The following is a 57,671-nucleotide window of genomic DNA, read 5'->3' on the forward strand; positions in this document are numbered from 1 at the left end:
CAGATTTGCGGCAGGGCGTTGGCAATCATCATTGCGGTTTTACCCGGCTCAGAGAGATCCGGTCGTTCAGGTTCCGGATCCACAGGGTCAACCGGATCCACAGGATCAACCGGCGGAGTCTCTTTGGTAGGTGACAGATACCATTCATCCGATGAATCTTTATCCTGCACCAGATAATATTTATACGCCCCGAGATCCACACTCTTGTTGGTCATAGTAAATGTATCGTTCTGACTGCCGGCGGCGTGGATCAGATGATAGCGATCCGGGTCGGAGGTGTTACTGACCAGTGCTTTACCGGAATCCATCACACGGACACCAAACTTACCGTCTGTTTTATCCGAGACACTAAGGAAATCCCCGCTGCCGTCCGCGAGGCTGGTATTCATCACAAACAGGCCGTTACCGGAGAGTTCTTTGATGTTGAGCTGACTGTTGCGCCCGGTATTGCTGCTGCCCGGTTCACCAAAGACGGCGACACCATTGTTCACCAGGTTATCGACAGTGACAACGGATTCACCGGTATCACCGTTATGGCGGATATAGAGATACGCATTATCACCGGTCAGATTCACATTCTGAGCATACGATCCTTTGCCGAAGTTGCTGAGCCACGGATGCTGATCCCCGCCTTCCATCACCAGAGAGCCGTCTTCCACATCCAGGTTATAGAAGGCGTAAGCACCGTAATCGAGGATGGTTTGTCCGCCGTTGCGGATAGTGGTACCTTCTGTGCCGCCGTAAGCCAGAACATGCTGGATTCCGCCGTCAACCAGGGTAGTGGCCGCTTCCGCATATTTGCCGACAAGCTGAAGGCCGCCTTTATAAATCGTGGTATCGGAGGCTTTGCCGTTCAGTCCGACATTCTGAACACCGCCTGCCATGACTTGTGTATGAATAGCCGTCGGATCATTACCCCATTTTGCATCAGGATCACTGTTCTCAACCCACCGGCCGTCTTTCCAGTCACCGTCATGGTTTGTCACCAGCTGCTGACCGTATATCACGGTATCCTCAACCGTCCCGGAGCGCACCCGCTGTGTGCCGCCTGCATAAATCGTGGTGTTTTTGGCACCGGTACGGTCATTAACATAAACCGACTGATAGCCGCCGTCATAGATATAGTTATTCAGTGCCAGCCCGGACACCGCGTGATAGCTTCCTGCGCCGGTAATATAGTTATTGGTGGCTGTACCACTATCCTGTGTATAGGTACCGCCATTCTGAATAAGGGTACTCCGGGTGTCTGCATCCGGATTACTGACAGGAATGTACAGCTCGCCGCCGTCAATCAGATTATTTTCAGCATAGGCGTTATAGCCGACAGTCAGCTTACCGTCTTTATTTACACGGGTATTATAAGCCGATACCCGCTGTTTGGTGTCAGATGCGGTGCGTAACTCCATCACACCGAAGGCATCCACGGTGGTGTTGTAAGATGTGGTGCCGTTATACATTTGCAGGTTAGCGACATGGCCCGCATCAATCCCTTTCAGGGTAATACCGATAACGCTGCTGTTATCAAAAGGGGTTGCTCTGAATGAATCGCCCAGGTGGGTCGTTGAGTGCCCGATGGTCGTGCCGATCAGGTGGGTATCATCCTGAAATCTGACATTCGGTTTTTTTGCTACAGAGTAATTGAGATCTATTCCGGTCAGGTATTTATAACCTTTTACCGTAAATCCTTTGCCTGCACTGACATCCGCCTGCACATCAGCATCCGCATTGCTATAGCTGCCGCTATTTTTAATACTATCAATACGTTTGGATTCATCACTGAAGGAAAATTCAGGAATTGGTTCAGGTATCACAGCATAACCGGCAGAGGCGTACGACATCCCCATTGCGGAAAGTATCAGAAAGGAAAGTTTATTCATTTTCATTTTTTTGCCCGTGGTGGTTTTTTAAAAACACGTGAAAATTTGTGTTATTTAATTAATAACTAAAAGAAAAATATTTTTTTTCGGGGGCGTAAAGAGAGTAATAAGATCCTAGGATTTTAGTTAAGATCAGTCAATGCAGGGAATTTAGGGAAATTTAATAATGTCTGTAATGCTGATTTTTTGCACAAAAAAGATCAGAAAGGATGAAAGTAAAATGATTATTTCAGGTGATGATCACTATTAAAATGAATAATAAACAGAATATAAATAATCAGCTAAGTATAAACAGATAACAATATTATAATAATAAACATCTTGTTGCTTTTTTATGGTGACATTATCTGTATTTACACTTATTTGTGGTGTTAATATCTGATTTGTTCAATTTAATGCAGATCGTAAGAATAATGAAAAATTCAACATTAATTGATTTAAATCAAAAACAACCAAAGGCCATATTGTATTAATTGATATTCACCGGTAAATGAATCAGATGTAATTTATTTAATTTGTTATTTATTTGTGCTTAACCGATTAAATTATACCGAATGAGAATGTATTTCATTTTTATTTTAAACATCCGCAGTTGTCCGAAATGTATTATTTCACCGGGTTCAGTTAATTCTGAAAACACCCCGGGTTGCATCTGATGAACCGGTGAAATGCATCCGGTAAATGCTGTCTTTTTTCCTGTCGGCAGTGAAAAACTCCACCATTCTTATTGCGGGTCGCCGGTACGTTATATTTTAAATTGATATGTATTAATAAAACCGATAAATAGATTAAATGTTAAAAATAGAAAAAATTCTCATTATCTGTAAAATAATATTTCTGATTTTATTTTTTTGTTTATTGATTATGTTCCGTGTCTCAGTAATTTAATAATAAGCGGATTATATTAATATTAAATTAACACAACGGAATAGAGAGAATGATCGAAGATAATACCTTTATTACTTCGGATATCACTTCTGAGGGTATTGACCGGCGACGCTTTCTGAAACTCTGTGCGGCCTTAGCGGCTACCATGGGTCTCAGTGCAAATGCATCTGCCGAAATCGCGGCGTCCGTCAGCCGTAAGGATTGTCCCCCCGTCATCTGGATATCTGCACAGGAGTGTACCGGTTGCACTGAGTCCCTGCTCCGGGCGACGCACCCGACCATCGAAAATCTCATCCTTGATATGATTTCGCTGGAGTACCACGAGGTACTCTCAGCGGCATTCGGTCATCAGGCGGAAGCCAACAAGCACAATGCGATTGAGAAATACAAAGGTAAATATGTGCTGGTGGTGGACGGCTCTGTACCGCTGAAGGATGACGGTATTTACTGCATGATTGCCGGTGAGCCGATTGCCGATCATATCCGCCGTGCGGCGGAGGGGGCTGCCGCGATTATTGCCATCGGCTCCTGTGCCGCCTGGGGCGGGGTGGCTGCCGCCGGTGATAACCCGACCGGCGCGGCATCACTGGAAGCGGTTCTGCCCGGCAAAACGGTGATTAATATTCCGGGCTGCCCGCCTAACCCGCATAACTTTCTGGCAACGGTTGCTCACATCATCACTTACGGCAAAGCCCCGGGACTGGATGATAAAAACCGGCCGCTGTTTGCTTATGGTCGTCTGATCCACGAACACTGCGAGCGCCGCGCTCACTTTGACGCCGGACGTTTTGCCAAAGCGTTCGGCGACCACGGTCACCGCGAAGGCTGGTGTCTCTATCACCTCGGCTGCAAAGGACCTGAAACGCACGGTAACTGCTCCACTCTGCAGTTCTGTGATGTCGGCGGCGTGTGGCCGGTGGCTATCGGGCATCCGTGTTACGGCTGTAATGAGGCCGGTGTCGGCTTTCATAAAGGCATTCATCAGCTTGCGGGCGTACAGAACCAGACCCCGCGTTCTGAAAAACCGGATGTGAATCTGAAAGAGGGCGGTTCGGTATCGGGCGGCGCTATCGGGCTGCTCGGCGGTGTGGTCGGGCTGGTGGCGGGTGTCAGTGTGATGGCTGTCCGTGAACTGGGTCGTCAGCAGAAGAAAAACCAGTCCGGCGATCCGCGGGGAGAGTAACTGTGAACAGGCGTGACTTTATTAAAGTGGCTTCCGGCGGGGCATTACTGTTAGGTAATACATCCGTGAGCCACGCGGCGGCGGAGAACCGCCCGCCGATCCCCGGTGCATTGGGCATGCTGTATGACTCCACCCTGTGTGTCGGTTGTCAGGCGTGTGTGACCAAATGTCAGGATATCAATTTCCCCGGCCGTAATCCGGACGGGGCGCAGACGTGGTCCAACAATGACAAGCTGTCGCCGTACACCAATAACATTATCCAGGTATGGACGAGCGGCAGCGGCGAACACAAAGATCAGGAAAAAGACGGTTATGCCTACATCAAGAAACAATGTATGCATTGTGTTGATCCGAACTGTGTCTCCGTCTGCCCGGTCGGTGCGCTCAAAAAGCATCCGGTCACCGGCATTGTGCATTACGACAAAGATATCTGCACCGGCTGCCGCTACTGCATGGTCGGCTGTCCGTATGATATACCGAAATACGATTACGATAACCCGTTCGGGGCGATCAGCAAATGCGAACTGTGCAACCAGAAAGGCGTTGAACTGCTGGATAAAGGCGGTTTGCCCGGCTGTGTGGATGTCTGCCCGACCGGCGCTATCATCTTCGGTTCCCGCGAAGATCTGATGAGTGAAGCGAAAAAACGCCTCGGGCTGACAGCCGGAGAGGAATATGCCTATCCGCGCCAGACCCTGAAAACCGGCGACAACTACAACCATCCCGTGCCTTCCTATTACCCGCATCTGTACGGCGAAAAAGAGGGCGGCGGAACGCAGGTGATGGTACTGACCGGCGTGCCGTATCAGAATCTGCAACTGCCGGAACTGGCAGAACTCTCCACCGGCGCCCGTTCTGAAAACATCCAGCATACCCTGTACAAAGGGATGATCCTGCCGCTGGCGGTACTGGCCGGGCTCACTGTGCTGGTGCGCCGCAACAGCAAAAATGACACTCACGACGGAGGTGATGATCATGAGTCATGATCCCAAACCCCTCGGCGGAAAATTATTCAGTAAGCCGATCATCATTTTCGGACCGCTTGTTATCCTCTGTGTGCTGCTTATCGTCAAACGTCTGGTCTTCGGGCTGGGGTCAGTCTCTGATCTGAACGGTGGCTATCCGTGGGGGATCTGGATTGCCTTTGATCTGCTGATCGGCACCGGTTTTGCCTGCGGCGGCTGGGCGCTGGCGTGGGCGGTGTATGTCTTCAACAAAGGGGAATATCACCCGCTGGTACGTCCGGCACTGCTGGCAAGCCTGCTGGGGTATTCGCTGGGCGGGTTATCCATCACCATTGACCTTGGTCGCTACTGGAATATGCCGAACTTCTTTATTCCGGGCATTTTCAACGTCAACTCCGTTCTGCTGGAAACCGCAGTCTGTATGACGATTTATATCGGCGTGATGGCGCTGGAACTGGCCCCGGCATTCTGTGAGCGCATGGGCTGGAAAATCTCCCTGAAGCGGCTGAACAAAATCATGTTTTTTGTGATAGCGCTCGGCGCGTTGTTACCGGCTATGCACCAGTCCTCGATGGGATCACTGATGATTGCGGCAGGCCACAAGGTCTATCCGCTGTGGCAGAGTTATGAAATGCTGCCGCTGTTCTCTCTGCTCACCGCCTTTATTATGGGATTCTCCATCGTGGTCTTTGAGGGCTCACTGGTGCAGAGCGGCCTGAAAGGCAACGGCCCCGATGAAAAACGGCTGTTCGGCAAGCTGGCACTGACCGTCAGTGTGCTGATGGCGTTGTTTCTGATCCTGCGCTTCGGGGAACTGATTTACCGCGGCAAGCTCGGGCTGGCTTTTGCCGGAGATTACTACGCCGTCCTGTTCTGGTGTGAAATCCTGCTGATGGTGTTTGCACTGGCAGTCTTCAGTATCCCGGCGTTCCGCCGCGATTCCCGTCTGCTCTATACCGGTGCGGTGAGTATGCTGCTCGGCTGTGCGGCCTGGCGTCTCGCCTATTCATTGCTGGCGTTTGATCCCGGCAATGGCTATCACTACTTTCCGTCAGCAGAAGAACTGTTAATTTCCATTGGTTTCGTGGCTGTTGAGATCTGCGCTTACCTTTTCCTGATCCGCCTGTTACCGATACTCCCTGCAGTAAAAAAACCAGCTGCTCCCCCTTATCATGAGGCAAGCAAGTCATGAGCCAGAGAATTACGATTGATCCGGTTACCCGTATCGAAGGACATTTACGCATCGACTGTGAAATTGATGATGGTGTGGTCACCAAAGCCTGGGCGTCAGGCACCATGTGGCGCGGAATGGAAAAAATTGTCAAAGGTAAGGACCCGCGCGATGCGTGGATGATCCTCCAGCGTATCTGCGGTGTGTGTACCACCACACATGCCCTGGCCTCGGTGCGTGCGGTGGAAAACGCCCTGAATCTGGATGTGCCGGTGAATGCGCAGTATATCCGCAATATTATTCTGGCGGCGCACACCACCCATGACCATATCGTCCACTTTTATCAGCTTTCCGCGCTGGACTGGGTGGATATCACTTCCGCACTGAAAGCGGATCCGGCAAAAGCCTCTGCCATGCTGAACGGCGTGTCTGACTGGCCGCTCAACAGCACGCAGGAATTCATCAGAGGGCAGGATAAAATCAAGGCACTGGTGGAGAGCGGGCAGCTGGGGATTTTTGCTAACGGCTATTGGGGACATCCGGCAATGCAGTTGCCGCCGGAAGTGAACCTGATTGCGGTCGCGCACTATTTACAGGCGCTGGAATGCCAGCGCGATGCTAACCGCATTGTGGCGCTGCTGGGCGGCAAAACGCCGCATATCCAAAACCTGGCGGTCGGCGGGGTGGCAAACCCGATTAATCTCGACGGTATCGGTGTGCTGAACCTGGAACGCCTGATGTATATCAAATCATTTATCGACAAGCTGAATGATTTCGTTGAGCAGGTTTATAAAATTGATACTGCGGTTATTGCTGCATTTTACCCGCAGTGGTTTGAAACCGGGCAGGGCGCGGTGAACTACCTGAGCACGCCGGAATTCCCGACCGACGGCAAAAACGGCAGTTTTCTGTTCCCGGGCGGCTACATTGAAAACGCTGATTTAGCGACCTTCCGCCCGATCGATTCCCAGACGGATGCTTTCCTGCTGGAAGGCATTCAGGAAAGCTCGCCGCACTCCTGGTATCAGGATGAAGCGCCGCAAAAACCGTGGGAAGGCACAACTGAGCCGAAATACACCGGCTGGGATCCGGACGGTAAATACTCGTGGGTGAAATCGCCGACCCTGTACGGCAAAACCGTGGAAGTCGGGCCGCTGGCGAATATGTTCTGCAAACTGGCGGCGAAACACCCCGGTACAGAAGAAAAACTGAATGAAATTATCACGGTTTATCAGACCCTGACCGGCAATCCGTTAGAGGTGAAACAGCTGCACTCGACACTCGGGCGGATTATCGGCCGTACGGTGCACTGTTGTGAATTACAGGCGGTGTTGCAGAATCAGTATGCCGCGCTGATCGCCAATATCGGTACCGGGGATCACATCACGTATGTGAAACCGGAATTCCCTGCCACCGGTGTGATAAAAGGCGTGGGTTTCCTGGAAGCACCGCGCGGCATGTTATCGCACTGGGTGGTGATCAAAGACGGTGTGATCGAAAACTATCAGGCGGTGGTGCCGTCCACCTGGAACTGCGGGCCGCGCAATCACGATAATGTGGCGGGGCCGTATGAACAATCGCTGGTCGGGCTGAAAATTGCCGATCCGGAAAAACCGCTGGAAGTGGTGCGCACTATCCACTCATTCGACCCGTGCATGGCATGTGCGGTTCACATTGTTGATGTTGATGGCCGTGAAACGGTATCAGTGAAGGTGCTGTGATGCGGATTCTGGTATTAGGTGTCGGTAATATTCTGCTGACCGATGAAGCCATCGGTGTGCATATCGCGGAAGCGCTGGCGGAACGTTATATCCTGCCGGATTATGTGGACGTGATGGACGGCGGCACGGCGGGGATGGAATTGCTTGACAGCATGGCCGGGCGGGATCATCTGATTATCACCGATGCCATTGTGACGGCGAAAAGTGCCCCGGGCACCATCCGCATTCTGCGGGATGAGGAAGTACCGGCGCTGTTTACCAACAAAATCTCCCCGCACCAGCTGGGGCTATCCGATGTTTTGTCCGCACTGCGTTTTACCGGGGAGTTTCCGGCTAAACTGACGCTGGTGGGCGTGGTTCCGGCCTCGCTGGAGCCGGATATTGGTCTGACCCCGCAATTGCAGGCCGCTGTTGAACCGGCACTGCAACAGGTGCTGGCGGTACTGCGGGAATCGGGTGTTGAGGCGGTGAAGAAGGAGACGGCAGATGTCTGAGGATATTCAGGGCTTTATACACAGCCCGGCAACGCAGATCCGCGAAGCTTTTGAAAAGATAACGGCAGAGACTATGCACGATCTCACCTTCCTGCACCCGTCAATGCCGGTTTATGTCACGGAACTGACGCTGTTTGAAGGGCAGTGGACGGGGTGTGTGATCACGCCGTGGATGTTCAGTGCCGTGATTTTTCCGGGGCCGGATCAACTCTGGCCGCCGCGCAAAGTCAGTGAAAAAATCGGCCTGCGGCTGCCGTACGGCACCATAACATTCACGGTCGGTGAGCTGGAAGGGGTATCTCAGTATCTGGCGTGTTCGCTGCTGTCGCCGCTGCCGCATACTCTGTCCCCGCAGGAGGGAATGAGGCTGGCAGATGACAGTGCGCGTATGCTGCTCTCACTGCCGGTCACCGATCCGGATGCTCCGGTGATGGCCGGACGCAGAGCGCTGTTTACCGGTAAACCGGTGCCCCGGCATGCATGAGTTATCCCTGTGCATGAGCGCGGCGGACATTATCCGCGAGCAGGCTGAACAGCACGGTATTGCGCGGGTAACGGATGTCTGGCTGGAAGTCGGCGCACTGGCGGATGTGGAAGAGAGTGCGCTGCACTTCTGTTTTGATATCGCCTGCCGTGATACCGTGGCGCAGGGCTGCACACTGCATGTTGATGTTATCCCGGCACAGGCGTGGTGCTGGGATTGCAGCCGTGAGGCCGAAATTATGCAGCACGCCGGATGCTGCCCGCACTGCGGCAGTGAACGGCTGCGCATCAGTGACGGTGATGATTTGCGGGTAAAAAGCCTGGAAGGTGAGTGAGTGTCATTTTCCTGCCGTATTCAGCAGCCAGCGGGAAAAATGCTGCATGGCCGGGGTTTCCGGACGGGACTGTAACCGGGTCAGCCAGTAGCCGCCGAGGGTGATCTCAGCGGCAAACGGCTGTACCAGTGCGCCCGACTGCAACAGGCGGCTGAACATACTTACCGGCGCAATCGCTACCCCGGCACTCAGTTGCGCCGCTTCCGCCATGGCCAGTGAGGTATCAAACACCATGACCGGCTGTGACGGGGAAGGCGGTGTGCCGCCCGCACAATCCAGCCAGCGGCTCCACTCATCCCGGCGGAACGAACGCAGCAGCGTGAAGCGGTGAACATCATCCGGCTGCTGTAACTGCTCTGCAATCGCTGGTGAGCACAGCGGGGCGTGCGGTGCGCTGAAAATCAGTTCCGCGTCTGATTCATGCCATGCGCCGTTACCGAAACGGATCGTATAATCATGCCCTTCCGCCGCCGGATCCACGTGGTTATTGTGGGTGGAGATATGCAGATCAATATGCGGATGGCTGTCATAAAATCCGCTCAGACGCGGCAGCAGCCAGCCTGCGGCAAATGTCCCGACCACCCCCACTTTCACCCGCTCACGGAACTGCCCGTGAGAAAAACACTCCAGCGTGTCCGCAATCCGGTCAAACGCCTCGTTAAGCACCGGCAGTAATCCCTCGCCCTCATGGGTCAGCACCAGCCCGCGCGAAACGCGGGTAAACAGCGCACAGCTGAGCTGCTCTTCCAACACTCTGACCTGCTGGCTGACGGCGGCATGGGTGACATTCAGCTCAATCGCCGCACGGGTAAAGCTGAGATGACGGGCGGCAGCCTCAAAGGCACGCAGCGGGTTAAGGGGGAGATAACGTCTGACCATAATCCACCTGTAAGTTTTTCTTTAGGCTCTTGTTATAATTAACCGTTTGTTCTGTCCGGCGAATCTGACGATACTTGCCGCCGTTACTCACACACGGAAGGTTAATTCTGATGAAAAAATCATTATCTGCAACACTGATTTCTGCCCTGGTGGCGTTTTCCGCCCCGGGGTTTTCCGCCGCTGACAATGTCGCAGCGGTGGTGGACAGCACCATTAAACCGCTGATGGCACAGCAGGATATTCCCGGAATGGCGGTTGCTGTTTCCGTAAAGGGCAAGCCTTATTATTTCAATTACGGTTTTGCCGATGTTGAGGCAAAACAGCCGGTCACTGAAAATACACTATTTGAGCTCGGATCTGTAAGTAAAACTTTCACAGGTGTGCTGGGTGCGGTTTCCGTGGCGAAAAAAGAGATGTCCCTGAATGACCCGGCGGCAAAATACCGGCCTGAACTGACACAACCGCAGTGGAAGGGGATCACATTGCTCGATCTGGCTACTTATACCGCAGGCGGGCTGCCGTTACAGGTGCCGGATGCGGTGAAAAGCCGTGCGGATCTGCTGCATTTCTACCAGCAGTGGCAGCCGTCATGGCAGCCGGGCGATATGCGTCTGTATGCAAACAGCAGTATCGGCCTGTTTGGTGCTCTGACCGCCAACGCCGCAGGGATGCCGTATGAGCAGTTGCTGACCACGCGTATCCTGTCTCCGCTGGGGTTATCACACACCTTTATTACCGTGCCGGAAAGCGCGCAAAGCCAGTATGCGTACGGCTATAAAAACAAAAAACCGGTTCGCGTGTCGCCGGGACAACTTGATGCGGAATCTTACGGAGTGAAATCCGCCTCAAAAGATATGCTGCGCTGGGCGGAAATGAATATGGAGCCGTCACGGGCCGGTAATGCCGATCTGGAAATGGCAATGTATCTTGCACAGACCCGCTACTATAAAACCGCCGCGATTAACCAGGGGCTGGGTTGGGAAATGTATGATTGGCCGCAGCAGAAGGACATGATCGTGAACGGCGTGACCAATGAAGTCGCATTGCAGCCGCATCCGGTAACCGACAATCAGGTGCAGCCGTACAACCGCGCTTCCTGGGTGCATAAAACGGGGGCAACAACCGGTTTCGGCGCCTATGTGGCCTTTATTCCGGAAAAACAGGTGGCGATTGTGATCCTGGCGAATAAAAACTACCCGAATACTGAAAGAGTCAAAGCCGCACAGGCTATTTTGAGTGCGCTGGAATAATGTTTTTCCTGAACCGGCCCCGGCGGACACGGCGGGGCCGTAATTTAAGATTATTCCTTATGCAATAATTTGCTTTATGGGCTGTTTTATGGAGGATGAGAGTATCGGGCACTGACAGCTTCCGGCTGAACCGGATTTCACTGTGTGCTGCGGCAAACTGATGTCAGTCTCAACACACAGAGGAAAATGTTGTCATGGACGTTCTGCGTTTTATCCTCCGCTTACCTTTTATTCTGCTGCGTCTGGCAGCACGCGGTCTTGTTTATCTTTTTACGCTGCTGGGTTTTCTGCTGCGCCCGTTCACCGGACGGATCCGCTGGGCGGTACCGGGCTGGGTGACCTTTGCCGGTAATCAGCTTGTCCGGCTGGAGCGGGGGGTAAACCGCTATCCGAAAACTATTTTTGTCTTATTGCTGCTGACCGCTGCGGTGGCAGCGGGCAGTTATTACACGTGGCACTGGTATCAGAACAAACCCAAGCCGGTGGATGTTGCGCCGCTGGTGGTGCAGGATATTTCCGCGTCTGTGCAGCGCCCTTCGGCAGTGAATTATCACCGTGATGATAATTCAGCGCAGATTGTGGTGGTGACATTCTCCGGCTCTGCCGCCCCGGTGACGCTGATCGGCAAATCGGTCACTGCCGGTATTAGCCTGACCCCCGCAATGGAAGGTGAGTGGCAGTGGCGTAATGACCGCAAGCTGGTATTCACGGCGAAAAAAACCTTCCCGATGGGGAAAACCTACACCGTCGATATGGATGTCAAAACACTGCTGGCTCCGCAGGTGGCGTTAGCGGAGAAACAAAAGACCTTTACCACACCTGAGTTTTATTATCGCGGCGGCCGGGCGGAGTTCTATCAGGATCCGCAGGATCCGATGAAGAAACACGCCATCATCGGCCTGACCTTCAATGCTCCCGCTGATGTCAAAAATCTGGAATCGCGTCTGTCCATGACCCGTGACGGCAAGCCGGTGCCGTATACCGTCACTTATGATGATAAAAAACTCAAAGCCTGGATCCACTCCGGGCAGCTGGCACTCAATGATACGGACAGCGAAGTGCTGCTGACAGTCAGAGCCGGTGTCGGTGCAGCCGTTCCGGCCAATACCACGGACAAAGATGAAACCTTCCGTGTGATCGTGCCGAACCGCTACAGCCTGGATGTGACGGGTATCGACAGTCAGCTGGTGGAATCAGATGACGGAAAAGATCGCCGCGCCCTGATTGTGTCATTCTCCGACCCGGTGAATGAAAAACAGATCACAAAAGCGGTTCGTGCCCGTCTGCTGCCGGAAAAACATCCCGATTATCATTCTGAGGGTATTTACGACGACTGGAAACCGGATGATATCAGCGAAAAAGTCATTGCTTTATCAGAGCCGGTGGCGCTGACCACGGATGACAGCGAGCAGGAAAATCAGGCGGCATTCAGCTTCAGTTACAATGCCCCGGCCAACCGCTGGCTGCTGGTGGAAATCACCGGCGGTATGAGTTCAGCGGGCGGTTATTACCTGAAAACATCACGTTATCTGCCGGTACGCATCCCGGATTACCCGAAAACACTGCGCTTTATGTCAGACGGGGCACTGCTGTCGATGAAAGGTGAAAAACAGATCACCGTCGCGGCACGTAACTTCCCGGGCCTGCAACTGGATGTGAAACGGGTGATCCCAGGCCAGTTACAGCACATCGTCTCCTTTAAAGATAAAAACTTTACCTCAACGGATTTTAACCGTCTGAGTGATGAATACTTTACGGAGCACTTTACTTATCAGACGGCGCTGTCAGCCGCCAGGCCCGGCGATATTCAGTATAAAGGTATCGACCTGAGCAAATACCTTTCCGCCGACCCGTCCGCAAAACGCGGCATATTCCTGCTGAGCCTGCGGGCGTGGGATCCGGCTAAACCGGCGGAAGCCACGGAAGCGGAAAGTTATGACGAAGGGGATGAGGATTACGAAGAGGACGCGGTGCTCGACTCGCGCTTTGTGGTGGTCACTGATATGGGGATCATCGCGAAATCCTCCCTTGACGGCTCGCGGGATGTGTTCGTGCAGTCCGTGTATACCGGCGAGCCGGTCAGCGGCGCGAAAGTCTCGGTGGTAGCCAAAAACGGCACCACACTGCTGAGCCGGGTGACAGGCAGTGACGGCCACGCCGCATTCCCGCCGCTGCATGATTTCCGTAATGAGCAGATGGCGGTAATGTTCCTGGCGGAAAAAGAGGGGGATGTCTCCTTCCTGCCGGTCAATGCCTGGTATGACCGCCAGCCGGACTTCTCGCGCTTTGATATTTACGGCGACGAAACCCCGGAAGATCCGCGCACTCTCAGCAGCTATCTCTTCTCTGATCGCGGTATTTACCGGCCGGGAGAAACCTTTCATGCCGGGCTTATCACCCGCACCTATGACTGGAAAACTCCGCTGACCGGCATCCCGCTGCGGGCGGAGATCCGCGACCCGCGTGACACGCTGATGCATTCACAGCAGATTATTCTTGATGCCACCGGTTTCAGCGAACTGAGCTACACCACATCGGAAAACTCCCCGACCGGCGACTGGAATATCTATCTCTACCTGGAAGGTAAAGATGAGAACGATCTGCGCCTGCTCGGTACCACCACCGTGGTGGTGAAAGAGTTTGAGCCGGACAGCATGAAAGTGGCACTGAAACTGACGCCGGATCGTCAGCAGGGCTGGGTGAAACCGGATGAATTACAGGCAGCGGTTGATGTGCAGAACCTGTTCGGCACCCCGGCGCAGAACCGCCGTATCGCGACAAAAATGACCATGCGGCCGGTTTATCCGTCATTCACGCAGTATCCGGATTACCGTTTCTATGAAAACAGCCGCAGTACGGATAACTTTGAAACGCAGCTTGAAGAGCGCACCACCGATGAAAACGGTGCCGCACCGCTGGCATTAGGATTGGAAAACTACGCGGAAGCGACCTATCAGTTACAGCTGTTCACCGAAGCGTTTGAGCCGGGCAGCGGTCGTTCGGTCACGGCAGCGGCGCGGGTACTGGTCTCCCCGCATGACTCGCTGGTGGGTATCAAAGCGGACGGCGACACGGATTACATCAGTAAGGATGCAGTGCGGATGCTGAATCTGATTGCGGTGGATCCGTCACTGACCCGTATTGAAAAGAGCAACCTGAAGCTGGTGCTTCTGGAGCAGAAATACATTTCCGTGCTGATGCGTCAGCCGTCCGGGGTCTTCAAATATCAGTCCAGACTGAAAGAAACCCGGATTGATGAGCAGCCGCTGACCATCAGCAGCACCGGCACTGATCTCACACTGAACACCTCGAAACCCGGTCATTTTATCCTGCAGGTGGAAGATGCGGACAGTAATGTGCTGAACCGAACCGATTACACCGTTGCCGGTAACGCGAATATCACCCGCTCACTGGATCGCAATGCGGAACTGCAGCTGACGCTGAATAAAGAGGAATACAAACCGGGCGAAGAGATTGAAATTGCTGTCAGTGCGCCGTACACCGGCAGCGGTATTATCACCATTGAGCGCGACAAAGTGTATCAATGGGTATGGTTCCGCGCAGATACCACCAACTCGGTGCAGAAAATCCGTGTACCGGCAGAGCTGACCGGCAACGGCTATGTTAACGTGCAGTTTGTCCGCGATATCAACTCCGATGAAATCTTTATGAGCCCGCTGAGTTTCGGTGTGCAGCCGTTCCGTGTCAGCCATGAGGCGTTTAACGCGGGGATTTCGCTGACATCACCGGATGTCATGAAACCGGGTGAAAACCTGGCGGTTCATGTGAAAACCACCTCGCCGCAGAATGTGGTGGTCTTTGCCATCGATGAAGGCATATTGCAGGTGGCGCGTTACCGCCTGAAAGATCCGCTCGACTATTTCTTCCGCAAACGGGCGCTGGAAGTGAAAAGCACTCAGATCCTTGACCTGATCCTGCCGGAGTTCAGCAAAATGATGGCGCTGACCGCCGCACCGGGCGGGGATGCCGGAGATGGCATCGATCTGCATCTTAATCCGTTCAAACGCAAGCGGGATGAACCGGTGGCATACTGGTCGGGGATCACCGCAGTTGATGGCGACGCGGTCTTTAATTATCAGGTGCCGGATTATTTCAACGGTAAGATCCGCGTGATGGCGGTATCGGTTTCACCTGACCGCATCGGCCACACACAGAGCAGCACCACGGTACGGGATGACTTTGTGCTGACGCCGAATATTCCGGCCATGGTCTCCCCGGGCGATGAGTTTGATGTCTCCCTCGGTATCGCCAATAACCTGACCGGTCTGAACGGTGAAGCGGTGCCGCTGGATGTCACCGTCAGCGCCGATCCGGCACTGGAAATCACCGGCAGCAACCGTGCGCAGATCACCCTCGGTGAGAAGAAAGAGACGGTACTGTCGTTCCGCCTGAAAGCCAATGCGCTGCCGGGCACGGCGGATATCACTTTCCGTGTCACTTCCGGGGATAAATCGGCGGTCCGCACGCAGAACCTGTCAGTCCGTCCGGCCTCGGCTTACCGCACCCGCTCGTCTCTCGGACGGATGGACGGTAAACAGCAGCGGGTGACGGCGCTGCGGCAGATGTTTGATAACTATGCCAAACGGGATGCGCGGGTATCATACTCGCCGATGGTGATGAGCGAGGCGCTGTCGCAGTATCTGGACAACTATCCGTATAACTGTTCGGAGCAGATCACCAGCCGCGCCATTCCGCTGCTGTTCAGTCAGCGTAATCCGGAAATCAGCACACTGCAGTCACAGACAGCGATCCGCAAACAGCTGCAACAGACCATGACCACACTGCTGACGCGGCAGAACGGCCAGGGCGGTATCGGCGAATGGCAGGCGATGCCGGAAACCGATCCGTTTGTCACGCTGTATGTGGTGCAGTTCCTGCTGGAAGCACAGGACGCCGGTTATCCGGTGCAGGAATCGCTGCTCGGCTCCGCCAATATTTATCTGAAGAAAGTGGCGGCGAACCCGATGCTGAATACGCAGGATGATATGCGGATGCGTGCTTTTGCTGTCTATCTGCTGACCCGTCAGGGCGAAGTGACCACCGGACTGCTGGCTGAGGTGCAGACACAGATGCAGAGCCGTTATCCGGATTCGTGGCAGGCTGATCCGGGTGCGCTGTATCTTGCGGCATCCTACAAAATGCTGAAGATGGATAAACAGGCGGATATGATGCTGACACCGACGTGGAAAGCCCTGAACACGGCTTACAACAAAGCATGGTGGACACGGAGCTACCTCGATCCGCTGGTGCAGGACAGCACACGGCTCTATCTGATTGTCCGTCACTTCCCGGAAAAAGTGTCTGCTATCCCGCCGCAACTGCTGGAAAACATGGTGCTGCGCTTTAAAGAGGAGCGTTACACCACCTCTTCAGCCGCCATGAGTATTCTGGCAATGGAATACTACAGCCGTCATATGCAGCAGAGCGGTGCACAAGCCGGTGAACTCACCATCAGTGTCCTGAAAGGCAAAGACGCGCCTGACGTGATTTCGGTGATGAAAAATGCCTCCGCGACCGGAAAATTCGGTGACGGTATCAGTGAAATCCGCTTTGATAATCCGTCGGATAACCCGGCCTGGTATGTGGTGACAGAATCCGGTTTTGACCGCACACCGTCGCAGGCGGCAGTAGAGAAAGGGCTGGAAATCAGCCGTGATTACCTGAATGAAAAAGGTGAGGTGATAACCAGCGCGGTACAGGGCGAAAAAGTGTATGTCCGTTTGCATATCCGCGCCAATGCCAAACAGGGGCTGAATAATATTGTGGTGGCGGATCTGCTGCCGGGCGGGTTTGAGGTGGTGCGTCAGGATCCGGAAGCGGCGGACAGCCTGCAACTGTCACAGCTCCCGTTCAGCACCGGCCGCCGCTGGGTGCCGGACTTCACTGATGCCCGCGAGGACAGAGTGCTTATCTACGGCAGTGCTGCGGCGGATAGTCAGGAGTTTATCTATCAGATAAAACCGGTGAATACAGGGCGCTTTACCATTCCTCCGGCCTTTGGCGAAGCCATGTATGACCGGGAGATTCAGGCGCAGTCTGCGGCAGCCGGGGTCTTTACGGTTCTGCCGCCAGCCGGTGATAAACCCTGAATGCACGGGCGGTATCAGTCAGAATGAGCGGCATCCGGCGTATTTTACAGAACCTGGCGGCAGTGGTTATCCTGCTGGCGCTGTTTCTGACCGGATTCCGCCTCTGGCCGCACCCACCGCTCTCGGAGGGGCTGCCGTTGTCGGTGGCTTATTATGACCGCAACGGCACACTGCTGCGCCTGACACTGGCAAACGATGACCGCTACCGGCTGTGGACCCCGCTGGAAGAGATGTCACCCCTGCTGACACAGGGGACGCTGCGCTATGAGGATCGCTGGTTTTATCTCCATCCCGGGTTTAATCCGTACAGCCTCACGCGCGGTTTTTTTGTCAGTTACATCAGCGGGGAGCGGCTTCAGGGCGGTTCAACCATCACCATGCAGCTGGCGCGGATGCGCTGGCACCTCAACACCCGTACCCTGTGGGGAAAAACCGAACAGATCCTGCGGGCGGTGCAGCTGGAACTGAGCTATTCCAAGCACGACATTCTGGAAGCCTATCTTAACTATGCCCCCTATGGCCGGAATATTGAAAGCGCCGGGGCGGCCTCACTGGTCTATTTCAATAAAAAACCGGCGGATTTAACACTGCCGGAAGCTCTGACGCTGGCGGTACTGCCGCAGTCGCCGGGGTATCGTGTCACACCCGGTACGGCAGATATCAGTCAGCCGCTGATGCAGGCACGTAACCGGCTCTGGCAGCGCTGGCGGGAAGAACATCCGGATGATGAAAACATGGCGGCACTGTTTGAACTGCCGCTGATGCTGCGCCAGCCGGAGCAGATGCCTTATATCGCCCCGCATCTGATTGAGCAGATAGCGCGGCAGAACCGGTTCAGTGCTGAAAAACCACAGACAGTGGTCACCACGCTGGATGTGAATCTTCAGCGCATTGCCGAAAAACAGGTGGCTGCTTTTATCGCCCGCCGTCAGCAGGCGGGATTACACAATGCGGCGGTGCTCCTTGTTGATACCCGTGATATGGGTGTGCGGGCGCTGGTGGGCTCGGCGGATTATTACAACACGGCGATCCACGGTCAGGTGAACGGCACCAATGCCAAACGCTCCCCCGGCTCGGCGCTGAAACCCTTTATTTACGCCCTCGGGTTGGAGCAGGGCGTGCTGCACCCGCTGACCATTCTTAAAGATGTGCCGTCCACTTTCGGCAGCTACGCACCGGAGAACTTCGATCTGCGCTTTATGGGGCCGCTGCCGGCGACACAGGCACTGAATTACAGCCGTAATATTCCGGCGGTGGATATCGCGGCAAAACTCAGCAAACCGAATATCTATCAGTTTCTCCGTCTGGCCGGGCTCTCCGGGATGGCGGGGGAAAAACACTACGGGTTGTCGCTGGTCCTGGGCGGCGGTGAAGTGACCGCGCAGGAACTGGCAAAACTCTATGCGATCCTCGCCAACCGGGGCGTTCTGCGTCCGCTGCGGATGACTGAATCAGAACAGCCTGCTGCACCGGTCCGCCTGCTGAGTGAGGAAGCGGCGTTTATCACGCTGGATATGCTGGGGCAGCACCGCCGTCCCGGTAACAGCCTCGCGCAAAAACCGATGACACTGCCGGTGTACTGGAAAACCGGCACATCCTGGGGATTCCGTGATGCCTGGAGCAGCGGCATCACCGGCCCGTATGTGCTGGTGGTCTGGCTCGGGAACTTTGACGGCACCGGAAACAGTGCGCTGATTGGCGCAGAAGCCGCCGCACCGCTGTTTTTCAATATTATCGACAACATTATGGCGGAGTACCCGGCGCTGCGGGAGCCGGACTTTCCGCAACCGGAAAACCTCCGTCAGGTGGAGGTTTGTCTGGCCAGCGGCAACCTGCCGACGCCGTGGTGTCAGCGGCGGGGCAAAACCTGGTTTATCCCCGGTAAATCACCGATTGCGGTTGATACCATCTACCGCCCGGTGGCAACGGATAAAATCACCGGTGAGGTGGTCTGTCCGCCTTATGATCCCGCGCAGGTCAACATTGATATCTATGAATACTGGCCGTCTGATCTGGCCCGGGTGTTTGCCATGGCCGGTCTGCCGAAGAAAACCCCGCCGTCTGCCGCACACTGCAAAGGCGGCAACAGCCTGATCGGCGGCACTCCGCCGCGTATCACCTCACCGCTGCGCAACACCACCTACACACTGCGGCGGACAGCAAACCAGCCATCCTCTCTGTTTTTTACCGCCACTGCGGATAATGACAGCAGTGTGATTTACTGGTTTGCCGGGGATGCGTACCTCGGTAACAGCACCAGCCGCCGCCCGCTGGAATGGAAACCGGAAGCCGCCGGACGCTACCGTATCCGCGCCGTGGATGATCACGGCCGTGCAGATTCACGGATGATTCAGGTGGATATTCTGGGGGTGAGGGACAGGTGAGTTGTAAATACTCTCCCGGAACAGATTACATTCCGGGAGGGCGCTGATAATAAAACGGCTTATTTATTTTTTATCGCTGATACGTGAAAAATCCCACTCTTTTAACGCTTTTTCGGCCTCTTTATTGCCGTATTTTGCTGACAGTATCAGGTTATCCCGTGCTTTGCGCAGATCATCATCACTGCCGGTACCGACCAGTTTGTGATAATACATCCATGCGACCTTGAGTTTCGCCATTTCATGATGATTGCCCTGTTCAAGGGAGGTCATTTCATAATAGCGGGCAGCCTGCGGATAATCCTTTTCCAGCCCGGACTGACCGAAATAGAGCATATCACCGGCGAGGTGAGCGGTATTGCTGTCACCCAGTCTGGCTCCCGCATCAAAATACGCGAGGGCTTTTTTGCCATCCTCCGGGATGCCGCGCTCATTCGGTTTGCGGTAGAGATTCCCCAGTACGTTATACGCTCTGGCGTAGCCGTTTTTACCGGCGAGTTCATAGAAATAGAGCATTTTTTCCGTATCTTCCGGAACACGTTCGCCACGGGCATAGTTGACCCCCAGCGAGAATGCCGCCATGGCATCACCGCTTTCTGCTTTCTGCCGTTTCGCTTCAATTTCCTGTTCATAACGGCCGTATTGCTCATATTCCTGTTTTTTCTTAATCCGTTGCAGCACCGCATCATGTTCTGCATCTGTCAGTGTGTCAGTCAGTTTGTCTCCCTCGCGGGAACTGACATCGGCAAGTGAACCGTAGTAATACGCTTCGGCGGCATCTTTTTTACTGACGTAAGCGTTATACATACCTTTCAGGGCGTACGTGTTGTTATATTCCAGCGAGCGGTTATACCACGCGATGGCTTTATCCGGGTCGGGTGCGGTGTTGCAAAAGCCTTCAAGCCACGCATCCCCCATGGCTTTGGTCATGGTTTCCGGCGGCATCAGCATATAGTTATCGGTATTTTCCGGGTAGTCCGATTTTTTCAGCCACGCCGTCAGATACTGTTCCGCTTTAGCGGGATCGGCATCGTCACGGCGGCAGTATTCTGGTGATATATAGTATTCGTAGAGGGCTTCTGTGGCAGCAATATCGCCGTTATCATGACCTTTCTGCAGATAAGACAGTGCTTTATCTGTGTCATTATTCTGCCGGTAATAATTGAACAGGGCGATTTGCGCATCGGCCCGTTTATCTGCCTCCGCTTCCAGCAGTGCGAGATATTTTTTGTTATCCGCGTTATACAGAGAGCTGCCGTTGTTATCACTGAGAGTACCGTTATACAGCCGGGCCAGTGTATCAAACGCGGCTTTTGACACGGATTCATCACTGTTTTTCAGTCCGTTTTCCACCCGGGTGACAACACCGGCCCGCTCCGGTGAATCCGGTGGTATGCGGTTCTCTTTGAGCTGCATGACTGCCAGCAGGGTATCGGAGCAACTGTCACCTTTCTCCGCACCACGGCGTAATACCGCCATTTTGCCGTCATTGGTTTCCGTCGCCCCGGCCAGGGCGCAGAATGCAGGCAGATAACCGCTTTCCGCACTTTTTTCAAACCAGTAACGGGCGGCATCATCATTACCGTGGCTCTTATCGCGTTCCCCGGCGGCGTTCATGGCGCTGCTGTCCCCGGCCAGTGCCGGTTTTATCGTGCTCTCATAGAATGCGATATCTTCTGATACATCACGCGGCCCTTTGTAGGCACGTATCAGGACGATGGCTTTGTCCCAGTCCGGTGCGATAATCCGGCGCTGTGTTTTTTTATCGTACTCTCCCTTTGCATAGGTATCCGCCAGCAGGATGGTGGCATAGTTATGACCGGCATCTGCTGCCTTTTGCAGGTATGGCAGGGCTTGCTGCAGATCTTTTTGTGTGCCGCGTCCGAGAAAATAAGCATAACCGGTTTCATAGGCTGCATTCGGGCTTTCATCCGCCAGTTTTACGTTTATTTCAAACTGATCCATTGCCTCCAGTTCGTGAGCACCGTAATCACCGGTTTTGCTGAAATAATAGCGGGCTTTCTGACGATCCGCGCTGACAAGATTGCTGCCCTGCAGGTACTGTGTACCCAGATCACGCAGATAGCTGTTATTACCGGTTCCCGGGAGTTTATCGTACAGCGACAGTAGCCGTTTTTTATCCTCCGGGCTGAGTGTGTCTGTGCTTTTGTAGTTATCAATCAGAGCGGTGATGGCATTTTCGTGCCCGCCTTCGGCTGCCATTTTCAGGTAATACAGCGATTTTTCCGGATCCTGTGTCAGGCCGTGATTGCCGTTTTTCCAGGCGTAAGATAATTCATAGGCGGCTTCCGCATCCCCTTTCCGGACGCGGGCATTCAGGTCTGCCAGGGTATCACGGCTCTTTTTGACTTTGCTCAGGCGTGATTCTGTGAAACGGTAATCGCGGTCAGGAATTTTTTCATACCAGGCAATGGAGGCATTCAGGTCAGCGTTTACACCGTATTGACCTTCATAATAGATCTCGCCCAATTCATACATGCAGGCCCATTCACCGGCATCAGCACACTGTGTCAGGCGGGGTACAATATCGCGTTCCGTCAGTCCGGTTACCTTCAGAAATGCCTGATTCAGATTGCTCTGTGTACCGGGGCGGGTTGCGCTCTTCAGACGATTCACCATGTATTCACCGGCTTCCGGGCTGCCCTGATCTGCCGCTTTCATCATCAGTTCAATATCCGGACGCAGGATCTCATCGGTCATATCCGGTTTATCTTCCGCATCTTCCAGTTTCAGCCGCGCATAGTAATACGTGACATCGGAATCCTGACCCAGCAGCGGAGTAATCAGTTTCTGTGCTTCGGCGTTATTATCCCGCAGGGCAAGCAGGACCCAGAATTGTCTGGCAAGGAGGTCATTTTTGCCTTCGGAGAAGACAATCTGTGTGACATCATTCCATTCTTTTTCCGTCAGCAGGGAGCGGGAATATTCACTCTTCATGATTTCCAGCGCCAGCTTCAGCGCCTGTTCATTATCGCCGGTATTGAGGGAAATAAGCGCTTTTGCCAGGTGAGCATTGGCAGCGGGGGTATATTCGCTGGCTTTCTGATACAGCTCCATAGCCTGTTTGCGGTTTTTGACCGGATCTTCCCGCAACAGATAATCGGCATAAAAGTGTGCCTGGCGGTAGTTATTATTCTCTTCGGTATCTTTTTTCAGGAACGCAATAATCTCTTTTTCATCAATTTCACCACCGGTATCAAAGGAAAAATACAGATCCGTTAAACGCCGGTAAGCCTTATCCTGAAAATAGGGATTTTCTGACAGGGATTTATAGATCCCGACGGCTTTTTTTACATCCTGTTCAACACCGATACCTCTGGCGTATTTATAGGCCAGCTGATCCTGTGAATCTGCCAGCGGCGATAATTCTGCCGATTTTTTATTCAGTTCAAAGGCACGGACCGGATCATAAATATTCCCTTCCTGATCACCGTAACGTGCGGAAGCCAGCATCAGTGCCTCCGGGTCATCCGGATATTTTTCCAGTAATTTGGCTAAATACTCGGATATCTGTGTGTTGGTATCGTTATCCGGAAATTGATAGCTGTCGGCAAGATCCGCAATAATTCCGATTAATGCATCGTGGTGTCCGGTATCCGCAGCCTGTTTCAGGTATTCTGCTGCGCGTTCACGATCATAATCGAAGGCATCATCAAAACGGATATTACGGTGGATTTGATAAAGCAGATAAAGGGCATCGGGATATCCGGCTTCAGCTGCGGCTGTCAGATATTCAGGGTTTGTTTTGGTATCAAGATACCAGGTATAAAGGGCTTTCGGATCGTTTTTATCAATCAGCGGCTGTAAATAACGGAGGGCTTTTTCTTTATCTGTGATGACCCCCGTTCCCTGCATATAAGTATCATAGAGGGCGTAACGGGCATGAAGATTACCGTTCTCTGCCATCTTTTCCAGTTTTTTCAGCCGTGCTGCTGTTTCATCCGTGGTTTCTGCGCCGTAGAGTGATAGCGCTTTCGGCATAATATCTTCTTCACTGAGTGAGCTTATTTGTGAAAAAGCCATATAACGGTATTTTTTTGCCTGTCCGGGGTCGGCTTCTATTCCGTGACCGCCGGTCTCGTATATCCGGGAAAGTAACATGGCGGGGAAGATAAATTGTTCACTGAGCAGAGGTGTCAGGATCTCAACGGCTTTTTTATAATCTTTATCATATTCGTAAGCGATATAACCCAGGGCGAATTTAGCAAAAAACGACCCCTGATCGGCGGCGGCGGTCATATATTTTCGCGCCTGCTCTGCATCTGACGGAATATTTTCATATTTATCGTGCAGATAAATACTGCCCAGTAATTCCTGTGCCTCACGTACACCGGCTTCTGCCGCAGCGTTCAGTGAGGTAATACCGTACGGATCCTGTTCGGTATAAGGCACTCTGCCGTGATAGCGGTAATAACCGAGGTTATATAACGCGTTTTTATTACCGGCTTTCGCAGCCCGTTCCAGCCACTGATAACCCAGCACCGCATTTTCCGGTGTACCGTTGCCGCTGAGATACATGACTGACAGCGCATAAGCAGCCTGCGGATCCTTTTCCGCTTCGGCGGAAAAATAGCGGAATGCCCCGTCAGTATCCCCGGATAAATACAGCTCATAGCCCTTATCTGCAGGGGTAGTGCCGGACGTCACAGAATAGGTCAGCCAGGCCCCGCCGGACAGTGCAATAGCTATAAGCAGAGCAATCCTTAGTTTACGTTGCTTTGTCATATCATCCCTTATACGGATTAATTTTAAACAGAAAGTGAAGAATAAAAAATTTGACTTAGTGTAACGGAATGGAGCGGTAATTCAATGTGATTGGATAAGGAAAAAACAAATAAAAACATTATGTTATTTTATGGTGGTATCCGGGGAGCTGTTTTTTGATTCGGGGGAATTGTTATCCGGATCTGGTGAGTTCGTCCGCAGGTATAATCGGCCGGCATTTAACAGCGCTGCGTTGTCAGTCAGTAAACATACGCCACGAATATTCATTTCTGTGTCCTGAATCGTTTGCATTCGCACTTTCCGGCGGTATCATTCTGAGAATATGAACATTTTCCGGGGGCAATCCGGTTTCCCGGCTGTAATATCTTTTAGGATCTCTTATGACTGACTCTAATTTTTCCCAAACGGCTGCATTTATATGGTCGGTAGCCGATTTACTGCGCGGTGATTTTAAACAATCTCAGTACGGGCGCGTGATCCTGCCATTTACACTTCTGCGTCGTCTTGAATGTGTGTTAGCCGGGACCAAAGAAACCGTTGTGGCAAAAGCGGAAGAATTAAAAAAAAGCCCACTGCCGGAAGACGCTAAAGAGAAATTTCTGTTGCGTGCCAGTGGTCTGACATTCTTCAATGCGTCGCCGATGGATCTCGGCAAGATGGGGCAGAATGATATTAAAGCCAACCTGGAAAATTATGTTCAGTCATTTTCAGCGGATGCGCGTGAAATCTTCGAACATTTTAAATTCAGCGAGTTTGTCGGTCTGCTGGATGATGCCAACCTGCTGTTTAAAGTTGTTAAGAAATTTGCCACCACCGATCTCAGCCCGGAGAAAATTTCCAATCATGATATGGGGCTGGTCTTTGAAGAACTTATCCGCCGTTTCGCGGAAAGTTCCAACGATACTGCTGGTGAGCACTTCACCCCGCGCGATATTGTGCGTCTGACCACCTCGCTGGTGTTTATGGAAGATGATGAAGCGCTGACGCAGGACGGTATCATCCGCACCATTTACGACCCGACGGCCGGGACAGGCGGATTCCTCTCTTCGGGAATGGAATATGTGCATGAATTGAACCCTTACGCGGTGATGCGTGCCTTTGGTCAGGAGCTGAACCCGGAATCCTACGCTATCTGTAAAGCCGATATGCTGATCAAAGGTCAGGACGTCAGCCGCATCAAACTGGGTAACACCCTCTCTAATGACCAATTGCCGCAGGATCAGTTCGATTACATGCTCTCTAACCCGCCATTTGGCGTGGACTGGAAAAAGATTGAGGGTGAAATCAACGACGAACATACACAGAAAGGTTATAACGGTCGCTTTGGCCCGGGCCTGCCGCGTGTTTCAGACGGCTCGCTGCTGTTCCTGATGCACCTGATCAGTAAAATGCGTGACAGCTACAGTGCGGACGGTCATTTAACCCATGGCGGGCGTATCGGGATTATCCTTAATGGCTCCCCGCTGTTTACCGGCAGTGCGGGCAGTGGTGAGAGTGAAATCCGCCGCTACATTCTGGAGGCAGATCTGCTGGAAGGCATTGTCGCGTTGCCGACCGATATGTTTTATAACACCGGCATTGCAACGTATGTCTGGATCTTATCGAACAACAAATCTCCGGAGCGTAAAGGCAAAGTGCAGTTGATTGATGGTACTCATCTGTACGGTAAAATGCGCAAGTCACTGGGTTCCAAACGTAATCTGATGGGCGAAGACGATATCAGGCTGATCACGCAGACCTTCGGGGACTTTGAGGTGGTGGATGCCACCACTCTGGAAGAACTGGGTCTGGAAAAAGCGACAGAACAAAAATCCAACCGCGGCCGCCAATCTGCCACATCCAAAACCGAAACACTGAAAACCTTTGCCAGTAAAATCTTTAACAGTACCGATTTTGGTTATCGCCGCCTGACCATTGAGCGCCCGCTGCGGCTATCCGCTCAGGTTACGGATGAAGCGATTGCCGGTCTGCGCTTTGCACCGAAGCCGTTTAACGCGCCGATGGAGCGTCTGTATGAGGAGTTTTCTTCACAGTGGCAGGAAGATAACTACGGTGACTTCTCAGAAACGGAAACAGAAGCGCGCGCCATCATTAAAGCCGAATTTGCCGAACTGAAAGAGAAGCAGATTAAAGACCTGCTCGACAGCAAACTGTGGCTGGCACAGCGCGGGTTAATGGAAAAAGCGCAGCAGATTCAGACAGCACTTGGTACGCAGGCGGGTGGTAAGACGCTGGTGAGCAACGACTTTAACCAGTTTCAGCTGACGCTGAAAGGGGCTGTCAAAAAGGCGGGTGTGAAGCTGGATGCGAAAGAAAATAAACAATTTATTGATGCCATCACCACGAAGAATCCGGACGCCGAGCCGGTGGTGAAGAAGACGCTGAAAGAAGATGCTCAACCGCTGTACGGGGCGTTTGAGTACAACGGTAAAGTGGTCGAGTTTGAACAGGACGGCGATCTGCGGGATAACGAAAACGTGCCGCTGGATCCGAAACTTTCAACCAGCGACCTGATTGAAACCTATTTTAAAGCAGAAGTTCAGCCCCATGTCGCCGATGCCTGGATTAATGCCGATAAGCGCGATGCGAAAGATGGCGAAGTGGGGATTGTGGGTTATGAGATTCCGTTTAACCGCCATTTCTACGTCTATCAGCCGCCGCGCCCGCTGGAAGAAATTGATGCCGATTTGGATGCGGTCAGTGCCGAGATTATGAAGCTGCTGCAGGAGGTACATTCCTGATGACGAAATATAAGGCGTATCCGGAATATAAGGATTCCGGGGTTGAGTGGGTAGATTCAATACCTTCTCACTGGGAAGTAAAGCCTACGTTTGCTTTGTGTGAAGCATCCTCTCAGAAAAACATTGAGGGTGCTGAGAATAATGTACTTTCATTAAGTTACGGGAATATTATTCCCCGGGATGTTGAAACGAATTTTGGTCTTCTTCCCGAGTCATTTAATTCATATCAGATTGTTAGTTGTGGAGATGTTATTTTAAGGCTAACAGACTTGCAAAATGATAAAAATAGTTTGCGTGTTGGTTTGGCAAAACAAAAAGGCATTATTACCTCTGCTTATTTAAAATTGAAATCTAAAAGTATTATAAATCCTAATTTTCTTTATCGACTACTGCATTCATACGATACAACAAAGGTTTTTTACGGAATGGGTGGTGGTTTGAGGCAATCAATGAAGTTTGAGGATTTCAGAAGGTTACCACTGCTTTTACCATCATATGAGGAGCAAATCAAGATATCTGCTTTCCTCGATCACGAAACCGCAAAAATCGATAACCTTATTGAAAAGCAACAGCAACTGATTGAACTGCTAAAAGAAAAACGTCAGGCAGTAATTAACCATGCTGTGACGAAAGGATTAAACCCGGATGTACCGATGAAAGATTCGGGTGTTGAGTGGTTGGGGGAAGTACCGGAGCATTGGTTATGTACGAAAATTAAATATATATCACTCCTAACTCCTAAAAAATCATCTGTAAATTTAAAAATGAATGATGAATGTACTTTCATTCCTATGGAAAAATTGAAAAGAAACTCACTTGTAACAGATGAAAGTAAACTAATAAAGGAAGTGGTGTGTGGTTATTCTTATTTTGAAGATTATGATCTCCTGTTGGCTAAGGTTACACCATGTTTTGAAAACAAAAATATTGCTGTAGCTAGCGGTCTAATTAATAGAGTCGGCTTTGGTTCTACAGAAATATATGTTTTGAGGCCAATTAAAAAAGTTCAGGTAAATTATTTATTATATCGACTTCAAGAAGATAATTTTATACAAGCTGCAACAGGAGCAATGACTGGCGCCGGTGGGCTGAAGCGTGTACCTTCAGATTTTTTACTTAACTATCCTATTGCTATTCCACCAAGGTGTGAAATGAATGCAATTGTTGATTTTCTCAGTGAACAGGAAACTCGTTACGATTTGATGGAAAATAATGCGGTACATACTGTTAAACTTCTTCAAGAACGCCGCACCGCCCTAATCTCCGCCGCCGTCACCGGTAAAATCGATGTCCGCGATTGGGTTGCCCCTGATACTCAGGAAATAGAAAAAACCGAGGAGACTGCCGCATGAGTATGGACAGCACCAAAGAGCTGATTTTCCAGGACGAAATAATTGCTCAGATGATCGATAAAGGCTGGGTTCGTGGTAAATCAGACGGCTATGATCGCGAACGTGCGCTGTACTCACAGGATGCGCTGACGTTTGTGCAAACCACTCAGCCGAACGAGTGGGAAAAATTTGCCAAAATTTATCCCACCGATACCGAACGTCACTTCCTCGATGTGCTGGTGGCGCAACTGAAAAAAGCAGATATCAATGCTACGGATATGCTGTCGCGGACTTATGGCACACTCGGCGTATTACGTCATGGTATCAAAAGCCATAATGCGCGGTTTTCCCTGTGCCAGTTTAAACCGGAACACACTCTCAATCCGGAAACTTTGGCGCGCTACAAACAAAATATCTGCCGCATAGTTCCTGAGCTGGTGTACAGCCCGCATGCATCAAAAACCGCATATGAAGAAACCGGTGTAAAGGCGAAGAAATGGCGTATCGACCTGGTATTGTTCATCAATGGCCTGCCGGTAGCGACGCTGGAGCTGAAGTCTGAATTTAAACAGACGGTGCAAAACGCGATGACGCAATATAAGAAAACGCGTTTGCCTAAAGATCCCGTTACCAATAAACCCGAACCACTGCTGACCTTTAAACGCGGGGCGCTGGTGCATTTTGCTGTCAGTCAGTACGACGTGTTTATGACGACCAGACTTGATGGTGATAAAACCTTCTTCCTGCCGTTTAACAAAGGTACCCATGATGGCGGAGCAGGCAATGATATCCCGGAAGATGAAAATGATTACGCCACCAGTTACCTGTGGAATGAGGTGCTGCGCCCGGAGAATCTGCTGAAAATTCTCGCCAGCTTTGTGCATCTGCAAATTGAAGAGAAAGAAGAGTGGAACGGCCTGAAAGGTAAAAAAGAGAGCCTGATTTTCCCGCGCTACCATCAGTGGGACGTGGTGAATAAGCTGATCACTGCTGCGGTGGCAGAAGGCACCGGCAATAAATATCTGGTTCAGCACAGTGCGGGGTCGGGTAAATCCAACTCTATCGCCTGGACTGCCCATCAGCTCTCCCGCCTGTATGATGCGAAAGGTGAAAAACAGTTTCACTCCGTGATCGTGGTGACGGACCGTACTGTGCTCGATGATCAGTTGCAGGATACTATCTATCAGTTTGAACATCAGGATGGTGTGGTCGGGCGCATCAATAACAAAGAGGGCGATGGCTCCAAATCGGAGAAACTGGCTGCGGCGCTGGAAAATTCGCAGCCGATCATTATCGTCACCATCCAGACCTTCCCGTTTGTATTAAAGGCGATTGAAAACAGCGTCAGCCTCAAACAGCGTAAATACGCGGTGATTGCCGATGAAGCGCACTCCTCACAAAGCGGCTCTACGGCACGCCAACTGAAGGAAGTGCTGATGACCGAAGAAACGGATGATGATGTGGTGATGTCGTCAGAAGATATTCTGGATGCTACCGTCGCCGCGCGTAAAGGCAGCAATAACCTGAATTATTATGCCTTTACCGCCACACCAAAAGCCAAAACACTGGAGTTGTTCGGTCGTCGCCCTGATCCCTCTGAACCGGCGTCAAAAACCAACAAACCGGAAGCGTTCCACGTATATTCCATGCGTCAGGCCATCGAAGAGGGTTTTATTCTTGATGTCCTGAAGAATTATACCAACTACAAAGTCGCTTATAAGCTGCTGCAAACGTTGGGTGACCCCGATTGTGAAGTGGACAGTAAAAAGGCCAAAATAAAGCTGAATCAGTGGGTTACGCTGCACGATCATAATATATCGCAGAAAGTGAAAGTGATTGTTGAGCACTTCCGTAAGCATGTCATGCACTTGCTGGGCGGTCAGGCGAAAGCCATGGTTGTGACCAGTTCGCGTAAAGCGGCGGTACGCTACAAGCTGGCATTCGATAAGTATATTTCTGATAATAAATACCAGAAAATCAATGCAATGGTGGCATTCTCCGGTGAAGTTGAATTCAATGAGGACGACCATAACAGCCCTGAGCTGCTTAACCAGAAATTCACTGAAAACAATATGAATCCCGGGCTGAAAGGCCGGGACATGCGTAAAGCGTTTGATACCGATGACTATCAGGTCATGCTGGTGGCCAATAAATTCCAGACCGGTTTTGATCAGCCTAAACTGTGCGCCATGTATGTCGATAAAGCGCTGGGCGGCGTGGAATGTGTACAGACGCTGTCACGCCTGAACCGTATCTACCCGGGGAAAGCGCAGTCAGGCACGTTTGTGCTCGATTTTTATAATGAACCGGACGATATTCTGGGTGCTTTCCGGCCGTATTATCAGACAGCAGAATTAAACGATGTCAGTGATCCTCAGCAGGCTTTTGAGCTATTTGAAAAACTCCGGGCTGCCGGTATTTTTCAGTGGAGTGAAGTAGAGCAATTCTGTGAAGCCTTCTTCACCAAAAATAAATCCAATGCCGCCATCAGTAATATTTGTAAACCTGCTGTCCAGCGCTGGAAGCTGCGTTATGTCTCCGCGATTGATGCGTATGTTCAGGCGAAAGAGATGTTTGAACGCGTCAAAAAATACGGGGATGTGGTCGTAACCACTAATGCAGAGAATAACGTTAAAGCCTGTAAGCAGGAAAAAGATAAGCTGGATATTTTTAAGAAAGATCTCGGCAGCTTTGTCCGTTTTTACGAGTTTATGTCACAAATCGTGGATTACGATGATAAAAACTTAGAAAAACTGAGCCTTTTTGCCCGCCATCTGCGCCCTTTATTGCATGAGCAGCGTATCGAAGAAGATGAGATTGATCTGAGTAATGTTGAAATGAGCCATTACCGTCTGTCTAAGCTCCATGAACAGAATCTGAAGCTGCAGGAAGATACGGAAGACTATAAACTCACGCCGGTTAATGATATTGGCACCGCGAAACCAAAGGACAAGAAAGAAGAGTTTTTGTCGAATATTCTGGCACGTCTTAATGACCTGTTTATCACCGATAATCTCACTGATAAAGATATGATCAATTATGCTTTCACTGTGCGTGACAAACTGTCGGAAAATCAGGCGGTGATGACGCAGATAGCGAACAACACCCGTGAACAGGCCATGCTGGGGGATTTCCCGAAAGCCATTGATGATGCCGTTATGGACAGCAACGACGCCCAGCAGGAGATGATGATGCAATATCTGTCTAATCCTGAGCTGGCGAAAGGCTTTGCCCGTGTGGTGTTTGATATGCTGAAGGGCGCATGAATTTTTATTGATATCTGATAAGCAGATGGTCGTTTATGACAGGACAAAATATGGATCTGACATCAAAGAATTTGGATGAATTTTTACGGGACAGAATGAATGCCAATAAGAATAGTAAGTGGGGAAAATCTTACCGGGAATTAGTCGAACGGGTTAAAAGAGAATCCCCCGATTTTTCTGATGGTATTATCCGCGAGATTTGGTACACCCGCGGAAATGGGGTCGCCAGTCTGAACCAGGGCGGAATGTCCAAAGAGGAATTTGATAATGCGCAACACGAGTTACGTGAATTAACCAAAACGATTTCGTCGGGATGCAATCAGGATGTTCTCGGAAAGGCATACCAGCAGATACGAAGTTTAGTGAAAAGCCATGTTCTCCGGAAACATTACTGGGCACTCTGTCACCGGGCATTTGCTGCATTCTACCCTGATAAACTGAGTTCGGTTATTAATGAGTCGGCATTTTCTAAAGTTTATTTTTTCCTTAATAACCGGTTTGAATTGGGATTATCAAAAGATAACGGGAACTGGCTGGAGAGAAATATCTGGCTGAAAACAGTGTTGAATAATGCACTGGATAATAATGCCGATGATGTTGAGCTTAATATGTCATTGTGGTATCTGTATGAAGATATTGAAGCTAATAATAACAGTATTCGTGATACTTCGGCTGAAATTATCGACGAAGAAATCGCCACAGAATATGAACATGGACGTGATTACAGTATTCCGAAAAACCAAATTTTGTATGGCCCGCCGGGAACGGGAAAAACGTACAAAACCATTGAACTTGCCGTTCAGGCCTGTGAACCTGAAAAATATACAAAGTTAACCGGATTTAAAGGAAAACAGTTCAGGGAACCATTGAAAAAGTTGTACGATGAACTTATTGATCAAAAACGTATTCGTTTTGTAACATTTCATCAAAGCTTTGGATATGAAGAGTTTATTGAAGGTTTACGGGCTGAAACAAATAATGGCAATGTCAGTTATGAAATAAAACCCGGTATTTTTCGACAGATTTGTGACGATGCATTGTTAGGGCAGGGCGATTCTGGTAACCGGCCTGAACTTGAGAGTGCCATCGAAAAATTTAAAAAAAAATGTACTGAAGATGACGGTGTTGATCTAAAAACTGCTACTGGTAAAGGGTTCCGTGTCAGGTATACAAACAATACCACATTCCGGGTATACCCGGATGCGAATGAAAAATTAGAGTATGGATATCCTGCATCTATAAAGCATATTATTAGTCTTTATTATCACAATGAAGCAGGAATTTATAACTTGCCGTATGTCAAGGGTATCCTTAGTTATCTGATTAGAACATACAATATTGCACCTGCGGTAAAATTAATTCCTGATGGGAAAAAACAAAATTATGTTCTTATTATTGATGAAATAAACCGGGGGAATATTGCAAAAATTTTCGGTGAACTGATTACGCTGATTGAATCTTCAAAGCGTCTCGGAGAACGGGAAGCTCTGACGGTAAATCTTCCGTATTCATCGGATACTTTCGGAGTACCTAATAACCTGTATCTAATAGGCACGATGAATACGGCGGACCGTTCACTGACTACTCTGGATACTGCATTACGCCGCCGGTTTGAGTTTACGCCATTATTACCGGATAGTGAGGCTCTGGGCAATACCGATATTATGGGAGTTAATCTTTCACGGTTACTCGGGACGTTAAATCGCCGTATCCGGGTATTGTATGACAGTGAGCATACGTTGGGGCATGCTTATTTTATCCCTGTTATTCAATTGAAAGAAACACAGGAAGAGGCATTTAAGATTCTTCAGCGAGTGATGAAAAATAAAGTTCTTCCGTTGCTGGAAGAGTATTTTTATAACGATTGGGATAAAATACGGTTGGTACTCGGTGATAATCAGAAAAAGGATGATTCATTACGTTTTGTTCGCCAGGTCAGTGAACAACAGAATCTCATTGAGCTGTTTGGTCAGGATGTTCCGGATGAGCTTGATGAAGCCGGGATGAGCTTTCAGTTATGTTCTGACGATGATGCAGTGTGGAATAATCCTTTGGCATATCAGCAAATTTATGATCCTGAAGCGTTAAATAATGAGAATAACTGATGCCAAAAGGTAAGGTAATTACACTTTTTGAACATGGATATCTTGTCAGCGAACGGGATAAAGATAAGGCAAACTATGCCAGGCCGCTGCCTGAACCGGCTTTTCGATGGCTCGAACAACGTTGCCTGAAAGATAAGGATACGGTTGACCAGCGGCTGCTGACACTTTGTGTACGGGCGGGTGTTAAGGTTTTACAGGTAAAAAACTATGTAGGTGTTCTCGCTTTGCCGAAAGGTATCCGCATTGAAATTTTACCAAAAACAGGGAAGAAGGATCCTGATGCCGGCCTGTCCCGCACTCAGTTGCTGATGATGCTGCGTACATTGAAAACATTTCGCTGTATTGCCAGCACAGATACATTCATATCCACATCAAAAATGACATTACCGGATATTTTTGTTGGCCAGTTTATTCGTAGTCTTCAGATATTACTCAAAAAGGGAATTAAAAGTGATTACCTCCGGCAAAGTAAAAATAGTGCCTGGCTTAAAGGTAAATTACTGGTCAGTAAGCAGATAAAAGCAAACAGCATTCGGCGTGATCGTTTTTTTGTTGAATATGATGAATACCGTGTTGAACGCATGGAAAATCGTATATTGAAAACTGCGGTTGAAAAAGTATACGACGAAGTTTACAGCCCTCAGCTGCGTCTGGGATTGCGTAAATTTCGTGACTTATTTGAAGCAGTTCCGATGATAAGTGATCCGGCAATTGCGTTCAGAAGTTTGGTACCTGACAGACATATGCAGCATTATGCACTTCCACTCGAGTGGGCAAAACTGATCTTAAGCGGAAACTCACCTCACTGCATGAGTGGGAATGCTGAGGCTGTATCATTGCTATTTCCGGCAGAAGCTGTTTTTGAGGCATTTATTTCACAGTGGATGAGACATCATATGAGTGATGATTGGGGAATAAAATGTCAGGCCAGACAACATTCACTTACTTATTATAATGATAAGGATTTTTTTCAGCTCAGACCGGATATATTATTGGTACCAAAACCGCATACACAGGATTTACCACAGATATGTGATGCAAAATGGAAAATCATCAGCTCTGAAGATGGCGGGATAAAAAAGGCCGGGTTATCACAAGGTGATTTTTATCAGATGTATGCCTATGGTATGAAATATCTGAACGGAAAAGGAAATATTTTTCTGATTTACCCTGCTCATGAAGGTTTTAAAAAACCATACCAATCTTCATTCATGTTTAATTCTGAACTGCGACTATGGGTTGTACCTTTTGATCTGAAAAAGAGTATTAAGGATTCCGGTAAGATACTGCGACAGCATTTTGCAGAGATTTCAGAATCAGCGGGTGCTGAAAGAATCGTTTAAAATGGTATAAAAAAGGACTCAGATAATTTTTTATCTGAGTCCCTGATAAATCTGGTGGCCCCTACTGGACTTGAACCAGTGACCAAGCGATTATGAGTCGCGTGCTCTAACCAACTGAGCTAAGGGGCCGAGTGAGGATGATTATACTGCCTGTTTCCGGCGGGGTCTAGCGTTTCTTGTCTATCTGACTGTTTTATGAGCGGAATATTGACTTCGGAAAATGATTGATGTGCGGTAATTGTGTAAATGAATGACTGTGTGTCCGGTAATGGGTCAGCATAAAAAAGGCGCCGTTAAACGGCGCCTGATAATGCTCTGATCCTGAAGCGGATTATTCGTCGAGGAAGCTGCGTAACACTTCAGAACGGCTCGGGTGGCGCAGTTTGCGCAGTGCCTTCGCTTCGATCTGACGGATACGTTCGCGGGTAACGTCAAACTGTTTACCCACTTCTTCCAGCGTGTGGTCAGTATTCATATCAATACCGAAACGCATACGCAGTACTTTCGCTTCGCGCGGGGTCAGGCCGGCCAGTACTTCATGAGTCGCGGAACGCAGGCTCTCTGAGGTGGCTGAATCCAGCGGCAGCTCGAGGGTGGTATCCTCGATGAAATCCCCTAAGTGCGAATCTTCATCATCACCAATCGGCGTTTCCATTGAGATTGGCTCTTTGGCGATTTTCAGCACTTTGCGGATCTTATCTTCCGGCATCAGCATCCGCTCTGCCAGTTCTTCCGGTGACGGCTCACGGCCCATCTCCTGAAGCATCTGGCGGGAGATACGGTTGAGTTTGTTGATAGTCTCAATCATATGCACCGGGATACGGATAGTACGCGCCTGGTCCGCGATAGAGCGGGTAATCGCCTGACGGATCCACCAGGTGGCATAGGTTGAGAACTTATAACCACGACGGTATTCAAATTTATCAACCGCTTTCATCAGACCGATGTTACCTTCCTGAATCAGATCCAGGAACTGCAGGCCACGGTTGGTGTATTTTTTCGCGATAGAGATAACCAGACGTAAGTTCGCCTCAACCATCTCTTTTTTCGCACGGCGGGCTTTCGCTTCACCGATAGACATGCGGCGGTTAATATCTTTGACCTGTTCAATGGTCAGGCCGGTTTCTTCTTCAATCTGACGCAGGCGTTGCAGGCTGCGTTCAACTTCTTCCGCGACATCCTGCAGCTTTTCAGACCACGGTTTGTTCATCGCGACAGCAGCCGTAAACCAGGAATCACTGGTTTCATTGCCGGTGAACAGGGTGATGAAGTTTTTCTTCGGCATTTTGCTCTGCTCAACGCAGAGTTTCATAATGTAGCGTTCCTGCTGACGGACACGATCCATCATTTCACGCATGTTGTTGACCAGATGGTCAAACTGCTTCGGAACTAAACGAAACTCTTTGAAAACTTCAGAGAGTTGCTGGATTTCCGCATTGGTGTTCGGGTGGTCGCGGCCGTGAATTTTAATCTGCTGACGCGCTTTTTCATGCTGCACACGCAGCGCTTCGAATTTCTGACGAGCCAGTTCAGGATCGATGCTGTTATCGTCATCGCTGTCACTGTCATCCTCTTCTTCTTCGTCTTCGTCGTCGTCATCTTTGTTTAATTCTTCGGCCGGCAGCTCAGAACCGATGTTGGTTGCGGTTGGTGCCAGATCTTCTTCCGCGTTCGGGTCAACAAAGCCGGTAATCAGGTCAGAAAGACGGACTTCGCCTGCTTCAACGCGGTCGTACTGATCGAGTAAATACGTGATTGCCTCAGGATATTCAGCAACGGAACACTGAACCTGATTGATGCCATCTTCGATGCGCTTGGCAATGTCAATTTCGCCTTCGCGGGTCAACAGTTCTACCGTCCCCATCTCACGCATATACATGCGCACAGGGTCAGTGGTCCGGCCAATTTCCGATTCTACACTTGAGAGGACTTGTGCTGCAGCTTCGGCTGCATCATCATCGGTGTCTGTTGAATTCTCTGCCAGCATCAGATCATCAGCATCAGGTGCTTCTTCCATTACCTGAATGCCCATGTCATTGATCATCTGGATAATATCTTCGATCTGATCAGAATCGACGATATCTTCAGGCAGATGGTCATTGACTTCAGCATAGGTCAGATAGCCTTGCTCCTTACCACGGGTGACAAGAAGTTTCAGCTGTGACTGCGGGTTTTGCTCCATAAGACGGTATCCACACTTCTGAGTATTTAGGTTTGTGTTGGTCGGCAAAACAACTTAGCCAGCAACAATAACAATCAAGGATTTCTTTTCTTCGGCCATGAACCTTGGTGACATGGCATGCAGGGCTGTTCCTGCTGTCTGCGGCACTTAAGCCGTTATATTCATCATCGTTTAATAATAATACTTATTGCCGGACCCGTACGAGAAGACTCACTTCATTGCGCTCTTCCGGGGTCAGACCTTCTGTCCGCTCTTTGGCGATCAGGAAGTTAAATCTATCATTGAGTGCAGATACCACCAGATGATTTAAGGCATCTTTGAAGGTTTTTTCTGCTATCTCATCTATCTCTATATCGTTCCATCCGGCCAGTTTTTCAAGCTGTGGCGCTAATTTATTATCACGGTAGTGTTCCAGTAACTGACCGGTGGTCAGCCCAGGTTGTGATAAACAGGTATCAATCAGCTCCCTGAATAATGAAAAACCGGCAATACGGCTGGTATCAATGGATTCCAGCGGCGGCACTAACTGTGCAAACTGCGGATTCTGTACCAGCAGGGCAATCAGGATCCGCATAGTGGTCGGTTTCAGTTTCGGGGCCTGATAACCGGGGCCGTTTTCACTCTGGCGGACAGCCTGTTTGAGCTGCGTGATATCCGGCAATCCGAGTAAATTGCCCAGATCCTGCAATAAAAACGCCTGTTGGGCTTCACCCGGCACGCGGCTTATCAGCGGCATGGCGAGGGCATTCAGCTTGCTGCGCCCCTCCGGGGTGCTCATATCCACCTGGCGCAGCAGGGTATCGAACAGAAACTGAGACAGACTGTGTGCCTCATTCTGCCGCTGCTCGAAGGCTTCACGGCCTTCGCGGCGTACCAGTGAATCCGGGTCATCACCATCCGGTAAAAACATAAAACGCAACTGCCGCCCGTCATTAAGATGAGGAAGGGCCGTTTCGAGTGCCCGCCAGGCGGCTTCGCGTCCGGCACGGTCTCCGTCATAACAACAAATTATGGTATCAGATGTCCGATAGAGCAACTGTATGTGCTCTGCCGTTGTCGATGTCCCGAGTGAGGCCACCGCATAATCAATACCGAATTGTGCCAGGGCAACCACATCCATATAGCCTTCCACCACAAGGATGCGGGACAGTTCGCGGTTATTCTGCTGTGCTTCATACAGCCCGAATAACTGACGACCCTTATGAAAAATATCGGTTTCCGGTGAGTTCAGGTATTTCGGCATCGCATCATCGAGGACACGTCCGCCGAAAGCAATTACCCGGCCGCGCCGGTCACGGATAGGAAACATCACGCGCTCCCGGAAGCGGTCATAGCAGCGGCCGTTATCATTGACCACTAACATGCCGGCATCCAGTAACTGCTGACGATCATCCTCGCTGCGGGCAAAGCGTTTGAGGACGTTGTCCCATCCGGCGGGGGCATAGCCGATAGCAAACCGGCTGATAATGTCCTGACTCAGGCCCCTGCGGTTCAGGTACTCACGGGCATGCACGGCGTTATCGGCCTGTAATGCATGGCGGTAAAAGCTGTCCAGTTTTTCCATCAGCTGATACAAATTCTGGCGCTGATGTTTTTCTATCTGGCTGCTGCCGCTTCCGGTTTCATAAGGAACATCCAGCCCGTGCATTGCTGCTAATTCTTCGATCGCCTCGACAAACTCGAGCCGGTCATAATTAATTAAAAAATCAATAGCATTGCCGTGGGCACCACAGCCGAAGCAGTGGTAAAACTGTTTATCGCTGCTGACTGTAAAAGAGGGAGTTTTTTCGTTGTGGAAAGGACAACACGCCTGGTGATTTTTACCGTGTTTTTTCAGCGGCACCCTGACATCGATAAGATCGATGATATCGGTTCTCGCTAATAAGTCGTTGATAAATGTGCGTGGAATGCGCCCGGCCATAACCCCTTTTTCGCCTGTCTGATAACGATAATAAGCCGCGCTTCCTTCCGGAAACACGGCCATTAACTGCAACTACTGCGGTCTGACTAAGTTGCGGCGCGGCCGCAGCGATTAGTACAGACGAGTGCGACGTGCGTTTTCGCGAGCCAGTTTCTTAGCGTGACGCTTAACAGCAGATGCTTTAGCGCGTTTACGTACAGTCGTTGGTTTTTCATAAAACTCACGACGACGTACTTCAGCTAATACGCCTGCTTTTTCGCAGGAACGTTTGAAACGACGCAGTGCAACGTCAAATGGCTCGTTTTCACGTACTTTAATTACCGGCATGTGCCTCTCACCTCAATAAATAGGTCTGTACTGGCGTTATGCCAGTTGTCTTTAAAATGGTGCGGAATTTTACTTCAATGTGACCCACGTTGTAAAGTGCTGTGGATAATCAGACAAAGAAATACCCCGGATTTGGTCCGGTGTTACCGCCGGGACCGGATCCGCACACCCGACAGGGGTTTTACAGAGGGTGCAGATTATAGCGGATACGCGGTGATTTGTCAGCAACAGAAATCTGTTATGCAGGGGGAAAGTGTGTGGATAACTGTGTTCATCCTGTGAATAAGCGGTTTTTGCTGAATAAAAATACGGCAGAAAAGCCCCGTATTTCACCTTAATACCTGTCAGCACGCCATTATGGTGATACACTGCACTCTTTGCGGAGACGGATGTGCTTCCTGCTGTCCGCCGCCAGTCCCGTCAGTTTTTGTTCCAGCGAGTTAAGTCCCATGCGAGTGTTAGGCATTGAAACGTCCTGCGATGAAACCGGAATCGCAATTTATGATGATGAAGCCGGTTTGCTGGCTAATCAGTTATACAGCCAGATCAAAGTCCACGCGGATTACGGCGGCGTGGTGCCGGAACTGGCATCCCGTGACCATATCCGGAAAACGGTGCCGCTGATTCAGGCCGCACTGAAAGAGGCCGGTCTGACGGCACAGGATATTGATGCGGTGGCCTATACCGCAGGACCGGGGCTGGTCGGGGCGCTGATGGTCGGGGCAACAGTCGGCCGTGCGCTGGCGTTCTCCTGGGATGTCCCGGCGGTGCCGGTTCACCATATGGAAGGCCATCTGCTGGCACCGATGCTGGAAGAACATAAGCCGGAATTTCCGTTTGTCGCGCTGCTGGTATCCGGCGGTCACACGCAGTTAATCAGTGTGACCGGTATCGGTGAATACACGCTGCTGGGTGAATCTATCGATGATGCAGCCGGGGAAGCCTTTGATAAAACAGCCAAATTACTGGGGCTGGATTATCCGGGCGGGCCTGCACTGTCACGCATGGCAGCTCAGGGCACACCGGGGCGTTTTACCTTCCCGCGTCCGATGACCGACCGGCCGGGGCTGGATTTCAGCTTCTCCGGGCTGAAAACCTTTGCTGCCAATACCATTCGTCAGAATGATGATTCAGACCAGACTAAAGCAGATATCGCCCGTGCTTTTGAAGATGCGGTGGTGGATACGCTGGTAATCAAATGCAAACGCGCGCTGGAGCAGACCGGTTTTAAACGGCTGGTGATGGCAGGCGGTGTGAGTGCAAACCGCACACTGCGTGAACGCATGGCGCAGACACTGCAAAAACTGGGCGGAGAGGCATTCTATGCCCGTCCTGAGCTGTGTACGGATAACGGTGCGATGATTGCACTGGCCGGGATGATCCGCTTCAAAGGCGGGATGCGCAGTGAGTTAGGGGTGACCGTCCGTCCGCGCTGGCCGCTGGCTGAGTTACCGCCGCTGGACAAATAATCTCCGGACACAAAAAAGGCGCTTCAGCGCCTTTTTTAATCCTCTTTTTCCTGCTCTTTCGCTTCCTGGATTATCTCTTTATCCGTTTTGGCCCGCTTTTTCTTCAGCTTCTGCCAGATGCGGCTTTCCTGCCCGCGCCACAACCGCTGGATATTGTCATGATGGCGGATCAGCACCAGACAGGAGAGCATGGCAACCGGGAAGGTAAACTCCGGTTTGAACCACCAGACATAAAACGGTGCCACCAGCGCACTGACAATCGCGCCTAATGATGAGTAACCACTCAGCAGCACGGTCAGCAGCCAGGTGCCGGCAACCAGTCCGGTCAGATCCCAGCCGATGGCGGCAATCGAACCAAATGCCGTTGCCACGCCTTTTCCGCCTTTAAAGTGGAAAAATACCGGATAAATATGGCCTAAACAGGCAGCAATGGCGATAATGCCGAGGTAAAAATACGGTATTTGCAGGAGGTAGGCGAGCCAGACCGGCAGCATACCCTTGAGAACGTCGCAGATAAGGACACCGGCAGCTGCCAGTTTGCCGCCGATGCGCAGCACGTTGGTCGCCCCCGGGTTTCCGGAGCCGTGATGCCGCGGATCCGGCAGTCCCGCAAGACGGCAGATCAGGATCGCACTGGAAATTGATCCCAGCAGATAAGCGAAGATGATCATACCAAGCGCGATTCCACTCATGCTTCTCTCCTGACAGACGGTAAATTACAGTTATTGGCCTCCATGGATAATACGCATATTTCATGGGAAGTGATATCCGATGAGCATAAAAAAACGGGGTAATTGCGGATGGATGTTGTTTTTATTAAGAAACTTGTTGTTTTTACAACGATTGGTGCTTACGACTGGGAAAAGGATATTACGCAGAAATTAGTGCTCGATATCGAAATGCACTGGGATAACAAACGCGCATCTGAGAGTGACGATGTGGAACATTGTCTCGATTATGCCAGTGTCAGCACCGCTATTCTGGATTATGTACAGACAAGAGCGTTCGCGCTGGTGGAACGTGTGGCGGAAGAAGTGGCGTCATTATTGCTGACAGAGTTCGCTACACCGTGGGTGCGTATTCGTGTGGCTAAACCGGGGGCGGTGGCGCAGGCGGAAGAAGTGGGTGTTATTATTGAACGACGTGCGGCCTGATATTGTCATAATGCCGTCAGCGGAACTGTCATAAAAGCGCTGAGGGTGTCATGAAATTGTCACACTTGCGTCATATGCTGTCCTCCGTATCCGGCATTCCCGCGTCCGGGAGTGCCTTATTTTATCTGCCATACAGGGCGTTATATGGGCGATATCACAAGTTTACTGCATGCATTGATTCTCGGGGTTGTTGAAGGGTTAACCGAATTCCTGCCGGTGTCATCAACCGGTCATATGATTATTGTTGCTGAGCTTATCGGCTTTACCGGCGATAAAGCAAAAACGTTTGAAGTGGTTATTCAGCTAGGTTCCATCCTGGCGGTGGTTTTCCTGTTCTGGCGGCGGATGTTTGCGCTTATCGGCATTCACTTCGGCCGGGTTCCCCATGAAGGACAGACGCAGGGAAAACTGAATTTACTCCATATTATTATTGCTATGTTACCGGCGGTGGTTCTTGGTTTACTGCTGCGGGATCAGATCAAGTCCCTGTTTAACCCGGTGAATGTGATGTACGCGCTGGTCGCGGGCGGTATCCTGCTGATTGTGGCGGAAGTCTTTAAGCCGAAGAAGGTGCAGGCCACAGGTCTTGATGATATCAGCTACCGTCAGGCGTTTGCTATCGGCTGTTTCCAGTGCCTGGCACTGTGGCCGGGATTCTCCCGCTCGGGTGCCACCATTTCCGGCGGTATGCTGATGGGGATCAACCGTTACACCGCATCAGAATTTTCCTTTATTCTGGCGGTACCGATGATGATGGGCGCGACAGCGCTGGATCTGTACAAGAGCTGGCATTTCCTGGGCAGTTCAGATATCCCGATGTTTGCGGTTGGTTTCCTGGCGGCGTTTATTGTGGCGCTGATTGCCATGAAAACCTTCCTGTCACTGATTAAACGTATCTCCTTTATCCCGTTTGCTATCTACCGCTTTATTGTGGCTGCAGCCGTTTACGTGGTTTTTGTCCACTGAGTTTCGCGTAAACACATCACTCTTTGCGCAGGGAAAATCCATCTGACCTGCGCAAAGTCAAAGCGGGCACTCCGCAGATTTGTTACTAATATAATTAATAACGGATACATAAAAGCCGGTAATGGTTTACCGGCTTTTATGTGTAATATTTTATTTATGTTGACTGCCCGACACAGCGTGATCAGATGCTCCGCACCTGTCACGAGTCTGACCACAATGCCGCGCCGGAGCCAATAAATCGAGCAGGAGTCAGGATTATGTGCAGCACATGCGGTTGCAGCGAAGGAAACGTGCAGATTGAAGGTCACAGCCACGATCACCATGATCACCATCATCATGACCATGACAACCATTCCCGCCCTATCATTATTCATCACCACCACTACCATCATAACGGCGATGTAAATCACTACTATTATGACGGTCGTGAAGCCGGTGAAGAGCATGAGCACGCACACGCACATGCTCACGATCATCATCATTCACATGATCATGAACATGCGCACGACCACGGTCATGACCACGACCACGCAGCGGCCTTTGCGCCGGTAATTGATAAAGACAATATGCATTACGGGATGGGCGAAGCGGGCACACACGCGCCGGGCCTGACCCAGAAACGGATGGTGCAGATTGAAATGGGGGTGCTGGATAAAAACAACCAAATCGCCGTCCATAACCGCGAGCATTTACAGGAGCAGGGCATTTTGGCGCTGAACCTGGTGTCCAGCCCCGGCTCCGGCAAAACCACATTACTGACCCGCACACTCAATTACCTGAAAGACAAAGTCCCTTGTGCCGTGATTGAAGGGGATCAGCAAACCACCAATGATGCGGAACGTATCCGCGCGACCGGCGTACCGGCGATTCAGGTCAATACCGGCAAAGGGTGCCACCTCGATGCACAGATGGTGCATGATGCGATGCATCACCTCGGGCTGAAAGATAACAGCCTGTTATTTATCGAAAACGTCGGTAACCTGGTCTGCCCGGCCGGTTTTGATCTGGGAGAACAGCATAAAGTGGCGATTTTGTCCGTAACAGAGGGGGAAGATAAGCCACTGAAATACCCGCATATGTTTGCTGCCGCAGACCTGATGCTGATTAACAAAATCGACCTGCTGCCGTATGTGAATGTCAATATTGAAGCCTGTGTGAATGCGGCACGCCGTGTGAACCCGGATATCGATGTGATTGTGCTGTCGGCCACCACCGGCGAAGGGATGGATGAATGGGTTGCCTGGTTGCAGGATCGCCTGAGTGATGTGAATCAGCAGCGCAGTACGGCGGAATAAGGGATTTCTATGCGTTTTGTCGATGAATTCCGTGATCCGGCGCTGGCAGAAAAGCTGCTGGCGCAGATCCGGGAAGAGATGGCCTCATGGCCGCACCCGCTGAAACAGCCTTTGCAGATTATGGAAGTGTGCGGCGGTCATACGCACGCCATCTTTAAATTCGGGCTGGATAAACTGCTGCCCGATTCCGTGGAATTTGTGCACGGGCCGGGCTGCCCGGTCTGTGTGCTGCCGATGGGGCGTATTGATGCCTGTCTGGAAATCGCGGCCCGTCCGGGGGTGATTTTCTGTACGTTCGGGGATGCCATGCGCGTTCCCGGTCGCGGCGGTTCACTGCTGGATGCCCGCCGTCACGGCAGCGACATCCGCATTGTCTATTCCCCGCTGGATGCGCTGACCATTGCCCGTGATAATCCGGACAAAGAGGTTGTTTTCTTCGGACTGGGGTTTGAAACCACCATGCCGGGCACGGCGGCGACCTTACAGCTGGCGAAAAAAAACGGACTGAAAAACTTCACCGTTTTTTGTCAGCACATCACGATTATCCCGACGTTGCGCACACTGCTGGAGCAGAAAGATGTGTTTATCGACGGCTTTATCGCGCCGGGGCACGTCAGTATGGTGATTGGCTGCACGCCGTATCAGCCGCTGTGTGATGAATTCGCCAAACCGTTTGTGGTGACCGGCTTTGAGCCGCTGGATCTGCTGACAGCTATTCTGATGGTTATCCGCCAGCTGAAGAAACAGGCACAGGATAACCACGCGCCGATGGCGGTGGAAAATCAGTACAGCCGCATTGTGCCGGAGCAGGGAAATCTGCTGGCACAGAAAGCACTGGCGGAAGTCTTTGAACTGAAAGCCAGCAGTGAGTGGCGCGGACTGGGGAATATTGCGGACTCGGGTATCCAGCTGACACCGGCTTACCATGAATTTGATGCTGAACGTCGCTTCCGGCCGCAGCCGCAGTCTGTTGCTGATAACCCGCAAGCGCGTTGCGGGGATGTATTAACAGGTCGCTGCAAACCGGCGGACTGCCCGCTGTTCGGCAACGCATGCACACCGGAAACAGCACTCGGCGCACTGATGGTCTCCTCTGAAGGGGCTTGCGCAGCGTATTATCAGTACCGGCGCGGAGAATAATATGAAACCCATTACTGAAATTACCCTGGCCCAGGGCAACGGCGGACAGGGAATGCAGCAACTGATCGACTCTCTGTTTTTACAGGCATTTTCCAACCCGTATCTGAATGAAAAAGAAGACCAGGCACGAATACCGCTGGCAGAATTACAGGCTGCCGGTGATCGCCTAGCGTTCAGTACCGACAGCTATGTGATTGATCCGATTATTTTCCCCGGCGGCAATATCGGTAAGCTGGCCGTATGCGGCACCGCCAACGACCTGTCTGTCGGCGGCGCAATTCCGCGCTATCTCTCCTGCGGATTTATCCTTGAGGAAGGGCTGTCGTTTGAGATCCTCTCTCAGCTGGTTAACAGCATGGCAGAAACCGCAAAAGCCAATGGTATTCAGATTGTGACCGGTGATACCAAAGTGGTGCCGCGCGGTGCGGCAGACAAAGTGTTTATCAATACCGCCGGTATCGGTGTCATCCCGCACCGGCTGAACTGGGCGGCGGCACAATGCCGTCCGGGGGATAAAATTATTGTCAGCGGCACACTGGGCGACCACGGTGCAGCGATCCTCAATCTGCGTGAAAACCTCGGGCTGGATGCGGATCTGCGCAGCGACTGCGCAGTGCTGGAACCGATGCTCGCACCGCTGCGGGCAATCGACGGCGTCAGAGCTGTCCGTGATGCCACCCGTGGCGGCGTCACCGCTATCCTGCATGAGTTTGCCGATGCTTCACAGTGCGGTATGAATATTGAAGAACAGAAACTGCCGCTGAAAACCGCCGTACGCGGTGTGTGCGAACTGCTGGGGCTGGAGGCACTCAATTTTGCCAATGAAGGTAAAGTGGTGATTGTCACAGCTCCGGAAGCTGAAGCTGCGGTGCTGGCAGCCCTCCGTAACAGCCCGCTGGGTCAGGACGCCTGTACCATCGGGCAGGTAACAGAAGCAAAACAGGTGAAGGTACAGGGGATTTTCGGCGCAACGAGGTTGCTGGATCTGCCGTATAACGAGCCGCTGCCCCGCATCTGCTAATCTGCTTCATCCTCCGGCCCGTGGCTGTGTTGGCTTCGTTCGGCTACCCCGGTCACATACTGATGTATGCTCCCGGGGATATCCTCACTTCGCCGCCTTGCCACAAACCGGATGATTTAGCAGATTGATTTTTCTGTTTTTAACAGAGTTGAAGTATATGAGGGACTAACCGGCAAAAAAAGGAAAGCGTCAAGCGCCAGGGATGGCGCGATCCGAGCGAACAGGGACGTGTCAGCGTCTTTCCGCTTTGTCGGTTATCCCGCAGCCCGAATCTGAAAGAAGATGGTTTGATGTTTTATTCTTTCCGGCACACAGTGAGTATTCAGAAGACCTGACCGGTAAAAAGAGGAAAGCGTAAAGCGCCGGGGACATGTCAGTATTTTTAAAAATATTAATAAGCTAATTATCTCAACAGGAGTATGATTCTCCGGTGGATCACATATAACGATCCTACTGGTACACACGTACTCCGACATCGATTCCCGACGCTGTCGGGATTTTTTTTTGGTAAAAAAATGAACTGGTCTACATTTAAATCAACGTATCTTGTCAGGTTCTGGCAGCCGTTGCCCGCAGTGATCGCCGCCGGCATCTTATCCGCTTACTACTTCGGATTAACAGGCACATTCTGGGCGGTCACCGGAGAGTTTACGCGCTGGGGCGGACACATTCTGCAACTGTTCGGCGCTCATCCGGAAAACTGGGGGTATTTTAAGGTGATCGGTTTGCAGGGCTCGCCCCTGGATCGTATCGACGGCATGATGATTATCGGTATGTTTGCCGGTTGTATCGCCGCTGCCTTATGGGCTAACAACGTCAAAATCCGCCTTCCGCAACACAAAATCCGTATCTGGCAGGCCGTTATCGGCGGGATTATCGCCGGGTTCGGGGCACGTCTTGCAATGGGGTGTAACCTGGCGGCGTTCTTTACCGGTATCCCGCAATTTTCCCTGCATGCCTGGTTCTTTGCTCTGGCAACCGCCGCAGGCTCTTACTTCGGCGCGAAATTCACGCTGCTGCCGATGTTTCGCATTCCGGTCAAACTGCAAAAAGTCAGCAAAGCCTCGCCGCTGACACAGGATTTGCAGCGGGCGAAACGCCGTTTTCGTCTCGGTATGCTGATCTTCCTGCTGTGTGTCACCTGGTCTCTGTTCACGCTGTTTAAATCCCCGAAACTCGGTATGGCGATGCTGTTCGGTATCGGATTCGGTCTGCTGATTGAACGGGCGCAAATCTGCTTTACCTCCGCATTCCGTGATGTCTGGATCACCGGGCGCACCCAGATGGCAAAAGCCATTATCCTCGGTATGGCCGTCAGTGCTATCGGCATCTACAGCTATGTGCAACTGGGCGCAGAGCCGAAAATATTCTGGGCAGGCCCTAACGCCGTAATCGGTGGGTTGCTGTTCGGCTTCGGTATTGTGCTGGCAGGGGGTTGTGAAACCGGCTGGATGTACCGTGCCGTGGAAGGTCAGGTGCACTTCTGGTGGGTCGGTCTGGGCAATATTATCGGCGCGACGATCCTGGCCTATTACTGGGATTCCGTGGCACCGTGGCTGGCGACTGACTACGACAAAGTCAACCTGCTGGATACCTTCGGCCCGGCCGGTGGTCTGCTGGTGACTTACGGATTACTCGCTTTTGCCTTTGTCCTGTTACTGATGTGGGAGAAGCGCTTCTTCCGCCGGAAAAACCAGGCTGACGCTGTCGCCTCTGCTGCACACTAAGGAGCACACCATGAATACCGAAAATACTGCAATTGTGCCGGATTACCGGCTGGATATGGTTGGTGAGCCGTGCCCGTATCCGGCAGTAGCGACCCTTGAAGCCATGCCGTCACTGAAATCCGGGGAGATCCTGGAAGTGGTGAGTGACTGCCCGCAGTCCATCAATAATATTCCGCTGGATGCCAAAAACCATGGCTATACCGTGTTATCCATCCAGCAGGACGGGCCGACAATCCGCTATCTGATACAGAAATAATGCGGTTCCGGACACCGGTTACCCGCCGGTGTCCGTCAGCGTTTCAGTAATGCCACCGCAGCACGGATCCGCGCCTGTACAGGGTAATCCGGTGCCGGTGGTGCCAGTTTCAGGGCAATCTGGCGCAGCGGCTCTGCCATCACCATCGATAACAGCAAATCACTGGTTTGTGCTGCATCCGGCAGCGGCAGGAAGTCCTGATGGCGGGACAGCCATTCCGTCAGAAGCGCACGTCCGCGCTCAATTCCGCCTGCCTGATAGCGGGTCAGTAATAACTCCCGGCCGGGAAATTCACTGCTCAGTAAACAAAATAATCCCGCCGCCTCAGCACTCAGCACCTTGTGGCTCATGATGGTCAGGTTATTTTCAAGCAGCTGATAAAAATCATCTTTAGTCTTTGCGTCCTGCATAAACAGCGGCACAAAGGAATCCGTCCAGCCGCGCACTATCTGCTCTGCCAAATCTTCGCGGTTATCAGCGAACCGGTACAGCGTCTTTTTGGAGACCCCCGCCTGTTTTGCTACCGCATCCATCGTCATCGCGGTATACCCCTGTGATAACAACAAACTAAGTGATGCCTCCCGGATTTTCGCAATCAGTTCTTCTTCCGGGACAACCGGGCGTCCCCGTCCGCGGGATTCTGTGGCAGGTTCATGATTAGCCATACGTGCGATCCTCAATTGACAAATGTCCGTGGCGGGACAATATTAATTAGGAAACGAAAATCGTTTCTTAATTATGGAGTATACGATATGTCAGCGAAAAAGCAAAACTTACCGTGGGCACTGAGTGATATTAATCAGTTATTATCCCCTGAGCCACTGAGAATGGAAATGGGGCTGGAACGCAGCGAAGAGGGGCTGCTGACAGTCTCTGTCAGAACTGATCTGCACGGCTGCAAAGGAAGAATGCTGGAGTGGTGGTTCACATTTTTTGAAACCACGCAGCATATCCGCTGGTGGCATCCGCATGATCATGTGGCACACCACGGCTGGGATTCTGTCTGGAAAAAAGGGGAGAGTTATATCGGGGCGACAATCCGCGCGGTTGAATCTCTCGGGCCGATCCCGCCGGTCGGGGCGACGCTGAAATTCAATGATGCACTGGATTTCTTTGATGCGGATAAACTGGCGTCTGCACGGCAGACTCATCAGATTTCCGGTGCTGTCTGCGCCCATATCGGGTTCGGGGATGATGTGAAAACCGATACGCTGGGTTACCCGATCGACGGAAAAATGCTGCATATCACCTATGATACTGAGTTCGGATGTGTGTTACGCAGCCGGTTTTTACTCGGAGCGTCATTGGCGGATCCGCTGACGGAATTGCCGGATGAGATTGGTTTCGGGCTGATGAAGCACTGCTATAACGAGTTTACTTACTTGTCCCGTTTTCTGCCGTCACTCTATTACGGCGAGCACGGTAACGATGAAAAAGCTCCGCTGCCGTGGGCATAACAGCGGGTGTCTGCGGGAGCCTGTTGCCGGGCTTCCCGCAGATCGTGTTTTCAGCGCTCCGCTTCACCGCCGAGGGCGGCAATGGTGTTGCTGATCAGCGCACTCAGTTCGCCGGTCATCAGAATAAAATCAGCATCAAACCGCTGAGCAAAATCCTCGCGGTCGATATCTTCATTTTTGTCTTTTAAGTCATCACTGTATTTCAGGCGTTTAAAGGAACCGTCATCAGACATCAGGAACTGAATACGCTCTTCCCAGTCCAGTGCCAGTTTGGTGACACATTTTCCGGCTTCAATGCAAGTGGCGATTTCGTCTGAGACCAGATCCTGTTTCTTACAGCGGATCACGCCACCGTCTTCCAGAATGGCTTTCAGTTCAGCTTCTTCCATCAGGGCAAAACCGGTTGGTAAATCACCGGAACGCACCCATTCGGTCAGCGTCAGTTCAATCGGGTCTTTGGTGGTCAGCGGGATCACCGGCAGAGAGCCGAGTGTTTTACGCAGCAGGGCAAGGTTATCTTCCGCCCGTTTGGCACTGGCGGCATCGACGATAATCAGGCCGCGTTCCGCATCGATCCAGATGGCGGTCTGGCTGAAACGGCTGAAGGCACGCGGCAGCAGCGCATGAACCACTTCATCTTTCAGGGAATCTTTTTCCGTTTTCTTCAGTTTGCGGTGCTGCTCATGTTCCAGCTTTTCAATTTTCGCCTGTAATTCTTGTTTAATCACCGGCGATGGCAGCATTTTTTCTTCTTTTTTGGCACAGATAAGGATCTGTTTACCGGCAGCGTGGGTCAGTGCATCACCCCGGGAGCCCATCGGCGAAACCCAGCCGGTTTTCATCATATCCTGACTGCCGCACGGCGTGAATGCCATGTGTTCCAGCTGTTTTTCCAGTTCATCGGCAGACAGCGGAAACGGTGAGCTAAGGCGGTAAACGAGTATATTTTTAAACCACATCGGACAGTCCTGTTTTATGATGCGCGGTCATTGCGCGGTGAGATTTGCATCCCGCTATGATAGCGGATCTTGCCGCGTTGCTCTAATGCCTTCGCGCGGAAACTTGATTGTCAGGCCGCTGCCCTGCATTATCAGAGACATGAAAGACAGAGCGTAACTCCACAGCAGAAGGGGACAGTATGCGGATCGGTATTGATTTGGGCGGCACCAAAATTGAAGTGATTGCACTCAGTAATGAGGGGCAGGAATTATTCCGTAAACGGACGGATACGCCGCGTTTTGATTATCAGCAGACATTACAGGCGATTGCCGGGCTGGTTCACGATGCAGAAACCGCCACCGGAGAGACCGGCACTGTCGGAGTGGGGATCCCGGGAACACTGTCGCCGGTCACCGGACGGGTAAAAAATGCCAACTCGGTCTGGCTTAATGGTCAGCCGTTTGATGCGGATCTCAGTGCATTGCTGAAACGGGAAGTCAGGGTCGCTAATGATGCCAACTGCCTGGCGGTCTCCGAAGCGGTTGATGGCGCAGGCGCCGGGTTTCCGGTCGTTTTCGCGGTGATTATCGGCACCGGCTGCGGTGCGGGGATTGCCCTGAACGGGCAGGTTCACAGCGGTGGTAACGGTGTGGCCGGGGAGTGGGGGCATAACCCGCTGCCGTGGCAGGATGACGCCGACCGGCTGTTTAAAGGCATGGCAGATTGCTATTGCGGTAAACAGGGCTGTACCGAATTGTTTATCTCCGGCACTGGTTTTATGGCTGATTATACCGCGCTGACCGGCGAGGTCTGCAAAGGTGCGGAGATCATCCGCCGCTTGTCGCAGGGGGATTTACCGGCTGAACAGGTGATGGTGAATTATGAGCAGCGGCTGGCAAAAGCGCTCGGTCAGGTCGTGAATATGCTGGACCCGGATGTGATTGTGCTGGGCGGCGGCATGAGTAATGTCGATCGTCTGTATCAGACGGTACCGGCGCTGATGCGATCCCGTGTTTTCGGTGGTGAGTGCGATACGCCGATCCGCAAAGCGGTGCATGGCGACTCCAGTGGTGTCCGTGGTGCGGCGTGGCTGTGGCCGAAAGCCTGATAAAAAAAGCCCGCACAAGGCGGGCAAGGCATATTTTAACACGATAACAGAAGGTAATTGCGGCGCTTTATGACAGGTAAAGCGCCTGATGCGTCCGGGAACAGCTGCGCTTAATGCGCCGCTGAGTCCGGAAGATTAGTTGAAGATTCTGAAGCGACTTTCATCATCGATAAAGGCTTTTTCACCGGCTTCCTGTTCAATGGAACCGAACACTAACTGTGCGCGCAGTTTCCAGTCAGCCGGGATATCCCAGGCTTTGCTGACCTGCTCATCAATCACCGGATTATAGTGTTGCAGGGATGCACCGATATTTTCTTCAGACAGTGCTGTCCAGACAGCAAACTGTGCGATACCGCTGGCCTGTTCAGACCAGATCGGGAAGTTATCCGCATACAGCGCGAATTGTTCCTGTAAGCCTTTGACAACGGACTGGTCTTCAAAGAATAAGACAGTACCGGCACCGGACAGGAAGGCATTATCAATTTTGCCTTCGGTCGCGGCAAATGCGTCTGCCGGTACAATGGCGCGCAGTGCGTCTTTGACGATGTTCCACAGTTTTTTGTGGTTCTCACCAAACAGTACCACGACACGTGATGATTGTGAGTTAAATGCAGTCGGACTGTGTTTCACGGCTTCTTTGATGAGAGCAGCGATACGATCCTGAGAAACAGGCAGATTATTACCAAGGCTATAAATTGTTCTGCGTTTTTTAATTAACTCGATAAATGAATTAGACATGTTACTCTCCGTTAAATTTTTTGTCGGAAAAACCGGTTTCCGCGCTCTCTTCAGTTCATGATGAACAGCATATAAGCAATGAATCAAAAAACATACCGAAAATATTTAACCTTATGTTTCAAAAAATTCGGCCAACAGAAAAATTCCCAATAAATATCATTGAATTAATCATTGTGTACTGACGGCGTGAAAATATCACGCCGTTGTAACACGATATTCCGGCGACAATTTGCTGATCCCGAGTCCGTTCATTTTTCTGACAGAGATCTGCACCGCAATACGTTCTTTCATGGCTTCAATATGGCTGATAACGCCGATGGTTTTCCCGGTGGCATTCAGGTTATCGAGTGCATCCAGCGCGATATCCAGTGTTTCCTGATCCAGCGTGCCGAAGCCTTCATCGAGGAACAGGGATTCAATCTGTGTTTTATGGCTGACGAGATCAGACAAGGCCAGTGCAAGCGCCAGGCTGACCAGGAACGTTTCCCCGCCGGAGAGGGTTTTGGTGTCGCGCTGAGTGTCAGCCTGCCAGGTATCGGTGATTTGCAGCTCCAGGCTGTCCGCCGTTTTGCGCTGCAATACATAGCGGCCATGCAGTTTTTCCAGCCGCCGGTTCGCCAGATGGATCAGGTAATCCAGTGTCAGCCCCTGGGCAAAGCGGCTGAATTTGGCACCATCGGCTGAACCTATCAGCATGTTGAGTCGGCTGTGATCGGTGACGTCCTGCTGATACCGGGTGATCTGATCCAGTAAATCGCGCTGCTGTACCCGCAGATTATCATCCGCCGTCAGCCGTCCGCGCAGTTCCCCCTGACGGCTGCTCAGTTCCCGCAGTTGCTGTGCGGCGGCGGTCTGTAACTCTGTCAGCTGTTGCCGGGACTGTTCACGGAACGGCTCCGGTTGGGCGGACAGATGCTGCCCGAGCGCGGTTTTGGCATCCCCGAGACTGGTGGCGGCTTTCAGCTGTGCCTGGTTTAGTGCTGTTTCCAGCGTCTGTAACTGCTGATGTTCCTCTTCACTGAGCAGGGCGGCGAGAAAATCAGCCTCACCGGCAAACGGACTTTCTGCCAGTTGCTGCTGAAAAATCTGCTGATTCCGGCTGTGTTGTTCCTGCACATCCAGTATCTGCTGTTGCAGCCGTTTTTCCTCTCCCCGAAGCCCGGCAAGGTGTTGTTGCAGGCTGTCGCGCTGCTGTGTCAGGGTTTTCAGGCAGTTTTCCGTTTCCTGCTGCTGATGAAGCAGTTTCTGTAATTCCGTGCTGATATTTTTATCACCGAACAGTGCCTGCCGTTGTTCCGTGACCGTTTTGTGCTGTTGTTGCAGTGCAGCCAGTGCGGCGGATTGTTCTGCCAGTTGTGTGGCCAGTTTTGCCTGCTGTGCCTCCAGATTTTGCTGCTGTGTGGTCAGTTCCGCGAGTTGCTGTGTACTTTGCTGTATCAGTTGTTCATTTGCGGCGAATTGCTCACTTTCCTGCTGACGCTGTGCCAGCCATTCTGTTGTTTCTTCCGGTGACGGAATGGTGTAACCAAAGGCGGTCACTGTTTGCATCAGCGAGGTTTCCAGCATCTGTTGCTGCTGATGAAGCTGTGTCAGCCGGGTGGCCCGTTCCGTCTGCTGCTGTGCCAGGAACTGCTGTTCCTGACTGTTGCGCTGTAATGTCTGTGACAGCCGTTCACACTCAGCGTCTTCCGCCTGTAACCGGTTTTGCAGTGTTAATACCCGGGTTTCCAGCGCACGGCGGGCTTCCAGAGCCCGCTGTTGCTGCTGATACAGCCCGTCATAATGCTGAGTGATGTCATTCAGTGATGCCGGGGAATCCGCCGGGGCGTCAAATCCGCCCTCAAGACAGATTTTTTGCCATTGTGAAGTATGAGCCGCAAGGGCTTCTCCGGTTTCCTGCAGTGTACTGCCCAGTTTTTCGTATTGTGTGCGGGTAAAGGCCAGCTGAGATTGCTTCGCTGCCAGTGTTTTCTCTGCCTCTCTGATAGTGTGTGTCAGTGTTTCCAGGCGCTGTGCAGTTTCATCCGGTGTTACCTGCTGATAGTCAGTAACAGCCGGGTGATCAGTACTACCGCATAACGGACAGGGCTCTCCGGCCTGTAAACGCTGACGCTCTGCCTCCAGCCGGACAATAGTTTGCTCCAGCTGATAACGGGCTGTCAGGTCACGCAGATGTGTCTGCTGGTCAGCCAGAACCGGCTCCTGTTGTACGATCCAGTCTGTCAGCGTTTTAATCTCTTCCTGAGAGTCGCGCTGTTGTTGCAGAAGATTTTCCCGGTTACGGGTCAGCAGAGTGATTTCCGGTGCCAGAGAGGCCAGTTTTTGCAGTAATCCGCGTTTTTCACCGGTCTGTTGCAGTTGCGTGGTTAACTGCTGATCCGGTTCGGTTTGCCGGGCCTGCTGCAGTGTGGTCTGTAAGGCGGTCAGCTCTGTTTTCAGCGGCAGAACAGACTGATTGCGGGCAGCCAGTTTATCTGCCATTTCTGTGTGTGCTGCGGTCAGTGACTGCTGCTGAATCTCCCCCGCCTGCTGCTGTTCTGTCAGCGCAGATATCTGAGCACGGTATTCCTGCCGGGTGTGCAGCTCATGCCGCCACTGAACAATGGCGGACGGAAGCTCTGCTTTCTGTGCATTTTCCTGTCTGAAGTGTGTACTGCGTGCATAACGGTCACGGGTTTGCGCCAGCTGTTGCTGAAGCTGTACCGACTGGTTTTGCAGTGCCTGCTGTTCCTGTAATTGTGTCTGATAGTGCTGTTTCAGTGTATCAGACTGACTGTTCAGCAGCTGCAGCCGGTTATCCAGCGGCCTGATGTCGTTCTCTGCCAGTGTTTCCAGTTGCTGATACTGCTGTTTCAGCCCGCAGAGTAACTGTTGTTGCTCCTCACACTGATCGGCCAGCGGCTGCAGTGAGCGGGTGGTGCTCTCTGCTGTCTGTGCCAGTTCCTGCATACGGGCGGTCAGCTGAGTACATAACGCCGTGCTGCTCTGCACCGCTTCTTTGGCCGGGCGTAATTTTTCCGCCGGTTTGGCGCGGGCAAGCCGGTCAAGCTGCGGCTGTGCATCCTGAATCTGCTGCAGAACAGCGGCATGCTGCTGCTGCCGCTGTTCTGTTTCTGTGTTCAGTGTGTCGCGGTGCTGCCACCACTGCAGCGCGGTCTGTAGCTGTGTCTGGCGGATAAGCTGCGCCTGCTCATTGGTTTGCAGAGTGGTCAGTTCAGCCTGGCATGCAAGCCGCTCCTCGTCTGTCATCAGCCGGATAGCACCGGTCTGCGCTTCCAGCAGAGACAACGCCTGTTGCGCGGCTTTGTAGTCTTCATAAACCTGACGGGAAATCAGCCGGTAAATTTCCGTGCCGGTGAGTTCTTCCAGCAAATCTGCCCGTTCATTATCATCGGCATTCAAAAAGGCAGCAAAATTTCCCTGTGATAACAGGACAGAACGGGTAAAGCGGGCAAAATCCAGCCCGGTGATCTCAATAATGCTCTCTCTGACCTGCGTCAGTTTGTCAGAGAGGATTTTTCCGGTGGCGCACTCAGCCAGTTCGGCTTTCGGCGGCTGAAGATTACCGTCGGCTTTATCTCTGGCGCGCCGCTGGCTCCAGAACGCGCGGTATGCTTTTCCTTTGACGGAAAACTCCACTTCGGCCAGACACTCCGCAGTATGGCGGGTCATCACATCATTCTGGGATGCGGATGTTCTTACGCGCGGGGTTTCATGGTAGAGCGCGAGACAGATAGCATCCAGCAGGGTGGTTTTCCCAGCACCGGTCGGGCCGGTGATGGCAAACAATCCGTTTCCGGCAAAGGGCTCTGCCGTAAAATCAATCTTCCATTCGCCCTGCAGTGAATTGATATTTTTAAACCGTAATGTCAGGATTTTCATTCACTTTTTCCTTTCCGGTTGTTTGTGCGGGTACTGTTTTTTCCGCTGGTACCGGTACTGATTTCACTGCTGTCACTCTCTGCCTGGTCACGAACCTGTTCACACACACGGCGGAAAAGAGTGGTGAGACGCGGAATATCCTCTTCTTCGGTATCACTGAGCGCCAGACGGCGGGCAAAAACATCATCCGGCGTCAGTTCATTCAGGGTTTCACGCAGGGCTTCGCTGTTGTCTGCGGTTATCTGCCTGCGCTCACGCCGCAGCAGGAGCACTTCAGCAGCCAGCGGCTCTGTCAGTGCCTGAATGCGTTTCTGAATATCCGGCAGGTAATCCCTTCCGGCAATTTCGATGTCCAGCCAGACCGGCTGTGTGTGTTCATCACGGGGAGGAAACTGTTCCAGTGCCTGGCTGATGGCATCCAGATCACCTTTCAGACAGACCATTGGCTGAAAACAGGGCACCGGTACCGCATCAATCGCTGTAATGCGGTTGTTATCCAGGGTCAGGAGAAAAACACTTTTTTCCTGTCCGGATTCATCAAAACTGAGCGGGACGGGGGAACCGCTGTAACGGATGGTGCCGCTGTCGCCGATGGACTGTGCGCGGTGAATATGCCCGAGGGCAATGTAATCCGCCGGCGGGAACGCACCGGCCGGGAAGGCATCCAGTGTGCCGATATAAATATCACGGACAGATTCCGATGTTTTGGCACCCACTGTTGTCAGGTGGCCTGTCATAATGATTGGGACATCCGCGCCCAGTTCAGTCCGTTTTGCCACCGCTCTGTCATAAAGGGACTGATAATGTGTCTGTATCGCGG

General features: G+C 51.5%; 37 protein-coding genes and 1 tRNA gene (2 of these 38 cut by a window edge). 25 read left to right on the plus strand and 13 right to left on the minus strand.

From position 1 onward, the window contains the following. On the minus strand, positions 1–1,883 hold the 5' portion of the coding sequence (locus N7387_RS06380) for an autotransporter outer membrane beta-barrel domain-containing protein (RefSeq protein ID WP_279797842.1). It extends 850 nt beyond the left edge of the window; the window shows 1,883 of its 2,733 coding nt (coding positions 1–1,883); its start codon is at positions 1,881–1,883; the stop codon falls past the left edge of the window. 931 nt (positions 1,884–2,814) lie between these two features. On the opposite strand from N7387_RS06380, the gene hybO reads away from it, so the two are divergent. The 7 genes from hybO to hypA are packed head-to-tail and all read left to right on the plus strand — an operon-like array spanning position 2,815 to position 9,117. After that, positions 2,815–3,948 carry a hydrogenase 2 small subunit gene (gene hybO, locus N7387_RS06385; protein WP_279797843.1) on the plus strand — a complete coding sequence of 378 codons (1,134 nt, stop codon included), beginning with the start codon at positions 2,815–2,817 and terminating at the stop codon, positions 3,946–3,948. Positions 3,949–3,950: 2 nt separating this feature from the next. Continuing rightward, complete coding sequence (gene hybA / locus N7387_RS06390) at positions 3,951–4,934, plus strand: hydrogenase 2 operon protein HybA (protein ID WP_262882027.1); 984 nt, start codon at positions 3,951–3,953, stop codon at positions 4,932–4,934. Further along, complete coding sequence (hybB, locus tag N7387_RS06395; RefSeq protein WP_279797844.1) at positions 4,924–6,105, plus strand: Ni/Fe-hydrogenase cytochrome b subunit; 1,182 nt, start codon at positions 4,924–4,926, stop codon at positions 6,103–6,105. The genes hybA and hybB overlap by 11 nt, the downstream gene beginning before the upstream one ends. Then, positions 6,102–7,805, plus strand: a complete 1,704-nt coding sequence (hybC, locus tag N7387_RS06400) for a hydrogenase 2 large subunit (RefSeq protein WP_279797845.1) — start codon at positions 6,102–6,104, stop codon at positions 7,803–7,805. The genes hybB and hybC overlap by 4 nt, the downstream gene beginning before the upstream one ends. Then, positions 7,805–8,299, plus strand: coding sequence for a HyaD/HybD family hydrogenase maturation endopeptidase (locus N7387_RS06405; RefSeq protein WP_072869376.1), 495 nt, complete (start codon positions 7,805–7,807; stop codon positions 8,297–8,299). Before hybC ends, N7387_RS06405 begins: the two co-directional genes overlap by 1 nt. Then, a complete protein-coding gene (hybE, locus tag N7387_RS06410) occupies positions 8,292–8,783 on the plus strand; it encodes a hydrogenase-2 assembly chaperone (protein WP_279797846.1) in 492 nt (163 codons plus the stop codon). Before N7387_RS06405 ends, hybE begins: the two co-directional genes overlap by 8 nt. Then, the gene (gene hypA, locus N7387_RS06415; protein WP_279797847.1) at positions 8,776–9,117 is read left to right on the plus strand and encodes a hydrogenase maturation nickel metallochaperone HypA; all 342 of its coding nucleotides are present in this window, start codon (positions 8,776–8,778) and stop codon (positions 9,115–9,117) included. Before hybE ends, hypA begins: the two co-directional genes overlap by 8 nt. Before the next feature lie 3 nt (positions 9,118–9,120). Here hypA and ampR read toward each other — a convergent pair whose 3' ends face one another. Then, positions 9,121–9,996 (minus strand): LysR family transcriptional regulator AmpR, encoded by an 876-nt coding sequence (gene ampR, locus N7387_RS06420; protein ID WP_279797848.1) that lies wholly within the window; start codon positions 9,994–9,996, stop codon positions 9,121–9,123. 110 nt (positions 9,997–10,106) lie between these two features. On the opposite strand from ampR, the gene blaDHA reads away from it, so the two are divergent. The 3 genes from blaDHA (at position 10,107) to pbpC (ending at position 19,740) form a co-directional block, all read left to right on the plus strand. After that, positions 10,107–11,246: a DHA family class C beta-lactamase gene (gene blaDHA / locus N7387_RS06425; protein WP_279797849.1), complete on the plus strand. Its 1,140-nt coding sequence runs from the start codon at positions 10,107–10,109 to the stop codon at positions 11,244–11,246. A gap of 194 nt (positions 11,247–11,440) precedes the next feature. Further along, on the plus strand, positions 11,441–17,356 hold the full coding sequence (locus N7387_RS06430) for an alpha-2-macroglobulin (protein ID WP_279797850.1): 5,916 nt from the start codon (positions 11,441–11,443) through the stop codon (positions 17,354–17,356). A 23-nt stretch (positions 17,357–17,379) separates the two neighbouring features. Further along, positions 17,380–19,740: a penicillin-binding protein 1C gene (gene pbpC / locus N7387_RS06435; protein ID WP_279797851.1), complete on the plus strand. Its 2,361-nt coding sequence runs from the start codon at positions 17,380–17,382 to the stop codon at positions 19,738–19,740. A 63-nt stretch (positions 19,741–19,803) separates the two neighbouring features. Here the strand turns inward: pbpC and N7387_RS06440 are convergent, their stop codons facing one another. After that, the gene (locus N7387_RS06440) at positions 19,804–24,483 is read right to left on the minus strand and encodes a sel1 repeat family protein (RefSeq protein WP_279797852.1); all 4,680 of its coding nucleotides are present in this window, start codon (positions 24,481–24,483) and stop codon (positions 19,804–19,806) included. 380 nt (positions 24,484–24,863) lie between these two features. On the opposite strand from N7387_RS06440, the gene N7387_RS06445 reads away from it, so the two are divergent. Genes N7387_RS06445 through N7387_RS06465 form a run of 5 tightly spaced genes read left to right on the plus strand, consistent with a single transcriptional unit; the run spans position 24,864 to position 35,269 of the window. Continuing rightward, positions 24,864–27,224 carry a class I SAM-dependent DNA methyltransferase gene (locus N7387_RS06445; protein WP_279797854.1) on the plus strand — a complete coding sequence of 787 codons (2,361 nt, stop codon included), beginning with the start codon at positions 24,864–24,866 and terminating at the stop codon, positions 27,222–27,224. Further along, a complete protein-coding gene (locus tag N7387_RS06450; RefSeq protein WP_279797855.1) occupies positions 27,224–28,576 on the plus strand; it encodes a restriction endonuclease subunit S in 1,353 nt (450 codons plus the stop codon). The genes N7387_RS06445 and N7387_RS06450 overlap by 1 nt, the downstream gene beginning before the upstream one ends. After that, positions 28,573–31,821 (plus strand): DEAD/DEAH box helicase family protein, encoded by a 3,249-nt coding sequence (locus tag N7387_RS06455; RefSeq protein ID WP_279797856.1) that lies wholly within the window; start codon positions 28,573–28,575, stop codon positions 31,819–31,821. Before N7387_RS06450 ends, N7387_RS06455 begins: the two co-directional genes overlap by 4 nt. 50 nt (positions 31,822–31,871) lie before the next feature. Further along, positions 31,872–33,926 (plus strand): AAA family ATPase, encoded by a 2,055-nt coding sequence (locus N7387_RS06460; RefSeq protein WP_279797857.1) that lies wholly within the window; start codon positions 31,872–31,874, stop codon positions 33,924–33,926. Beyond that, on the plus strand, positions 33,926–35,269 hold the full coding sequence (locus N7387_RS06465; RefSeq protein WP_279797859.1) for an McrC family protein: 1,344 nt from the start codon (positions 33,926–33,928) through the stop codon (positions 35,267–35,269). Before N7387_RS06460 ends, N7387_RS06465 begins: the two co-directional genes overlap by 1 nt. A 52-nt stretch (positions 35,270–35,321) precedes the next feature. Here N7387_RS06465 and N7387_RS06470 read toward each other — a convergent pair. From N7387_RS06470 to rpsU, 4 genes are all read right to left on the minus strand, one after another. Continuing rightward, a tRNA-Ile gene (locus N7387_RS06470) sits at positions 35,322–35,398 on the minus strand. 202 nt (positions 35,399–35,600) lie between these two features. Next, positions 35,601–37,499, minus strand: a complete 1,899-nt coding sequence (rpoD, locus tag N7387_RS06475) for an RNA polymerase sigma factor RpoD (RefSeq protein WP_223302412.1) — start codon at positions 37,497–37,499, stop codon at positions 35,601–35,603. 136 nt (positions 37,500–37,635) lie between these two features. Continuing rightward, complete coding sequence (gene dnaG / locus N7387_RS06480; RefSeq protein WP_262859116.1) at positions 37,636–39,372, minus strand: DNA primase; 1,737 nt, start codon at positions 39,370–39,372, stop codon at positions 37,636–37,638. 111 nt (positions 39,373–39,483) lie between these two features. Beyond that, positions 39,484–39,699 (minus strand): 30S ribosomal protein S21, encoded by a 216-nt coding sequence (rpsU, locus tag N7387_RS06485; protein WP_004240446.1) that lies wholly within the window; start codon positions 39,697–39,699, stop codon positions 39,484–39,486. 449 nt (positions 39,700–40,148) lie between these two features. On the opposite strand from rpsU, the gene tsaD reads away from it, so the two are divergent. Next, positions 40,149–41,168, plus strand: coding sequence for a tRNA (adenosine(37)-N6)-threonylcarbamoyltransferase complex transferase subunit TsaD (tsaD, locus tag N7387_RS06490; RefSeq protein WP_279797861.1), 1,020 nt, complete (start codon positions 40,149–40,151; stop codon positions 41,166–41,168). Between the two features lie 35 nt (positions 41,169–41,203). On the opposite strand, the gene plsY is transcribed toward tsaD, so the two are convergent. Continuing rightward, complete coding sequence (plsY, locus tag N7387_RS06495; RefSeq protein WP_004240442.1) at positions 41,204–41,860, minus strand: glycerol-3-phosphate 1-O-acyltransferase PlsY; 657 nt, start codon at positions 41,858–41,860, stop codon at positions 41,204–41,206. 108 nt (positions 41,861–41,968) lie between these two features. Here plsY and folB point away from each other — a divergent pair, with 108 nt between their 5' ends. From folB to yedF, 7 genes are all read left to right on the plus strand, one after another. Then, positions 41,969–42,322 carry a bifunctional dihydroneopterin aldolase/7,8-dihydroneopterin epimerase gene (gene folB / locus N7387_RS06500; RefSeq protein ID WP_262882014.1) on the plus strand — a complete coding sequence of 118 codons (354 nt, stop codon included), beginning with the start codon at positions 41,969–41,971 and terminating at the stop codon, positions 42,320–42,322. A gap of 144 nt (positions 42,323–42,466) precedes the next feature. Then, on the plus strand, positions 42,467–43,288 hold the full coding sequence (gene bacA, locus N7387_RS06505; RefSeq protein WP_262859055.1) for an undecaprenyl-diphosphate phosphatase: 822 nt from the start codon (positions 42,467–42,469) through the stop codon (positions 43,286–43,288). Positions 43,289–43,545: 257 nt separating this feature from the next. Beyond that, positions 43,546–44,583 (plus strand): hydrogenase nickel incorporation protein HypB, encoded by a 1,038-nt coding sequence (hypB, locus tag N7387_RS06510; RefSeq protein WP_279797863.1) that lies wholly within the window; start codon positions 43,546–43,548, stop codon positions 44,581–44,583. Between the two features lie 9 nt (positions 44,584–44,592). Next, a complete protein-coding gene (gene hypD, locus N7387_RS06515; protein WP_279797864.1) occupies positions 44,593–45,723 on the plus strand; it encodes a hydrogenase formation protein HypD in 1,131 nt (376 codons plus the stop codon). Position 45,724: 1 nt separating this feature from the next. Beyond that, on the plus strand, positions 45,725–46,744 hold the full coding sequence (gene hypE, locus N7387_RS06520) for a hydrogenase expression/formation protein HypE (protein WP_279797865.1): 1,020 nt from the start codon (positions 45,725–45,727) through the stop codon (positions 46,742–46,744). Positions 46,745–47,259: 515 nt separating this feature from the next. Then, on the plus strand, positions 47,260–48,471 hold the full coding sequence (yedE, locus tag N7387_RS06525) for a selenium metabolism membrane protein YedE/FdhT (RefSeq protein WP_279797866.1): 1,212 nt from the start codon (positions 47,260–47,262) through the stop codon (positions 48,469–48,471). 10 nt (positions 48,472–48,481) lie between these two features. After that, positions 48,482–48,727 (plus strand): sulfurtransferase-like selenium metabolism protein YedF, encoded by a 246-nt coding sequence (gene yedF, locus N7387_RS06530; protein WP_045137999.1) that lies wholly within the window; start codon positions 48,482–48,484, stop codon positions 48,725–48,727. 35 nt (positions 48,728–48,762) lie between these two features. Here the strand turns inward: yedF and N7387_RS06535 are convergent, their stop codons facing one another. Further along, entirely contained in the window at positions 48,763–49,392 is a 630-nt protein-coding gene (locus N7387_RS06535; protein ID WP_279797867.1) for a helix-turn-helix domain containing protein, read from the minus strand. An 87-nt stretch (positions 49,393–49,479) separates the two neighbouring features. Between N7387_RS06535 and N7387_RS06540 the strand changes: the two genes are divergently transcribed. Continuing rightward, entirely contained in the window at positions 49,480–50,184 is a 705-nt protein-coding gene (locus tag N7387_RS06540) for a hydrolase (RefSeq protein WP_279797868.1), read from the plus strand. A gap of 50 nt (positions 50,185–50,234) precedes the next feature. On the opposite strand, the gene rdgC is transcribed toward N7387_RS06540, so the two are convergent. After that, positions 50,235–51,143, minus strand: a complete 909-nt coding sequence (gene rdgC, locus N7387_RS06545) for a recombination-associated protein RdgC (RefSeq protein ID WP_025151776.1) — start codon at positions 51,141–51,143, stop codon at positions 50,235–50,237. Positions 51,144–51,322: 179 nt separating this feature from the next. Here rdgC and mak point away from each other — a divergent pair, with 179 nt between their 5' ends. Continuing rightward, positions 51,323–52,231 carry a fructokinase gene (gene mak, locus N7387_RS06550; protein ID WP_274371570.1) on the plus strand — a complete coding sequence of 303 codons (909 nt, stop codon included), beginning with the start codon at positions 51,323–51,325 and terminating at the stop codon, positions 52,229–52,231. Between the two features lie 135 nt (positions 52,232–52,366). On the opposite strand, the gene N7387_RS06555 is transcribed toward mak, so the two are convergent. The 3 genes from N7387_RS06555 to sbcD form a co-directional block, all read right to left on the minus strand. Beyond that, positions 52,367–52,969 (minus strand): nitroreductase family protein, encoded by a 603-nt coding sequence (locus N7387_RS06555; RefSeq protein ID WP_279797869.1) that lies wholly within the window; start codon positions 52,967–52,969, stop codon positions 52,367–52,369. Positions 52,970–53,164: 195 nt separating this feature from the next. Beyond that, positions 53,165–56,851, minus strand: coding sequence for an AAA family ATPase (locus N7387_RS06560; RefSeq protein ID WP_279797871.1), 3,687 nt, complete (start codon positions 56,849–56,851; stop codon positions 53,165–53,167). Beyond that, positions 56,848–57,671, minus strand: partial view of an exonuclease subunit SbcD gene (gene sbcD / locus N7387_RS06565; RefSeq protein WP_279797872.1) — the 3' portion only. 469 nt of this gene lie beyond the right edge of the window; the window shows 824 of its 1,293 coding nt (coding positions 470–1,293); its start codon lies off the right edge, out of view; its stop codon occupies positions 56,848–56,850. The genes N7387_RS06560 and sbcD overlap by 4 nt, the downstream gene beginning before the upstream one ends.

The organism is Morganella sp. GD04133 (genome assembly GCF_029835375.1).
Lineage (GTDB): Bacteria > Pseudomonadota > Gammaproteobacteria > Enterobacterales > Enterobacteriaceae > Morganella > Morganella morganii_B.

What these genes read in the sequence shown, in the direction of transcription:
- N7387_RS06440 (WP_279797852.1), bottom strand. Translation starts at nt 24,483, where the DNA reads ATGACAAAGCAACGTAAACTAAGGATTGCTCTGCTTATAGCTATTGCA.
- N7387_RS06460 (WP_279797857.1), top strand. Translation starts at nt 31,872, where the DNA reads ATGGATCTGACATCAAAGAATTTGGATGAATTTTTACGGGACAGAATG.
- folB (WP_262882014.1), top strand. Translation starts at nt 41,969, where the DNA reads ATGGATGTTGTTTTTATTAAGAAACTTGTTGTTTTTACAACGATTGGT.
- N7387_RS06430 (WP_279797850.1), top strand. Translation starts at nt 11,441, where the DNA reads ATGGACGTTCTGCGTTTTATCCTCCGCTTACCTTTTATTCTGCTGCGT.
- N7387_RS06560 (WP_279797871.1), bottom strand. Translation starts at nt 56,851, where the DNA reads ATGAAAATCCTGACATTACGGTTTAAAAATATCAATTCACTGCAGGGC.
- bacA (WP_262859055.1), top strand. Translation starts at nt 42,467, where the DNA reads ATGGGCGATATCACAAGTTTACTGCATGCATTGATTCTCGGGGTTGTT.
- N7387_RS06445 (WP_279797854.1), top strand. Translation starts at nt 24,864, where the DNA reads ATGACTGACTCTAATTTTTCCCAAACGGCTGCATTTATATGGTCGGTA.
- hybE (WP_279797846.1), top strand. Translation starts at nt 8,292, where the DNA reads ATGTCTGAGGATATTCAGGGCTTTATACACAGCCCGGCAACGCAGATC.
- hybO (WP_279797843.1), top strand. Translation starts at nt 2,815, where the DNA reads ATGATCGAAGATAATACCTTTATTACTTCGGATATCACTTCTGAGGGT.
- hybB (WP_279797844.1), top strand. Translation starts at nt 4,924, where the DNA reads ATGAGTCATGATCCCAAACCCCTCGGCGGAAAATTATTCAGTAAGCCG.
- plsY (WP_004240442.1), bottom strand. Translation starts at nt 41,860, where the DNA reads ATGAGTGGAATCGCGCTTGGTATGATCATCTTCGCTTATCTGCTGGGA.
- hypD (WP_279797864.1), top strand. Translation starts at nt 44,593, where the DNA reads ATGCGTTTTGTCGATGAATTCCGTGATCCGGCGCTGGCAGAAAAGCTG.
- ampR (WP_279797848.1), bottom strand. Translation starts at nt 9,996, where the DNA reads ATGGTCAGACGTTATCTCCCCCTTAACCCGCTGCGTGCCTTTGAGGCT.
- N7387_RS06455 (WP_279797856.1), top strand. Translation starts at nt 28,573, where the DNA reads ATGAGTATGGACAGCACCAAAGAGCTGATTTTCCAGGACGAAATAATT.
- hybC (WP_279797845.1), top strand. Translation starts at nt 6,102, where the DNA reads ATGAGCCAGAGAATTACGATTGATCCGGTTACCCGTATCGAAGGACAT.
- rpsU (WP_004240446.1), bottom strand. Translation starts at nt 39,699, where the DNA reads ATGCCGGTAATTAAAGTACGTGAAAACGAGCCATTTGACGTTGCACTG.
- dnaG (WP_262859116.1), bottom strand. Translation starts at nt 39,372, where the DNA reads ATGGCCGGGCGCATTCCACGCACATTTATCAACGACTTATTAGCGAGA.
- N7387_RS06555 (WP_279797869.1), bottom strand. Translation starts at nt 52,969, where the DNA reads ATGTCTAATTCATTTATCGAGTTAATTAAAAAACGCAGAACAATTTAT.
- hypB (WP_279797863.1), top strand. Translation starts at nt 43,546, where the DNA reads ATGTGCAGCACATGCGGTTGCAGCGAAGGAAACGTGCAGATTGAAGGT.
- rdgC (WP_025151776.1), bottom strand. Translation starts at nt 51,143, where the DNA reads ATGTGGTTTAAAAATATACTCGTTTACCGCCTTAGCTCACCGTTTCCG.
- yedE (WP_279797866.1), top strand. Translation starts at nt 47,260, where the DNA reads ATGAACTGGTCTACATTTAAATCAACGTATCTTGTCAGGTTCTGGCAG.
- N7387_RS06540 (WP_279797868.1), top strand. Translation starts at nt 49,480, where the DNA reads ATGTCAGCGAAAAAGCAAAACTTACCGTGGGCACTGAGTGATATTAAT.
- tsaD (WP_279797861.1), top strand. Translation starts at nt 40,149, where the DNA reads ATGCGAGTGTTAGGCATTGAAACGTCCTGCGATGAAACCGGAATCGCA.
- N7387_RS06535 (WP_279797867.1), bottom strand. Translation starts at nt 49,392, where the DNA reads ATGGCTAATCATGAACCTGCCACAGAATCCCGCGGACGGGGACGCCCG.
- mak (WP_274371570.1), top strand. Translation starts at nt 51,323, where the DNA reads ATGCGGATCGGTATTGATTTGGGCGGCACCAAAATTGAAGTGATTGCA.
- N7387_RS06465 (WP_279797859.1), top strand. Translation starts at nt 33,926, where the DNA reads ATGCCAAAAGGTAAGGTAATTACACTTTTTGAACATGGATATCTTGTC.
- blaDHA (WP_279797849.1), top strand. Translation starts at nt 10,107, where the DNA reads ATGAAAAAATCATTATCTGCAACACTGATTTCTGCCCTGGTGGCGTTT.
- N7387_RS06450 (WP_279797855.1), top strand. Translation starts at nt 27,224, where the DNA reads ATGACGAAATATAAGGCGTATCCGGAATATAAGGATTCCGGGGTTGAG.
- yedF (WP_045137999.1), top strand. Translation starts at nt 48,482, where the DNA reads ATGAATACCGAAAATACTGCAATTGTGCCGGATTACCGGCTGGATATG.
- hypA (WP_279797847.1), top strand. Translation starts at nt 8,776, where the DNA reads ATGCATGAGTTATCCCTGTGCATGAGCGCGGCGGACATTATCCGCGAG.
- pbpC (WP_279797851.1), top strand. Translation starts at nt 17,380, where the DNA reads ATGAGCGGCATCCGGCGTATTTTACAGAACCTGGCGGCAGTGGTTATC.
- hypE (WP_279797865.1), top strand. Translation starts at nt 45,725, where the DNA reads ATGAAACCCATTACTGAAATTACCCTGGCCCAGGGCAACGGCGGACAG.
- N7387_RS06405 (WP_072869376.1), top strand. Translation starts at nt 7,805, where the DNA reads ATGCGGATTCTGGTATTAGGTGTCGGTAATATTCTGCTGACCGATGAA.